General features: G+C 61.8%; 33 protein-coding genes and 1 pseudogene. 15 read left to right on the top strand and 19 right to left on the bottom strand.

Going from position 1 to position 42752, the window contains the following annotated elements:
- The first annotated feature begins 103 nt into the window (after nt 1-103).
- Nucleotides 104-598 carry a type II secretion system protein N gene (locus AAFO90_RS15385; protein WP_347509922.1) on the top strand — a complete coding sequence of 165 codons (495 nt, stop codon included), beginning with the start codon at nt 104-106 and terminating at the stop codon, nt 596-598.
- 36 nt (nt 599-634) lie between these two features.
- Here AAFO90_RS15385 and AAFO90_RS15390 read toward each other — a convergent pair whose 3' ends face one another.
- The 7 genes from AAFO90_RS15390 to rfbC form a co-directional block, all read right to left on the bottom strand.
- Nucleotides 635-1888: a type II secretion system F family protein gene (locus AAFO90_RS15390; RefSeq protein WP_347509923.1), complete on the bottom strand. Its 1254-nt coding sequence runs from the start codon at nt 1886-1888 to the stop codon at nt 635-637.
- Between the two features lie 13 nt (nt 1889-1901).
- Nucleotides 1902-3410 carry a GspE/PulE family protein gene (locus tag AAFO90_RS15395; RefSeq protein WP_347509924.1) on the bottom strand — a complete coding sequence of 503 codons (1509 nt, stop codon included), beginning with the start codon at nt 3408-3410 and terminating at the stop codon, nt 1902-1904.
- A 10-nt stretch (nt 3411-3420) separates the two neighbouring features.
- Nucleotides 3421-5397: a type II secretion system secretin GspD gene (gspD, locus tag AAFO90_RS15400; protein WP_347509925.1), complete on the bottom strand. Its 1977-nt coding sequence runs from the start codon at nt 5395-5397 to the stop codon at nt 3421-3423.
- A gap of 147 nt (nt 5398-5544) precedes the next feature.
- The gene (rfbA, locus tag AAFO90_RS15405) at nt 5545-6429 is read right to left on the bottom strand and encodes a glucose-1-phosphate thymidylyltransferase RfbA (protein ID WP_347509926.1); all 885 of its coding nucleotides are present in this window, start codon (nt 6427-6429) and stop codon (nt 5545-5547) included.
- Complete coding sequence (gene rfbD, locus AAFO90_RS15410; protein WP_347509927.1) at nt 6426-7274, bottom strand: dTDP-4-dehydrorhamnose reductase; 849 nt, start codon at nt 7272-7274, stop codon at nt 6426-6428. The genes rfbA and rfbD overlap by 4 nt, the downstream gene beginning before the upstream one ends.
- A 106-nt stretch (nt 7275-7380) precedes the next feature.
- Nucleotides 7381-8433, bottom strand: a complete 1053-nt coding sequence (gene rfbB / locus AAFO90_RS15415) for a dTDP-glucose 4,6-dehydratase (RefSeq protein WP_347509928.1) — start codon at nt 8431-8433, stop codon at nt 7381-7383.
- Between the two features lie 3 nt (nt 8434-8436).
- Complete coding sequence (gene rfbC / locus AAFO90_RS15420; protein ID WP_347509929.1) at nt 8437-8991, bottom strand: dTDP-4-dehydrorhamnose 3,5-epimerase; 555 nt, start codon at nt 8989-8991, stop codon at nt 8437-8439.
- Between the two features lie 121 nt (nt 8992-9112).
- On the opposite strand from rfbC, the gene AAFO90_RS15425 reads away from it, so the two are divergent.
- Complete coding sequence (locus AAFO90_RS15425; RefSeq protein ID WP_347509930.1) at nt 9113-10360, top strand: glycosyltransferase family 4 protein; 1248 nt, start codon at nt 9113-9115, stop codon at nt 10358-10360.
- 155 nt (nt 10361-10515) lie between these two features.
- Here AAFO90_RS15425 and AAFO90_RS15430 read toward each other — a convergent pair whose 3' ends face one another.
- Entirely contained in the window at nt 10516-11538 is a 1023-nt protein-coding gene (locus AAFO90_RS15430; protein ID WP_347509931.1) for a replication initiator protein A, read from the bottom strand.
- 580 nt (nt 11539-12118) lie between these two features.
- On the opposite strand from AAFO90_RS15430, the gene AAFO90_RS15435 reads away from it, so the two are divergent.
- Nucleotides 12119-13525 (top strand): AAA family ATPase, encoded by a 1407-nt coding sequence (locus AAFO90_RS15435; protein WP_347509932.1) that lies wholly within the window; start codon nt 12119-12121, stop codon nt 13523-13525.
- A gap of 51 nt (nt 13526-13576) precedes the next feature.
- Nucleotides 13577-14686 (top strand): ParB N-terminal domain-containing protein, encoded by a 1110-nt coding sequence (locus AAFO90_RS15440; protein ID WP_347509933.1) that lies wholly within the window; start codon nt 13577-13579, stop codon nt 14684-14686.
- A gap of 126 nt (nt 14687-14812) precedes the next feature.
- Here AAFO90_RS15440 and AAFO90_RS15445 read toward each other — a convergent pair whose 3' ends face one another.
- A complete protein-coding gene (locus tag AAFO90_RS15445; protein WP_347509934.1) occupies nt 14813-16117 on the bottom strand; it encodes a UDP-glucose/GDP-mannose dehydrogenase family protein in 1305 nt (434 codons plus the stop codon).
- 152 nt (nt 16118-16269) lie between these two features.
- A complete protein-coding gene (locus AAFO90_RS15450) occupies nt 16270-17271 on the bottom strand; it encodes an NAD-dependent epimerase/dehydratase family protein (protein ID WP_347509954.1) in 1002 nt (333 codons plus the stop codon).
- A gap of 181 nt (nt 17272-17452) precedes the next feature.
- Between AAFO90_RS15450 and AAFO90_RS15455 the strand changes: the two genes are divergently transcribed.
- Nucleotides 17453-18478, top strand: coding sequence for a glycosyltransferase family 2 protein (locus AAFO90_RS15455; RefSeq protein WP_347509935.1), 1026 nt, complete (start codon nt 17453-17455; stop codon nt 18476-18478).
- A gap of 21 nt (nt 18479-18499) precedes the next feature.
- On the opposite strand, the gene AAFO90_RS15460 is transcribed toward AAFO90_RS15455, so the two are convergent.
- Nucleotides 18500-19366 carry an ABC transporter permease gene (locus AAFO90_RS15460; protein WP_347509936.1) on the bottom strand — a complete coding sequence of 289 codons (867 nt, stop codon included), beginning with the start codon at nt 19364-19366 and terminating at the stop codon, nt 18500-18502.
- A 153-nt stretch (nt 19367-19519) separates the two neighbouring features.
- Between AAFO90_RS15460 and AAFO90_RS15465 the strand changes: the two genes are divergently transcribed.
- Both AAFO90_RS15465 and AAFO90_RS15470 read left to right on the top strand, forming a co-directional pair.
- On the top strand, nt 19520-20911 hold the full coding sequence (locus AAFO90_RS15465; protein WP_347509937.1) for a sugar transporter: 1392 nt from the start codon (nt 19520-19522) through the stop codon (nt 20909-20911).
- A 25-nt stretch (nt 20912-20936) separates the two neighbouring features.
- The gene (locus tag AAFO90_RS15470) at nt 20937-21590 is read left to right on the top strand and encodes an ABC transporter ATP-binding protein (RefSeq protein ID WP_347509938.1); all 654 of its coding nucleotides are present in this window, start codon (nt 20937-20939) and stop codon (nt 21588-21590) included.
- A gap of 66 nt (nt 21591-21656) precedes the next feature.
- Here AAFO90_RS15470 and AAFO90_RS15475 read toward each other — a convergent pair whose 3' ends face one another.
- Both AAFO90_RS15475 and AAFO90_RS15480 read right to left on the bottom strand, forming a co-directional pair.
- Nucleotides 21657-23474 (bottom strand): hypothetical protein, encoded by a 1818-nt coding sequence (locus AAFO90_RS15475; RefSeq protein ID WP_347509939.1) that lies wholly within the window; start codon nt 23472-23474, stop codon nt 21657-21659.
- A 41-nt stretch (nt 23475-23515) separates the two neighbouring features.
- A complete protein-coding gene (locus AAFO90_RS15480; RefSeq protein ID WP_347509940.1) occupies nt 23516-24619 on the bottom strand; it encodes a hypothetical protein in 1104 nt (367 codons plus the stop codon).
- Nucleotides 24620-24797: 178 nt separating this feature from the next.
- Here AAFO90_RS15480 and AAFO90_RS15485 point away from each other — a divergent pair, with 178 nt between their 5' ends.
- A complete protein-coding gene (locus tag AAFO90_RS15485) occupies nt 24798-25880 on the top strand; it encodes a hypothetical protein (protein WP_347509941.1) in 1083 nt (360 codons plus the stop codon).
- 21 nt (nt 25881-25901) lie between these two features.
- On the opposite strand, the gene AAFO90_RS15490 is transcribed toward AAFO90_RS15485, so the two are convergent.
- A complete protein-coding gene (locus AAFO90_RS15490; RefSeq protein WP_347509942.1) occupies nt 25902-27044 on the bottom strand; it encodes a hypothetical protein in 1143 nt (380 codons plus the stop codon).
- Nucleotides 27045-27194: 150 nt separating this feature from the next.
- Between AAFO90_RS15490 and glf the strand changes: the two genes are divergently transcribed.
- From glf to AAFO90_RS15505, 3 genes are all read left to right on the top strand, one after another.
- The gene (gene glf / locus AAFO90_RS15495; protein WP_347509943.1) at nt 27195-28367 is read left to right on the top strand and encodes a UDP-galactopyranose mutase; all 1173 of its coding nucleotides are present in this window, start codon (nt 27195-27197) and stop codon (nt 28365-28367) included.
- Between the two features lie 434 nt (nt 28368-28801).
- Complete coding sequence (locus AAFO90_RS15500) at nt 28802-29410, top strand: hypothetical protein (protein ID WP_347509944.1); 609 nt, start codon at nt 28802-28804, stop codon at nt 29408-29410.
- A 49-nt stretch (nt 29411-29459) separates the two neighbouring features.
- A complete protein-coding gene (locus AAFO90_RS15505) occupies nt 29460-30329 on the top strand; it encodes a hypothetical protein (protein ID WP_347509945.1) in 870 nt (289 codons plus the stop codon).
- A 39-nt stretch (nt 30330-30368) separates the two neighbouring features.
- On the opposite strand, the gene AAFO90_RS15510 is transcribed toward AAFO90_RS15505, so the two are convergent.
- From AAFO90_RS15510 to AAFO90_RS15525, 4 genes are all read right to left on the bottom strand, one after another.
- Nucleotides 30369-31607: a glycosyltransferase gene (locus AAFO90_RS15510; RefSeq protein WP_347509946.1), complete on the bottom strand. Its 1239-nt coding sequence runs from the start codon at nt 31605-31607 to the stop codon at nt 30369-30371.
- Nucleotides 31604-32608 carry a glycosyltransferase gene (locus AAFO90_RS15515; RefSeq protein WP_347509947.1) on the bottom strand — a complete coding sequence of 335 codons (1005 nt, stop codon included), beginning with the start codon at nt 32606-32608 and terminating at the stop codon, nt 31604-31606. Before AAFO90_RS15515 ends, AAFO90_RS15510 begins: the two co-directional genes overlap by 4 nt.
- An 8-nt stretch (nt 32609-32616) precedes the next feature.
- Entirely contained in the window at nt 32617-33153 is a 537-nt protein-coding gene (locus AAFO90_RS15520) for a hypothetical protein (protein ID WP_347509948.1), read from the bottom strand.
- A gap of 97 nt (nt 33154-33250) precedes the next feature.
- Nucleotides 33251-34990 (bottom strand): glycosyltransferase, encoded by a 1740-nt coding sequence (locus AAFO90_RS15525; RefSeq protein ID WP_347509949.1) that lies wholly within the window; start codon nt 34988-34990, stop codon nt 33251-33253.
- A 513-nt stretch (nt 34991-35503) separates the two neighbouring features.
- Between AAFO90_RS15525 and AAFO90_RS15530 the strand changes: the two genes are divergently transcribed.
- The 3 genes from AAFO90_RS15530 to AAFO90_RS15540 all read left to right on the top strand — a co-directional run bounded on the left by AAFO90_RS15530 (nt 35504) and on the right by AAFO90_RS15540 (nt 41137).
- Entirely contained in the window at nt 35504-37465 is a 1962-nt protein-coding gene (locus AAFO90_RS15530; RefSeq protein WP_347509950.1) for a hypothetical protein, read from the top strand.
- Between the two features lie 35 nt (nt 37466-37500).
- On the top strand, nt 37501-40239 hold the full coding sequence (locus tag AAFO90_RS15535) for a glycosyltransferase (protein ID WP_347509951.1): 2739 nt from the start codon (nt 37501-37503) through the stop codon (nt 40237-40239).
- Nucleotides 40240-40492: 253 nt separating this feature from the next.
- Entirely contained in the window at nt 40493-41137 is a 645-nt protein-coding gene (locus tag AAFO90_RS15540; protein ID WP_347509952.1) for a glycosyltransferase, read from the top strand.
- Between the two features lie 187 nt (nt 41138-41324).
- Here the strand turns inward: AAFO90_RS15540 and AAFO90_RS15545 are convergent, their stop codons facing one another.
- Nucleotides 41325-42257, bottom strand: coding sequence for an IS5 family transposase (locus AAFO90_RS15545; protein ID WP_347509953.1), 933 nt, complete (start codon nt 42255-42257; stop codon nt 41325-41327).
- A 64-nt stretch (nt 42258-42321) separates the two neighbouring features.
- On the opposite strand from AAFO90_RS15545, the pseudogene AAFO90_RS15550 reads away from it, so the two are divergent.
- Nucleotides 42322-42627: pseudogene (locus AAFO90_RS15550) on the top strand (IS21 family transposase); the annotation flags it as partial.
- Nucleotides 42628-42752 lie beyond the last annotated feature (125 nt).

Raw genomic sequence — 42752 nt, forward strand, 5'->3', positions numbered from 1 at the left:
CCATCGGTTCGGCCTACCGTCTCCAGCGCCTGTACAGGCTACATCTTTGACCATCCCGTGTCAGCGGGGTAGTCTCATAGTGTCAGGAAACATGAAAACGCTCATGAGAACGTACGATCCTGCACTCAGCCGGAAAGGACCCCTACTGACCCTGATGGCGCTGGCGCTGGCGACCCAGGCCGGACATGGGCTGTGGCAGGAGCTGACCCGCGCGCCCGCTGCGCCGGTGCAGATGGCCGCTGCCGGTGACAGCGGCGCCGTGCCCCCGGCCCCGGCCCGGCAGGACCGCCGCCGCTGGCCCGCACTCTTCGGGGAAAAACAGCCGCCGCGCCCGCCCGAGCCGCCCAAACAGACCGAGGCCGAACCGCAGCCGCCGCGTGCGCCCAAACCGCCGATCGACAGTCTGGGCTACCATCTGAAAGGCGTGGTGCAGGCAGGCAATGCCACCTGGGCGATGGTCTCCCATCCCAGCGGGGAACAGCTCCTGCGGGTGGGCGATGACCTGCGCGAAGGGATCACCGTGGCGCGCATCGACCGGGCCGGAGTCTGGGTCAGCCGCGAAGGCGATGCGCCCGAGTTGCTGGCCTTTCCGGAATAGCGCCCGCTCATTCAGCCCCCAGTTCAGCCTATCGGGTCAGCCAGTCACCACCGCCTGCAGATCAAAGATCGGCAGTAGCACCGCCAGCACGATCACCAGCACCAGCGCGCCCACCAGCATCATTAAAACAGGCTCTAACAAGGCTGAAATCCGTTTTCTCTCGGTCGACAGGCGATGTTCTATCAGGCTGGCGGCGCGGTCGCTCATCCGGGCAAGCCGCACCGAGACCTCGCCGGCAGCAATGAGCTGGCGCGCGACAGGTGGCAGGAAGGACAGCCGCTCCAGCGCCGAGGACAGGCTTTCACCCTGACGCACCGCCCCGGCGACGGCGCGGCCTTCATCGCGAAACCGGGCCACGGTCAGCACTTCGACGGCGCTGTCGGTGGCGCTCAGCACCGCGTGGCGGGCGCCCAGCACCAGCGCTAGGGTACGCATGTATTGCACCGCCGCCGCAAGGCGCATCAGCCGCCCCACGATGGGCAGGCGCAGAAAGATCCGGTCGGCGCGGACGCGCAGCGCAGGCACCCGCGGCACCGCCAGCGCGACCAACGCCAGCACCCCAGCGCCCAGAAGCACAAGATGCCCGCGGATCCAGTCCGACACCGCCAGCACCGCCACCGTCAGCGGCGGCAGCGGGCGGCCGGATTGTTCGAACATGGCGACGATCTCGGGCGCCACATTGATCATCAGGATGCCGCAAACCAGGAGAGAGACCGCGGCCACGAAACCGGGATAGATCAGCGCGGTGGCGATCTGCGCCTTGTCGCTGCCCAGCTGCTCCAGATGATCGGCCAGCTCGGCAAAGACCGCCGCCAACTCCCCGGCGGCCTCGGCGGCCCGCAGCGCCGCGAGATAATAAGGCGCGAATCCCGCCCCCGCGCGCAGCAGCGCCTCGGAAAGGCTCGCCCCCTCCAGCAGCGCCGCGCGGGCCTCGGCCGCCACCGCATCCAGCGCCGGGTGGCCGCCGGTGCGCACCGCCTCCAGCGCCGCCTCTACCGGCAGTTCCGCAGCCAGCATCACCGCCATCTGCCGGGTAAAGACCGCTTGCAGATCGGGGCCGAGCCGCGGTCGCCAGCGCCGCCGCAGCAGACCTCCGCCAGAGGGTGCGGCCTGCGCCTCTGACTGCGGATCGGCCGATGTGGCGGCCCGCGCCGTGGTTTCGCTGAGAGTGGCGACAAAAAGATCCTGCAGCGCCAGCTGCTGGCTGGCGTCGGCCTCGGTTTCGGCCACCACGGTGCCGCTGCGCCGCCGCCCGGCGCTGGTATAGGCGGTATAGCGATAGGCCTTCATCGCTGCCGCCCCGTCATGCCGAGTCCCCGACCACGCGCAGGACCTCCTCAAGGCTGACCGTGCCACCCGCGACCGCCTGCAGCCCCTGCCCGATCAGGCTTTCGCCCGCCCCTAACGCCATATCACGCATCTCGCTTTCGCTGGCGCCCCGGTCGATGGCCGCGCGCAGATCCTCGCCGACCTCGGCCATCTCGAAGATGCCACAGCGCCCGGCATGGCCGGTGTCGCTGCAGGCAGCGCAGCCGACGGGGGTAAAGATCTGATCGGGCACCGGCAGCCCGTGGCGGGTGAACAGCGCCGCCGCATCGGATGCCGGGGCATGGGCGCGGCGGCACGCCGAGCACAGGCGCCGCAGCAGACGCTGGGCGATCACCCCGCGCAAAGTCGCCGCGATCAGGAAATTGTCGATGCCCAGATCGCGCAGCCGCACGATGGCCCCGACCGAACTGTTGGCGTGCAGCGAGGAAAATACCAGATGACCGGTCAGCGCCGCCTGAGCCGCGGTTTCGGCGGTCTCACCATCGCGGATCTCGCCCACCAGGATCACATCCGGGTCCTGGCGCAGGGTGGCACGCAGCCCGGCGGCAAAGCTCATGCCGATCTCGGCGTTGATCTGAATCTGGCTGATGCCGGGCAGATCGTATTCGATGGGATCCTCGACGGTGACGATATTGCGCCCGGTCCGGTCTGCCAGCTGCAACAGGGAATACAGCGTCGTGGTCTTACCCGCGCCGGTGGGGCCAGTGGCCAGGATGATGCCATTGGGATAGGCTGCCAGCCGGTGCAGCAGCGCTTGCTGATCCGGGCTGAGCCCAAGATCCGCCAGCGGCATCAGCCCGGCCGAGCGATCAAGGATCCGCAGCACGATGCGTTCGCCATAATGGCCTGGCAGCGAGGACACCCGAGTGTCGATCTGCCGCCCGCCAAGGGACAGCGGGATGCGCCCGTCCTGCGGCAGCCGGGTCTCGGCGATATCCAGCCCCGCCATCACCTTCAGCCGCGACACGATGCGTTTCACCGGCACATCGGCGCGGTCCATCATTTCCTGCAGGAAGCCATCGATGCGCATGCGCACCCGCAAGCCCCCTTCATGCGGTTCGATATGCAGATCCGAGGCACCGCTCTGCACCGCCCGGCGCAAGAGCTGGTTGACCAGTTGAATGGCCGGCGCATCGCCCGGCTCGTCCAGAAGATCTCGCTGGCGGCGGGCAAAGGCGGCCTCTTCCAGGTCGAAACTCAGCTCGGCCTCATCGCCATCGGGGCTGCCGTGCTGATAGACCCGCGCCAGCGCCGCCTCGAAACCGGGCTGATCCAGCAGATCACAGGTCAGATCGCGCGCCAGATCGCTGCCAAAGCCAATGCGCCGCTGCGCCTCGCGCAGGCCCAGCGGAGTGGCAGCAGGTCCGGCAATCAGGCGGGCACCCTCCAGCAGCACCTGCTGATCGCGGGCAAAGGCAAAAGGCAGGCGCAGCGCCCCTGCCCTATCCTGCGGTCTGTCCGCCTGTTCCCGCTCCGGTGCCATCCCGGCCAGATCACTCCTGCCCGGTGAACCGGAGCCGACTGGGGAGCGGCGGGAAGTTTCGGCGTTGCGCGACATCATCGATAAATCCGGCATCAAACGGTTGGTTGAGATCGGCGCCGTCAAAGGGCAGCGCCCCCAGCGCGCTACGCGGATATCTTCCGTCATCCACCGGCGCGATGGAAGCGCTGACCTGTTGCGCCTTGCGGGAGAGTTCCCGCGTCAGCCGCCGCGCCTCGGCATCCGAGGACACCACCTGCGGGCGCAAGAGAACCAGCAGGACCCGCTGATTGCCGCTGGCGTTCTTGCCGCGGAACAGCCCGCCCACCAGCGGCAGTTCGGAAAGCCCCGGCACCTTCTGATTGACCGAGCCGGAGCCGTTTTCCAGAAGGCCGCCCAGCATGATCACCGATCCGTCGCTGACCAGCGCCGTGGTCGAAAGCGAGCGCCGCGCGGTGATCTCCCCGCCCGAAGAGGCGGTGGTATTGGTGAGGTTCGACACTTCCTGCTTGATCAGGAGACGCACCGTGCGGTCGGCATTGATCTGCGGCGTGACGTTCAGCGTCAGCCCCACGTCCTGACGTTCGATGGTCTGGAAGGGATTTTCGACCGCGCTGCTGCCGCTGACGGTGGAATAGCTGCCAGTGACAAAGGGCACGTTCTGCGCCACCACGATCTCGGCTTCCTGATTGTTGAGGGTCAGGATCGAGGGCGTTGACAGCAGCCGGGTGGAATTGACCGAGGTGATCGCGGTCAGAAGACCGACGATACCATCGCCATCCTTGTAGCGTCCGCCGCCGAATACACCGCCATTGCCAAGGGTCGGCGTATTGCCGTTCTGCACCGCCGACATCAGGCTGATCAGGCTGCTGCGGCCGGGCAGGGAAAACTGCGCGCCGCCCACCAGCGCATCGTTCAGCACCGCGCCGAATTGCACCGACAGGTCCGACAACCCCTGTACCGACATCTCGAAGATCACCGCCTCCACCAGCACCTGGGTCGGGCGGCGGTCCAGATGGCGCACCATCTGGACGATTTCGGGAATGCGCTCCTGCGGGGCCGAGATCAGCAATGTATTGGTCTGCAATTCCGGCACGATGCGGATCGGCGCGCGCGTATCATTTGCATTGCCAGAGTTCAGCGTGCGCATCACCACATCGGAAATAGTGGCAGCATCGCCGTAGTTGACCTCCATCGTGCGCGACACCACCGTATCGCGCTGCTGGTCCAGTTCATCCACCAGCACCCGCACCCGGTGGCGCATCTGTTCCGAACCGGAAACCAGCAGCGCGTTCGAGCGCCGGTCGATGCTGATGGCATCGCCATCGGGAATGAGCCCCATGGATTGCACCACCTGCAGCACATCGCCCGCATTGGCGTTCTGCAGCCGGATAATCTCGATCGGCGCCGCCCGGCGCGGCTGATCCAGCTTTTCGATCAGCCGGGAAATCCGGTCCAGATTGGCGCCGCGGTCCGATAGAATCAGCATGTTTGCCCCCGGCACCGGGGTGATCACCGCTTCGGACGGCAACAGCGGGCGCACCACGTCGATGACCTCCTGCAGGGGAATGTCACGCACCGGGATCACCCGGGTCTGAAACCCCCGCGGCAGTTCCGCGCCGCCACCCGAGGCCAGCTCCCGCGCCATGTTCAGCGGCACGATGCGGTCGGCGCCCGCGCCTTCGACCACGGTCAGCCGGTTGATCTCCAGCACCGCCAAGAAGACCTCGTACAGCGCCTCGGCCGACATCTGCTCGGGCGCCAGCACCGTCACCGTACCGCGCACGCCGGGATCCATCACGAAGCTGCGGCCGGTGGCCTCGGAGACGATCTCCACGAAACTGCGCAAATCCGCATCGCGCAGATCCAGTGTCACCTGCGCCCGCAGGGGCAGCACCAGCAGCAGCATGAGCGCAAAACTCATCCCCCAAAGCCGGAGGATCCAGCCACCAAGGGCCAGCGGCGCCCGCAACTGTGCCAAATGTGTCATGACCTGCTCTTCTGGTTTGGCGAAAGGCCGCGTCCTGCGGCCCCGCTATCGTGCCTGATTGCCACCATCATACTGCAGGTGCGGGCAAAACGCAGCGATTTTCTTGTCCGCAGGCGCGGAAACCAGCCGAAAGACCCGGAGGCCGGATTATTTCAGGCGGCTGGCCAGATAGCTGCCATAGTCGTTCTTCTTGAACAGATCGGCGCGGGCCTGCAGCTGCTGGTCATCGATCCAGCCCTGCTCATAGGCGATTTCCTCGAGGCAGCCGGTCTGCAACCCCTGGCGCTTGGTCAGGGTGCGCACGAAATTGCCCGCATCCAGAAGCGAGCCATGGGTGCCGGTATCCAGCCAGGCATAGCCGCGGCCCATGGTTTCCACCCGCAGGCTGCCTTCATCGAGATACATCTGCAGAAGGTCGGTAATCTCCAGCTCGCCGCGCGGCGAAGGCTGCACCTTGCGGGCGCGCGCTGGAGCGGTGCCATCGAGGAAATAAAGCCCGGTCACCGCATAATTCGACGGTGGCACCTCGGGTTTCTCGATGATTTCCCGGGCGGTGCCCTGGTCATCGAAATCCACCACGCCATAGCGTTCGGGATCGGCCACGTGATAGCCGAAGACGGTGCCGCCGCTGGCCTGTTCATCAGCTGTCGCCAGCAGGCTCGGCAGACCATGGCCGAAGAAGATATTGTCGCCCAGCACCAGCGCCGAGGGCGCGCCATCAAGGAACTCTTCGGCCAGGATATAGGCCTGTGCCAGACCATCGGGCGACGGCTGCACCACATAGGTCAGCGAGACACCCCATTGGCTGCCGTCGCCAAGGGTGCGCTTGAACTGATCCTGATCCTGCGGCGTGGTGATGATGCAGATCTCGCGGATGCCCGCCAGCAGCAGCACCGACAGCGGGTAATAGATCATCGGCTTGTCGTAGATCGGCAGCAGCTGTTTCGACACCCCCATGGTGATCGGATAGAGTCGGGTGCCCGAGCCCCCGGCCAGAATGATGCCCTTGCGCGTGGTGCTGTGTGCCGTCATGCACTCTCTCCCAAATCTTTTAGAATATCATCAAGGCCCGCCCGCCAATCGGGGCGGGGAATATCAAAAACAGTTTCTAATGTGCTGCAATCAAGCCGTGAGTTCAGCGGCCGCCTTGCCGGGGTGGGATAATCGCTCGAGGGGATATCCACCACTCCGCAAGAGACATCCGCGCGGGCAAAGATCTCGCGCGCGAACCCGGCCCAGCTGGTGTCCGGTGTACCGGCAAAATGATAGGTGCCGCTCTTGCCGGGATCCTCGGCCAGTTGCCCAGCCATCTCCATACAGGCTGCCGCGATGGCACGCGCCGGGGTCGGGGCGCCGATCTGATCCGCCACGATGGTCAGGCGGTCGCGCTCCTTGCCAAGGCGCAGCATGGTCTTGATGAAGTTGTTGCCATGGGCCGATACCACCCAGGAGGTGCGCAGGATGGCATATGTGCCGCCTGCCGCACGCACCGCCTCTTCACCGACCAGCTTGCTGCGGCCATAGGCGCCAAGGGGGCCGGTTGCATCATCCACCTGCCAGGGGGCATCGCCGCTGCCGTCAAAGACGTAATCGGTGGAAACGGTGACAAAGGGAATACCCAGATCAGCGCAGGCGCGGGCCATGGCAGTGGGGGCAACGCCGTTGATCACCGTGGCCAGTTCCTCTTCCTCTTCGGCGCGGTCGACGGCGGTATAGGCGGCGGCATTGATCACCGCGGCGGGCGCCCGGGCGCGGAGGATTTCCGCACAGGCCTCGGGATCGGACAGATCCGCCTGATCGCGGCCCAGACAGGTGACGCCGTCAAAAGCCGCCAGTTCGCGGGCCAGCTGGCCGGTTTTGCCAAAGACAAGGATCATATCGCCTTCCTTCCAACAGAGGGCAGCGCCCGTACCGGGGTGGGCGTGAAACGCCCGCCCATGGGGGCGGGACGGGCGTTGCCCGGGCTGCATGCACCCCGGGCTGTCATTTGCCGGTTCCCAGCCGCTGGCCGACGCCATGGCGTTCCTGCAGCGGGCGCCACCAGGCCTCATTATCCAGATACCATTGCACGGTCTTGGCCAGACCTTCCTCCACCGTCACCGAGGGGCGCCAGCCCAGCTCATCCCGGATACGGGAAGGATCGATGGCATAGCGCGCGTCATGACCCGGCCGATCGGTGACAAAGGTGATCTGATCGGCATAGGATTTGCCATCGCCGCGCGGGCGTTTTTCATCGAGGATCGCACAAAGCGTCTGCACCAGTTCCAGATTGCTGCGCTCGTTCTCGCCACCGATATTATAAGACCGCCCCAGCGCGCCCTTCTGCAACACCAGCAACAGCGCATCGGCGTGATCTTCCACGTAAAGCCAGTCGCGGATGTTCGACCCATCGCCGTAGATCGGCAGGGCCTTTCCGGCCAGCGCATTGAGGATCACCACCGGGATCAGTTTCTCCGGGAAATGATAGGGGCCGTAGTTGTTGGAACAATTGGTCAGCACCACCGGCAGCCCATAGGTCTCGGCCCAGGCGCGGACCAGATGGTCAGAGCTGGCCTTGGACGCCGAATAGGGCGAGCGCGGATCATAGGCGGTGTCTTCGGTGAACATCACCGCAGGATCGTTGGGCAGGGAGCCATAGACCTCATCGGTGGAGATGTGATGGAAGCGGAAGCCCTCGGGGCGGTCATTTTCGATCCAGTATTTGCGCGCCGCCTCCAGCATGTTGAAGGTGCCGGTGATATTGGTCTCGATGAAATCCCCCGGCCCGTCGATCGAGCGGTCCACGTGGCTTTCGGCGGCCAGATGCATCACCGCATCGGGCTTATGCGCGGCAAAGACCCGGTCGAGCGCGGCGCGGTCGCGGATGTCGGCCTGCTCAAAAGCATAATCGGGGCTGTCTGCCACACCGGCCACATTCTCAAGACAGGCGGCATAGGTCAGCGCATCGAGGTTCACCACCTGATGGCCCCGGGCAATCGCCAGGCGCACCACCGCAGAGCCGATAAAGCCGACGCCCCCGGTCACAAGTATCTTCATGGGTTATCCTTCCCAGCTGAACGGGCTGTCGAAATCTGCCAATGTAGGGGCGGCGGCATCCTTTTCGGAGAGGAGCGGCGTGCCCTCAAAGCCCCAGTCGATACCGCAGCTGTTCCAGGCCACGGCACCATCACACTCGGGCGCGTAATAGTCAGTACATTTATAAAGGATCTCGGTGTCCGGCGCCCGGGTGATGAAGCCGTGCAGGAAGCCCTTGGGTACCAGCAGCTGCTTGCCGTTTTCCGCTGTCAGCTCGATTCCGAACCATTTGCCATAGCTGGGCGAGCCCTTGCGGATATCCACCGCCACATCAAAAAGCGCGCCGCGCCCGCAGCGCACCAGCTTGTCCTGGGCATGGGGCGGCGCCTGAAAATGCAACCCCCGCAGAGTACCGACCTGCGACGACAACGAATGATTGTCCTGCACGAAATCGAAATCCAGCCCGTGTTCCGCCATCCGCTGCCGGTTCCAGCTTTCGCTGAAAAATCCACGGGCATCCCCGAACCGCTGCGGTGTCAGAACCATCACCCCGGAGAGTGGCGTATTTTCAATCTGCACGGCCTCTATCCTGCCTTTGTCCGTTCGCAATTGGCGGTACCCTTAGCAACCCCTCTGCTTATTGTCACCGCGAAACAACCTGTGGCTTGCCTCGACCGTTCGGACACGTCAAGCATTGGGCATGAAGCTTCTTTTTGTCCATCAGAACATGCCCGGCCAGTACCGGGAGCTGATCACCTGGCTGGCGGCGCGGCCGGAGGGTCACGAGATCTATTTCCTGACTCAGCGCAGTGACATCCAGCTGCCCGGCGTCACCACGGTGACCTACAAGGCGCATCACCAGCCCGCCAAGGACGCCTATGGGCTGTCCAAGGACTGGGAGGCTGCAGCCGGCACCGGTATCGGCGCGGCGCTGGCGGCGCGGCAGTTGAAAGACACCCGCGGCTGGAGCCCCGATATCATCATCGGCCACACCGGATGGGGCGAGCTGACCTTCCTGAAAGAGATCTGGCCCGATGTGCCGATGATCGGCTTCTTCGAATATTTCTACCGTACCTCCGGCGGGCTGGTCGGCTTTGATCCGGAAAACCCGCCCAACGATCAGGCCGGTTTTTTTGCCCAGGCCCGCAACACGGTGCCCTATACCAATATCCACACGGTGGATCTGGGCCATACCCCCACCTATTGGCAGCGCGACCGCTTCCCCGAAAGCTTCCATGACCGCATGTACGTCTGCCACGACGGTATCCGCACCGACCGGCTGCAACCCGACCCCGAGGCCTCGATCTCGCTGGGGCGGCTCGACCGTCCGCTGACCCGGGATGACGAGGTGATCACCTATGTCGCCCGCAACATGGAGCGCGCCCGCGGTTTTCACATCATGATGCGCGCCCTGCCGAAGATCCTGAAGGAACGCCCCAACGCCCGTGTCCTGATGATCGGCGGCAATGAAACCTCCTATGGCGCCGAAAGCAAACATCCGGAGGGCCTGCGCGGCGAGATGGAAGAGGAGCTGAAGGGCCAGATCGACTGGAGCCGGGTGCATTTCCTTGGCCGCGTCCCCTATGATGCCCTCTGCGATATCATCCGCATCAGCCGTTGCCACATCTATCTGACCATGCCCTTCGTGCTCAGCTGGTCGCTGCTGGAGGCGATGTCGATGCAGGCCACAGTGGTGGCTGCCGATGTGGCGCCGGTGCGCGAGGCGATCACCCATGGGGAAACCGGCATGCTGGTGGATTTCTTCGATCCCGATGCGCTGGCGGCGCAGGCGGTGGATGTGGTGGCCAACCCAGGATCTTACGCCCACCTTGGCCCCAATGCCCGCGCCCATGTGGTGGAGACTTACGATTTCCTGACCCGCTGCATGCCGGAACATATCGCCCAGATCAACGCGCTGGTGCCCGAGGAGAAGCGGATCCGGATCTGAGCAAATGTTTCGCGCGCGAAACATTTGCGCGCATCAGGCCCGGGTGTTCTGGAGAGGCCGCCTTGCGGGGGAAACGCTCGCACTCCCCCGCATCAGAGCCTGATCAAGTTCACGGCGGTCGGGGCCGGGCCGTGTAAATCCCGGCCTGATCCCCCTCAGGCCGGTCCCTCGCCCGCGCGGCGTTTTTTCACCCAGCCAAGGAAAGCCGCATCGGCCTGGCGCAGGCGCGGTCCGCCCGAGCGCCGCCACATGGCGCGCCATTCGGCCTCCAGCGCATAGACATCGGCGCCGGGCATCAGGCTGCGGGCCTGCTCCAGCGTCGCGGGCTTCAGCACCGGCGCCGTACCGGCCTCCAGCCCCCCTGCCGGGGCGACGACGGCATGCTTCTGGCTGAACCGGATCAGATCACCCGGCAGCTCTTCCATCGCGTAATCGGGCAGCGGCTGCGCCTCGATCATGTCGCGGATCATCTTGCGGAACACCCGGCGCGGGCTGGCCGATCCGGATTTCTTCAGCAAGGTGTCCACCGAAATGGTCCAGCCTTCCTGGCGGCCGCAATGCTTGCGGGTCAGCTCGTAGATGCGCCGCTCCAGCGGTTTGCGCAGACGGAAGTAATCGCGGCTGAGGGTCAGCACCGATTTCGACAGCACCGCCCGGAACAGCCATTCGCTGAGGGTGACGGCAACGTTGACCATGCGCCCGCCCCGGGCCTTGCGCACGATCTCCCAGCTTTCGATCAGGCCAAAGCCCGAGGTGACCTCTTGGCCGCCGGTGACGATATTGGTGGTGATGCGAGTACCCGCCAGCCGTTCAAAGGATTCGCGCAGCCGCCGGTAGGCATCGCCCGAGGTTTCCCGGTTGGTCGCCACCAGCAGATCATGCGCCTTCAGATGCAGGGTGCGGCTGACCTGCCGCCCGGCGTTCAGCGCCGCCATCAGCTGGCTGATGCAGAAGATCAGGATGTCCTTGTCGTGGATCGTCGCCAGCCCCTTGACGCTGGGGGTGACGGTGATCTCGGCGCCATTGTGTTCGTAGTTGAGGATACGGCGGTCCGGCCGGGTGCCAAGCGAGAACAGCGGATGCTCCATCGAGGCCAGATCGTTCTTGGGGATCGCATCGAAAATATCGCAGAGGAAGAACGCCCCCTGATCCGATGTCTGCGCCGCGGGAGTCTGCATACCCGTTCCGCCTGCTGTGCCCGCAGCTGCCATGATCCCTGCCCTGTCGTTCTGCCCTGCCCCCCGGTTTTCAGGGCGATCATTGCGCCCTCCGAGGTGACTCGTTTTTCGTGGTTTTGATTACGCCCACCCTAAAGTTATCCACATGCTGCCGCAACGGGGTTCCGGAATCGGATTATCGGGGGTTCAGAGTCATATGAACGGGGTTTCAGAGTCACTGCTCCCGAAAAAACACGCCCGATCGTCAATGAAAAAAGGGCTTTGCAGCACCGGTCCTCTTCCCGTAACTATAATATAACTCATAAATAACAGGGCAGAAAAATTTCCAGCTTGCCCCAACGCCTCCAAAACCCCGGCTTTCCCCCGCTGCAACAGACAGATTTGCTTAGAAAAAGCAAAAGGGGTGCGCATATTTCTTCCATGTGCGCTGTTTTCTGCTATCTTGTCAAAAAGGGCGCACATTGATGCGTTTCATCCAAGAGGGCAGCGCTTGCTTCAAAACAGCGCCGCGCAGCAGCACAGAACCGGGCAGCAGCCCATGGTACGAGATATCCACAGGAAAGATCCGGGACGAAAAGACATGGCACGGAAAGACACGGCACGCGCAGGCAGCGCCACCCTGCCCCCCTATTTCAACATCGACCCCGACGCGGCCCTGGCCGAGCTGGAGGCGCCCACCAGCACGACAGGCTTTGCCGGGATTGCCGAAGGCTGCGCCAGGGGCCGCGCCGATCTGGCCAGCCGGGGACTGGATGAGGCCGGGCGCAAAACCCTGCGGCTGTTTTCCACCTGGGAAATCACCCGCTACCTGATCCCCGTCGCCCAGGCCCATTTCCGCCGGGTGCTGAAGGCCAATCCGGATCTGCCGCAGGGGCGCTCGGAAACCGAGGGCGGCGCCAAGTGGTTCACCCTCGACGAGGTGCTGGTCCTGCGGGCGCATTTCGCGGCGCAAGGATCCAAGGCCAAGGATTACATCCCCTACCGCCCCAAGGGGCTGCCGGCCAAGATGGTTGCCGTGGCCAACTTCAAGGGTGGCGTCGGCAAGACCTCCACCGCGGCGCATCTGGCGATGTCGGCGGCGCTGGATGGCTACAAGGTGCTGGTCATTGACCTCGATAGCCAGGGGTCGATGACCTCGATCTTCGGCGGCCGGGTCGAGGATGAATGGCAGACAGCCTTTCCGCTCTTGGCGCGCCATTACGGCGAACACCTGCGCAGCGAGAACCAGCGCCGCCTGGACCGGGGCGAGGCACCCCAGCCGATGGACGATGCGCTGACCGCGGCGATGGACATGACGGCAGCGGATGTGATCCAGAGCACCCACTGGCCCAATATCGATCTCATCGGCGCCCAGCTGAACCTCTACTGGGCCGAATTCCAGATCCCGGTCTGGCGCATGGCCGCGCGCTCCTGGAAGCTCTGGGATGCGCTCACCGACCGGCTGGAGGCCGACGGGGTGCTGGACCAGTACGATGTGATCTTCATCGATACGCCGCCGGCGCTTGGCTATCTCACCATCAACGGGCTGTCGGCTGCCGATATCCTGCTGGTGCCCATGGGGGCATCCTTCCTCGAATTCGACTCGACCGGGCGCTTCTTTGACATGCTGCATTCCACCTTTGCCAGCATCGAGGAAGGCGAGAACCTTGCCGCCCGCGCCCTGGGCCGCCCCGAGATGGGCTTTGAATGGGATGCGGTGCGCGCTGTCATCACCCGCTACGACAGCGCCCAGCAAGGCGAGCTGGCCGGGCTGATGCAGGCCTATATGGGGCCGGTGCTCAGCCCTCACAAACAGGATTACACCGCGCTGATCGGTCAGGCCGGCGAACAGGTCTCTGGCATCTACGAGGCCGATTACCGCGACTTCAACCGCGAGACCTATGCGCGCGGTCGCGAAACATTCGACGAAACCTACGCCGCCTTCAAACGGCTGCTGATCGGCTGCTGGCGCCGCGCCGAAGTGCAGATGCAGAGCGCGGCCGAGTAAGGCCCCGGCAGGGATGATGGCGCAGACTGCGCGCCCAAAGGAGACAGGCAGATGGCAAAACGCAAACGGTTGATGCCGGCACAGAGCAGCTATCTTTCCGGCGCCCCGGAAAGCAAATCCGCCCTTGGCGGCCCGATGGCCATGGGGGCGGCGCCGATCGCGCAGGTGGCGTCGGAAACCGCCTCGCAAGCGGCCTTGCAGGAATTGTCCGACGTGCTGGAAAACGCCCGCAGCAAGGGGCTGATGATCGAAGAGGTGCCGCTGTCGGCCATCGATGAAACCCATCTGGTGCGCGACCGGATCGAACAGGACGCCGAGGAAATGGATGCCCTCGTCGAATCCCTGCGCGCCCGCGGTCAGCAGACCCCGGTCGAACTGGTGCCGCTGGAACCTCGCCCCGATGGGCGCAGCCATGGCCTGATCTCGGGTTGGCGTCGCCTTGGGGCCCTGCGCAGGCTCTATGCCGAGACTTCAGACCCGAAATACGCCACGGTGAAGGCACTGATCATCCGCCCGGAGACGGCGCAGGATGCCTATATCGCCATGGTCGAGGAAAACGAAATCCGGGTGAACCTCTCCCATTACGAACGCGCGCGGATCGCGGTGCGGGCGATGAAGGAAGAGGTGTTTCCGACTCTGAAAAAGGCACTTCAGAGTCTCTTTGCCAATGTCCCCCGCGCCAAACGCTCCAAGATCCGCAGCTTCGTGACCCTGGTCGAGGAGCTGGATGCGGTGCTGTTCTATCCAACCGCCATCAGCGAGAAGCTGGGCCTGTCTCTGGTGCGCGCCATGGGGGAGGATGAAGGCTTTGCTGAGCGCCTGCGTGCTGCCCTTCAGGCGGCTCCGCGCGAGACTGCAGCGGATGAGCTGGAGATCCTGAACCGGGTTCTGGCCGAGACACAGGACGGATCTGAGGCCGACACGGCACAGAGTGATGCGGCTCTAAACCAGGCTTCAGAGTCGAAACCTTCTGCGCCCGAGGCCCCTGCCCGCCCGCGTGTGCGCAGCCCCGGTGCGGAGGGGGCGGAGCGGATTTCAGTGCAGGCCGCTGCCGGTGTGCGGCTGGGCTTCACGCCCGAACAGAACCGGATCGAGTTGACCGGCGATGCTGTGGGTGCTGAGCTGATGGCAGCGCTGCAGGACTGGCTGAAACACCGCTGAATCCAAGGCTACAATCAGAACGAATTCGACCCTAAACCCCGGTTTAGGGTCTTTTTTTAGACTCTGTAGAGCGTCCAAATGTTTCGCGCGCGAAACATTTGGGACCTGCGCAGGCCGGAGGCAGGCTCAGCGGCCCACCGCGATATACTGGGAGAAGCCGGCCCGTTCAGCGGCCCGGGCGGAATAGATATTGCGCAGATCCGCCATCCGCGGATAGGCCATCCTGGCGGCCAGGGCCTTCAGATCAAGCGCGCGGAACTCGTTCCATTCGGTCAGCAGCACCACCAGATCGGCGCCCTCTGCCGCCTCATAAGGATCTTCGAGCCAGTCGACGCCGGGCAGCAGGGCTTCACCCTCGGCGCGGCCCTGCGGGTCGATCACCCGCACGTGGGCGCCGCCCCCCACCATGGCAGGCACGATGGTCAGGCTGGGGGCCTCGCGCATGTCGTCGGTATTGGGTTTGAAGGTGACACCCAGCACGGTCACCGTCTTGCCGTTGAAGGAGCCTCCGCAGGCATCGCGCAGCTTTTCCACCATGCGCGCCTTCACCTCGTCATTGACCCGCATCACCGTCTCGGTGATGCGCATCGGAAAGGAGTGATCCTGGCCGATGCGCGCCAGCGCGGCGGTGTCTTTTGGAAAACAGGAGCCGCCATAGCCGGGGCCGGCATGCAGGAACTTGTTGCCGATACGCCCGTCCAGACCGACCCCGCGCGAGACCTCTTTGACGTCGGCGCCCACCTTTTCGCAAAGCCCGGCGATTTCATTCATGAAGGTGATCTTGGTCGCCAGAAAAGCATTGGCGGCGTATTTGATCATCTCGGCGCTTTTCAGATCGGTGGTCAGGATCGGAAAATCGCGCAGGTAAAGGGGGCGGTAGATCTCGCTCATCACCTCGGCGGCGTGGGCGCTTTCGACGCCGACCACCACCCGGTCGGGGCGCATGAAATCGTCGATGGCGGCGCCTTCGCGCAGGAATTCGGGATTGGAGGCCACATCGAAATCCGCATCTGGATTGGCGCGGGCGATCACCTCCTGCACCTGCCGGTTGGTGCCCACCGGCACGGTGGATTTGGTCACCACCACCGCATAGCCGGTCAGCGCCGCGGCGATCTCTTCGGCGGCGGCCATTACATAGGTCAGATCCGCATGGCCATCGCCGCGCCGGGTCGGGGTGCCGACGGCGATAAACACCGCCTCGGCGCCATCCACGGCGGCGGCCAGATCGTCGCTGAACTCAAGCCGCCCGGCGGCGACGTTCTTTTCCATCAGCGCATCAAGGCCCGGCTCGTAGATCGGGACCTCGCCGGCCTTCAACCGGTTGATCTTGGCAGCGTCCTTGTCGACGCAGATCACGTCATGGCCGAAATCGGAGAAACAGACGCCGGACACCAGTCCCACGTAGCCTGTGCCAATCATCGCGATACGCATGGGGTGTCCCCTGTTCTGCTTGGTATGTCGTTTTGCAACTTTGAAGAAAGCGCAGGCCGGGCGCAATGGGGCTGGCGTCCTTTCAAATGTTTCGCGCGCGAAACATTTGCACCTGTCAGCCAGGCCCCTGCCGGTGTCGCCGCGTTACGGCATCAGGCGCTGTAATAACCCCGGTACCAATCCACGAAACGGGCAACGCCGGTCCTGACATCGACCTCTGCCCGGTACCCGGTGAGGGCGGTGAGCAGCGATGTGTCGGCCCATGTCGCGGGCACGTCGCCGGCCTGCATCTCTTTCAGGATCTTCTGCGCGGGCTGTCCCAGCGCCTCTTCCAGGGCGGCGATATAATCCATCAGCGGGGTGGGCTGGCTGGCGCCGATATTCACGACCCGGAAGGGCGCGACGGGGCTGAGGCTGTCCTGCGGTCCCACCGGCGTGTCACCCGGCACCGCCTCGATCAGCCCGGTGATGCCGGTCACCAGATCGTCGATATAGGTGAAATCACGGCTCATGCGGCCGTGGTTGTAGACCTCGATGGGCTCCCCGGCGAGCATCGCCTTGGTGAATTTGAACAGCGCCATGTCGGGCCGGCCCCAGGGACCATAGACGGTGAAGAACCGGAACATGGTGATCGGCAGCGCGTAAAGATGGGCATAGGAATGACCCATCGCCTCGCCCGCCTTCTTGGTGGCGGCATAAAAGGACATCGGCGTGTCCGCCTTCTGCCGCTCGTCAAAGGGCATATCGGTATTGGCGCCATAGACCGAGGAGGTGGAGGCCATCAGCAGATGCGCGGGCGGATGGGCGCGGGCGGCCTCCAAAAGTTCGAAGGTGCCGATCAGATTGGCCTCAAGGTAATCGCGCGGCGCATCGATGGAATGGCGCACCCCGGCCTGGGCGGCGAGGTGGATCACCGCATCGGGGCGGTGGTGGGCAAAGAGCTCCATCAGGCGCCCGGGGTCTTCCAGCTTGCCGATCACCGGGGTGAAGGCCGGGCTTTCTGCCAGCATCGCGTGGCGGCGCTCCTTCAGGGTGACATCGTAATAGGGCGACAGGCAATCCAGCCCGACGACCTGCCAGCCCGCGGCCAGCAGGCGGGCCGCAAGGTGATAGCCGATGAAGCCGGCCGATCCGGTGACAAGAGCAGTGCGCATGACATGCTTGGTGGCCGCTTCCGGCGGTTCTGTCAAACCCTATCCGGTGCCTTTCTGCGGGGCAGGGGGCGGCGTGGGGCCCCCTTGGGGTTTGACATGAGGCCGGATTTATGAGTTTTGCGCTCCCACAACGCAAAGACGACCACACAGACGATCAGAACAGGCCGGGGAGCAGACTTTCGTGAGCGCACAGACAGATCCCAGCCCGTCCCCCCGCCGTCTGGTGGCGGTGGTGGTGACCTATAATCGTCTCGACAAGCTGAAAGACACCATCGCCCGGCTGCTGCAAAGCCCGGCCGAAGAGTTGGCGGCGCTGGTGGTGGTGGACAATGCCTCGACCGATGGGACGAGTGACTGGCTGGCGACATTGCAGGATCCGCGGCTGGATATTCAGGTGAGCGAGACCAACCGCGGCGGGGCAGGCGGCTTTGAGCGGGGCATGCGCCGCGCGATGGAGGCGCACAGTCCCGACTGGCTGGTGGTGATGGATGATGATGGCCGCCCGGCGCCGGGCGCCTTGGCGGCGTTTCACGCCCTGCCCGCGCATGACGATCCGGCGCGGGCCTGGGATGGGGTGGCTGCGGCGGTCTATTTCCCCACCGGCGGCATCTGCGAAATGAACCGCCCCTCGCGCAATCCCTTCTGGCACGGGCGCGAATTCCTGCGCACGCTGTTTGGTGGCGGGCGCTCGGGCTTTCACGTGCAGCCCTCGGACTACGAAGGGCAGGGGATGCAGATCGATGTGACCTCTTTCGTGGGCTTCTTCATCTCGGCGGATGCGGTGCGGCGCATCGGCTATCCTGACCCTGATCTTTTCATCTACGGCGATGACGGGCTTTATACTCTGGGGCTGACCAAATCGGGCGGCCGCATTGGCTTTGAACCTGGCGTGCGGTTCGAACACGACCTGACGACCTTTGTGCCAAAGGCGGGCGAAGAGCAGGCGCAGCGCGGCCGCCTCATCCCCCTTTGGAAGGTCTATTACTATCACCGCAACCTGCTTCTTCTGTATCGGATGGCGGCGGGGATCTGGTTCTGGCCGGTGATGCTGGTGATCCTGCCCAAATGGCTTTCAAAGGTGCGCGCCCACGCAGGCGAACGGCGCGCCTTTCTGCGGCTTATGGGCCGGGCGGTGCTGGACGGGCTCAGACGGCGCACCCATGTGCCCCATACCGAGGTCCTGGAGCTGGCCCGCACAAAGGGGTAGGGCGGGGGAGCCTGGCCGGGATCAGCGGTTCAGGATGTCGCGGTGATAGCGTCCCATCAGCACCAGCCCCAGAAACAGCAGCACAAGGCTGACAAGCGTCACATAGGTGATATTCACATAGGCGGCAGTATAGCTGGGGTAGAAGCCCGTGCGCATCAAGCCGGTGATATGCATCAGGGGATTGTACCACAGGATGTCCTGACCCAGCGGAGGCAGGTCATCATAGAGAAAGAAGATACCCGAGGCGAGGAATAGCGGCCGGGTCAGGATGCCCCAAGTCACATTCCAAAGCGGGTAAAGTCCCATCAGGACGCAGTTCAGCGTGCCCACACCCAGCCCCAGAAGCATCGACATTGTAACGGCCTGGATCACTGGAGGCATATCCAGCACCGTACGGCTGTCGATGACCATTAGAATGCCTGTCAGGAGGATCATCATGACAAAGATACTGGTGAGGCTGTTCAGGATGAACCGGGCCAGGATTGCATCCAACCAGATCACCGCAGGATATTGCAAAAGCGGTTTTGAAAAGCCTAGGGCTCGTGCGCATGTATTTGAAACCTCCATGTAAAGAGTAAAAGGCATATAGCCGCTGGCATAGAACAGCAGAAAACTGGTGCCGAGAGACGGACTCCTGATGATCAGGGAAAACCCGAGGCTGAGGAAGAGAATCGCGGCCAACGGCTCCAGCACCGCCCATATGTAGCCGCCGGGGGTGCGTCCGTAGCGGGTCGACATCTCGCGCAGCATCAGCGCCACCACGGTGCGCAGGCTGGCAAAACGGCGCCGCTTGCTGCCTGCCCGTGTCGGGGGCTGGGCAGGGGGCAGTGCTGAACCCGAAGCGGTGTGCTGTACCCCTGACGGGGCGGCGGGAGGAAGGCTGGCCATATGGGTCCGCTGTGAATGATGGTTGTGAATGGGTTGTCGGCAGGCGATACTATGATCCATAGAACAGGTAATTACAAATGGCTCTGGTGCATCCTCCCGAGCCTTGAGACGGGCACATATGACACAGGATCATCCGGCCATGGGTTTGAAAACATGGGTTTGAAAACGTCGGGTCAGAACAAAACGCGCGCGGCCGGAAAAAGGCCCGCGGCGGAACGCGGCGCCCAAACGGGAAGCAATGTCGAACAGCTGCCTCAGGTGCAGGATGCCTCTGCTGATCTGGATGACGCGCCGGGAAAAGGCAGTGGCGGCGGGGCGCGCAAGAAGCTCAAGAAGCTGCGCCAGAAGGTCAAGGCCACCGAAGCCGCGCTTGAGGCGGCTCAGCAACAGGTGGCCGAAACACCGGCCTACCCCATGGCGCGCCCGGCGCAGATGCGCCGCCGTCACTGGGGGCTTGTGGCCAGTTTCGTTCTGATGGTGCTGGCGCCGCTGGCGGCAGCGGTCTTCTATCTCTGGGCCCTGGCCGAGGATCAGTATATCTCCACCGCCGGTTTCACCGTGCGCAGCCAAGAGAGCGGCGGCGCCACCGATATCCTGGGCGGCCTGGCCAATTTCGCCGGCAATACCACCGCTTCGGACAGCGATATCCTTTATGAATTCATCCAGAGCCAGGAAATGGTGGAAGCGGTGGACAAGACAGTACCGCTGCGGCCGCATTACAGCCAGCACTGGCCCGACGACTGGGTGTTCTCGCTCTGGCCCGATGCCACGCTGGAACAGATGATCTGGTACTGGCAACGCATCGTCGGCATTTCCTATGACAGCGGCTCGGGGTTGATCGAGGTGCAGGCGGTGGCCTTTGATCCCGAAACCGCCCGGGAGATTACCCGCGCCATCGTTGCGGAAAGCCAGACCCGCATCAATGAGCTGAACGAGCAGGCGCGCGAGGATGCCATGCGCTATGCCCGCGAGGATCTGGACGAGGCGCTGGAGCGGCTGAAAGGCGCGCGCGAGGCGCTGACCCAATTCCGCACCCGCACCCGGATCGTGGATCCGGCGGCGGATATCCAGGGCCGCATGGGGGTGATGAACAACCTGCAGCAGCAGCTGGCCGAGGCGCTGATCGAATATGACCTGCTGCGCGGCACCGTGGGAGAGAATGACCCGCGTTTGAAAAAAGCGCAGCAGCATATCGATGTGATCCGTGAACGCATCAATATCGAACGGCAGACCTTTGCCTCGACCAATACCGATACCGGTGCTGTGGGCGAGGATTACCCCTCGCTGATCTCGGAATTCGAACGTCTCACGGTGGATCTGCAATATGCCGAGGAAACCTACCGGGCGGCGCTGACGGCGCTGGAGGTGGCCCGGGATGAGGCCACCCGGCAAAGCCGTTATCTGGCCACCTATATCAAGCCGACCCGGGCCCAGGAATCCGAATACCCCAACCGCCCCATGCTGGCGGGGCTGGTCGGGTTGTTCCTGCTCCTGACCTGGTCGATCCTGGCGCTGATCTACTATTCGATCCGGGACCGCAGCTGAGCCGGACCCCGGGGAGCACAAGAGCATGATCCGCTTTGAGAACCTGACCAAGAGCTTCTGGCTGCACGGCGAGCGCAAGATTGTCATCGACAATCTCAACCTCACCCTGCCCACGGGGCGCTCCCTGGCGCTTCTGGGGCGCAACGGGGCGGGCAAATCCACCCTGCTGCAGATCATCGCCGGCACCATGCGCCCGGATCACGGGCGTGTTGTGTCCGATGGGAGTATTTCCTGGCCGGTGGGGCTGGGGGCCTCCTTTCACCGGGATCTCACGGGGGCCGAGAACGTCCGCTTCATCGCCCGTATCTACGGGGTGGATACCGAGGATCTGGTCGCTTTCGTCGAGGATTTTGCCGAACTGGGGAAATTCTACCACATGCCGATGCGCAGCTATTCCTCTGGGATGAAATCCCGGCTGACCTTCGGGGCTTCGATGGGGATCCGCTTTGACACCTATCTGGTGGATGAGGTGACAGCGGTGGGCGACCGGACCTTTAAGAAGAAGAGCCGCGAGGTCTTTGCCGACCGGATGCAGCACTCCAGCGCCATCATGGTCAATCACTCGATGGGGCAGGTGCGCAAGTTCTGCGATGCCGGCATCGTGCTGGAACATGGCCGGATGCAGTATTTCGAAGATCTGGAAGAAGCCATCGCCGTGCATGAAGCGATGCTGTCCTGAGCCGGATGCCTGCGGTGGCTCGAAGGATCTGCCCGGCCTTGTTGTCCAGGGCAGGCCTTCTCCCGGTCAGGCTGTCTGGACAGCGTTTTTGCCCTCGTCAGCCGTCGCCATATCCTCGGCCAATGTCTGCTGCCAGTAGCTTTGCGTGGTCATCTCGTCATAGCCCTTGCGATAGGCCGCCTGCAGCGCGCTGTAGGAACGGCGGAAGGCCAGCAGGGTTGTGAACATGCGCCAGGCCAGCGAGAAGAACTTCGCCTTGGACTGGGTCACCACATAGCCCTTGTCGCGCTGGGTGTTGAGATAGGTCAGCTGGGCGCCGCCAAAGGCGGGCAGAACCAACCCGCGGTCGCCGATTTTCAGAACCTTGCGGTCTCCGAGCATGTTCCAGAAGGGGATCAGGTGGCCATTGAGGGTGAAGAGCCCGAAATAATGACGCAGCCGACGGGGCATTTTGCTGAACCGGCGGCGTTCCCGCGCGTCCAGCACATCGATTTCGCGCCAGGCTTCGTCCTTGACCAGGGATTTGATCCGGGCGCGGCGCTCAGACATGTCGATGTTCTCGTCAAAGAACTCCGGCCCCTTCATCACATCGTGCCATGCCAGAAGCTGGGCTTCGGCGCTTTCGTATTTGAAGCGCAGCATCGAGCGCATCATGAAGCGGATGGCGATCTTGGCGGTGCCAATGGCACTGCGGTTCAGCCGCTCAAAGACCAGGTGATGCATCAGGTGGTTGCGCAGATCCAGATAGAGGGTCTGGGCGCTTTCCTTTTCGGTAAAATCATCCTGGAAGGAGACCACGCCGCTGAGCGTGACAATCTTGAAATCATTGGCCAGCGAAAAGCTGATGTCATCGCCGCGCACGAAGAAGGGAAAGGGGTGATGGCTGACTTTCTGGATCGGGAAGGCAAAGAACCACCAGCCGCCGTAAAGGGTTTTGGATTGCGGGCGGGACGATTCAAACTCCATCTTTGCCACCTGACCCAGGTCACGCAGGTCGGTACCATTGTGCAACGGATGGCAGGAGCCGTCGAAATAGGCACCGTTTTCCCACATTGCCCATTTGTGGGTGTTGTTGATCATTGCCCCCGAGACGGCCGCATTGGGATCTTTCACCAGCGCCAGGAAGATATAGGTCCGGACAAGGTTCTCCATGTGGAATGAGGCATCATCGTCCATGAACAGGCAATGGGTAAACCCGCCCTGTTCCGCCTCCAGCAGGCCGCGGGCAAAGCCGCCGGCGCCGCCAAGGTTGCTGTTCGGATAGGGGCTGACCTTGTCCGAGGCGGGAATGTCGGCGCTCTTGCCATTGTCGACCACCTGCACATGCAGCTGGTCCCCATGTTCAAAGGTTTTCAGGAAGTCTTCGAGCCGGGCAACGGTACGCCGCACGTCGTCTTCGCGCTTGAAGGTGGTGATGGAGACGGCCAGGCGTGGCCAGGCTGCGGGCTGATCGGCGGTGGCAAACCGGCCACCGGTCAGCGTGACCTCATCCCCGAGCGCGATCACTTCGAGGTAGAGGATGCCGCCGTGTCCCTTGACGGCAAACTCCGAAAGGTCGATCTGGAACGGCGTGCCGTCCTGCAGTTCGGCGATTTCGCTGTAGACCACATCCCAGGACCGGTTTGGATGGGCCAGGACCACCTTGATTTCGGCCTTTCCGCTGCCTGACAGTTCGGCAAAGAGGCTGTTCAGATCACAGCTGGCGTTCCATTTGCCAAGGTTGAAAAGGTTGAAATAGGTGCCGAAACAGATGCGGCTGCCACGCGGCAGCAGATAGCTTTCCGTGCTCTGGGAATACCCCACCGCCCCATCGGCATGGTAGTAGAGCATATGCTCGGTGCAGATTTCGCGTTCGGGAGTGATGAAGTTCTGCAGGGTGAGCATAACGTGAAAACCTCTTACGGGATCAGGTCTGACCGGGTGGCTCAGAAGGATTTCTGAAGGGTGCGGATATAGGTTTGCAACTCCGGCTCCGGCATGGCGTCCGGGTCCAGGGCCATCAGCAGCTGGCGTGTTGCGTCTTCCTCGGGGACCGGGCGGCAGGCCTGCATCTGATCGATGTCCGGGAAGAAGGCCTCCTGTCCGGTCAGTGCGCTGAGGTAGGTGTGTATCGGGGCAAAGGCCTTTGCCATCTTCTGGCGCTGCGGGGCGCCGAACATTTCGACATCGCTGTTACGCACCGGGGACAGGTCGTTGCCGTGCTTTTGCAGATAGACCGACAGGGCATGGGCTGCGGGACGGGCAAGCTCCTTATTGGCCCGCCGCATGATGGCGAAGGCGGCGCGGGGCAGGCTGGGGTTGGCCCGTCCCGGAGGGATCATGTCGTCCGGCACGGCAAGATCTGTCTGGGCGACAAAGTCTTCGGTTGACCCGCCCGCAGCCAGGATGTCGCTGTAATTGCGCAGGATCAGCTGCGCGTCAGGCATCCGCTCGGTCCAGGCTTCGACCACGAGGCGATAGTTGAAGTGGATCGTCTCCTGGTATTGCTTGAAGCCATCGCCCTGAAGGGGGGCGGGTTTTTCCCCGACTTTCAGGCGCTGGCCATGCCAGGAGATCATGTAGTCATCGGGTCTGCGCAGGGCGCAGTAGATCTGGATCTCTTTGGTTGCCTTCGGCAGGTGTTTTGCCAGCCGGGTGATGGTATTGGGGTCGACCTGGCCAAAATTGGCAAAAGCCTCGGAGCACAGGATCAGGGTGTCAGGCTGCAGCATGTCCGCCTGATTGTTGATCGCGCGGAACATCTGGCTGGTCCCGGGCAGGGCCTGGAACTGAGGCGGGACTGACCGGTCCGAAACATCGGAGATCATGCGGTAGGCCAGCGCGCTGTGGGGTTCACGTATGTTCACGTGTTGGCCCGCGCGCTGGTCGCCTGCGCCAAGCGCTTTTTTCAGGTTGTTTGCAAACCCGCGGGTTTCGACAGCTGGATAGAGGATCCCTGCCTTGGCCAGTTTGCACCAGTTTTGCGACAGGTAGGCCTGCAGTGCGGTTGACCCGACCTTGTGGTGGCCAATGTAGAGAATGACTTTCATCGCAGCTTCGCGTTAGACCCATGATTTTTGCAGTGTTGTTATTGTAAAATCCCCTTGGGGGAAAGGAGATATCACGGGGGCAAAGGGTTTCCGGATCGCGGGGCTTGACAGGGCTGGTTTCCTACTCTGTACAGAGGGCAAAAGCCCTGCATCAGAGGGTTGTCAGAGGGAGCGGTAAATGGTCAGGGAAATCGTGTTTCACCTGGGGGACTGCAAGACCGGCACGACGTCGGTCCAGTCGGTGCTTGCGACCGGGGCCTGGCACAGCGCTGCAGCGCAGATTTGTTATCCGGCCCGGTTCAACCATATTCCCCTGGCCAAGACCCTGTCGGTGGACAGTGAAAAACCATTCCGGGACAAGCGGTTCCAGGCTCTGCGCAAGGACTTTGACAGCAGCGATGCCAACATCGGAGTGGTCTCGGCCGAGCATTTCGAATTTGTCGACCCCAAGGCCCTGAAGGCGGCGATCGAAAAGCATCTGCCTGCCTATGCCGGACGTATCCGCCTGGTGGCCTATGTGCGTCCGCATGCGGACCGGCTGGTTTCAACCTTTGCGGAGCGCTCCAAGAAGGGCCTGTTTCAAAAGCCGCTGGCGGCCATGCACAAAAAACTGGCAGAAGACGGGCTGTTGTTCTACACCCCGCGCTTCCAGGCTTGGCGCGAGGCCTTCGGCGAGGCTTTCACTCTGCGCCCCTTTCTGCGGGACGCTTTGTATCGGGGCGATGTGGTGCAGGATTTTTTCCGTTTTGCCCTCTCTGGTGCCGATTTCACCCTGACCCAGCCCAGCCAGCAGAATGAATCGCTGAGTGTCGCCGATGTGGCAATGATGCGGCGGCTGCACAACCGCATCCGCCATCTGGGCGGTGGCGGCAAACCTCTGCGTCAGGCACAGCAGGCGCTGGGGTGGTATCTGTCGGATATCCTGGCGGCGCTGCCCGCGGTGGAAGGGGCCGAGAAACCCCGCCTGCATCGCAGTCTGGCCCATCAGGTGGTTGAGACCTACAAGGCCGATGCGGCATTGCTGGATGAGCAGTTTTTTGACGGTCAGCCGCTGATGCAGCAGGCGCTGGCCGCGGCGCCGGAAAAAGCGGTGGAGGCGCCGCAGTCGTTTCGGGCGGTGGATCATTTCAGCGCGGCGGAATTGCGCCAGATCGAGGCCTGGGCGCAGTTGATCACCCGGATGATCTCTGCCGATGGGGATCACTTCATGTGGGCGGTGCGCCCGGAGGCGCAGCGCGGTCCGAAACCGGGGCGGGGCTGATCGGGCACGCCGCGCGAAAGATCAGCTTTCGATGAGGGCGCAGGCTTCTGCCAGAAGGGTGCTGATGCCTGCTGCATTGTCGGGCTGAGGCGCATCTGCCCCGGCTTTTGTCCGTTTCGTCTGTCGGTAGTGCCGGTGCCATGTTTCCAGATCAGCCGGTGTCTGCGCGCTGATCCTGTTCGAAATCTGCCGCAGGCCCTGGCGCTGTGCCGGGCTGAGGCGACTGTCCGCAGCTATCGACTGGTCGGTATGGGTTGCGCTTTCAGCAGCGGCTGCCAGTGCCTTGGTCATGGGGGCGCCTTCGAAAAACGCCGCGTCCAGTGCCGCCGCATCTTCCTGGTAGGCGTCTTGCAGCAGGGGGATCAGGCTTTGTGGCATTTTCAGGCGCGGGCCTGCGGCGCTGGGGCCGCGGGCCAACCGGTCCGCAAGGTTGATACAGAGCGCATGACGCAATTCGCGCGTCAGCCCGGCCTGACGCAGGACTTTCTGGATCAGTTGCAGGCTGGCCAGGTGATCCAGTGTCGGAGATTCATTCACCTGCGGGCCTGCGCTGATGGTGATCGGCCCGCTGCCCAGTGCAGTGTGCAGGAAATCTGCCACGACATCGCCCTGATACAGGGTGTCCCGCAGAAAGGGGCGCAGGGTAAAATCATCGCCGAAGACCTTGCGCCAGGCCGTAAAACGCGGAGTGTAGATGAATTTTTCTTGTCTGATCTGAGCCTTGCAGAAGGCGCTGATGTCCTGCTGTAGCCCACGTGTTTTGACACGTTGTGCGTAGGTCGACAGCATCCGCGCAGCATGCGGGCGCACATATGCAATCACCCTTACGCGTCCGGCGTAGTCCGGCAGATATTGTTCAACGGCGTCTTTCAGGGTTTCGGGTGCGACAAAGGCGAAATGCTCTGCCGACAGAACTGCCGTCTTTTCGGGCTGCTGACGAAGCCAGTCCGCCGTTTCTGCAAACTGATGCTGGCGCTGCGGGGCGGGGGCATCGGCATAGAGCGATTTGGCCAGGGGGATGGCGTTGAGCCGGTCCGGGTAGGCCAGATCGTGTCCGGGACAGGACCAATTGCCATCAAACAGAGTTTGCTGGATTGAAGAGCTTCCGGTTTTAGGATCGCCAATGTGGAAAATCAGCGTCTTGCTGTGCGGGATGTTGGTCATCGGAGCGCGTCAATCTCTGGTATGAATCCATCTTTGTCTATTGCATTTGCATCAGGCACACAATCAGCCGGACGGGCGGTTCCGCCCCCTTGCGGCAAGGGCGCATTTCGCCTTTAAGGTGGGCAGGTTTTGGGCAAAGGGAACAGGCGTATGGCAGCAGGAAAACTCCTCATGGTGGGTGCGGGCCTATCGGGTGCGGTGATCGGGCGGCATCTGGCCGAGGCAGGCTATGACATCACCGTGGTGGATGCGCGCGATCATATTGGCGGCAACTGCCACACCGAGCGCGACGCGGACACTGGTGTCATGGTGCATATCTACGGGCCGCATATCTTCCACACCGATGATGCCGAGGTCTGGGACTATGTGAACACCTATGAGACCTTCCTGCCTTACAAGAACCGGGTGAAGACCACCTCGGTCGATCCCAAGGGCCAGCGCGGCGTCTTCTCGCTGCCGGTGAACCTGCACACCATCAACCAGTTCTTCGGCAAGACCCTGCGCCCGGAAGAGGCACACGCCTTCATCACCGAGGAACAGGCCGATACTTCGATCTCCGATCCGCAGACCTTCGAAGAACAGGCGATGCGGTTCGTGGGCAAGGACCTTTATGAGGCCTTCTTCAAGGGCTACACGATCAAGCAATGGGGCGTGCAGCCCTCTGAACTGCCGGCCTCGATCCTGAAGCGCCTGCCGGTGCGTTTCAACTACGACGACAACTATTTCTTCCATAAATTCCAAGGCATGCCGGAAAACGGCTATACTTCGATGATCGAGAAGATCCTTGACCACCCGGGCATCACCGTGCAGCTCGCGACCACATTCACCCGCGAGATGGCCGAAGGCTATGACCACGTGTTCTATTCCGGCCCGCTTGATGGCTATTTCGACTATGAGCTGGGCCGTCTTGGCTATCGCACGCTGGATTTTGAACGTTTCACCCATGAGGGCGATTACCAGGGCTGCGCGGTGATGAACTATGGCGAGGAAGCGGTGCCCTATACCCGCATCACCGAGCACAAGCATTTCAGCCCCTGGGAAGAGCACGAGGAATCGGTACTCTACCGCGAATATTCCCGCAGCGCCGAGCCGGGCGATATCCCCTATTACCCGATCCGCCAGGTGAAGGAGAAAGCCCTCCTGGCCGATTACGTGAAGCTGGCGGAACAGACCGAGGGCGTCACCTTTGTGGGGCGCCTTGGTACCTATCGCTATCTCGACATGGATGTGACCATCCGCGAGGCGCTGGACACCGCGCGCGGCTTCCTTGAGGCCGCCGAGGCGGGCAATGCGGCCCCGGCCTTTGCCGTGGCGCCGCTGTAAGCCGGTACGAAAATGAGCAGGTGAGCATGGCAAAGCGTCTTCTTCTGCACGCGGGTATGCATAAGACAGGGAGCTCTTCGATTCAGGTCTTCCTGAACGGGGCGGACTTGCAGAATGCGACCTATCTCCAATGGAGCAAGCCGAACCACTCCATCCTGTTTGTCACGCTTTTCGCGGATGAGCCGGAAATCCATTGGGTTTTCCGGCAGCAGGGCGTGTCGCCGGAGGAAATCGCCAGGGAACGGGCCCGTCTGCAGCTTGATCTGCGTGAGCAGATCACGGCCTCCCCGCAAGAGACGGTTCTGTTTTCGGCGGAGCGTATTTATGGAGCCAGCCGGGAGGACCTGCAGCATTGCAAAGCTTTTTTTGCGCCCTTGTTCGATGAGATTTCCCTTTACTGCTACATGCGGGAACCGCTCAGCTTTGCGGCCAGCATGCTGCAACAGCGGTTGAAAACAGGTGGTGTAATCCCAGGACCGAAAGCATTGCTGCCTAATTTCCGCAGGAAGGTCAGCAATATGGATCGGGTTTTTGGCGCTGAAAATGTCAAAACCCGCCTGTTCAAGGATCCACAGCGTCCGCAGCAGAACGTGGTTGCTGATTTCTGCGACTGGACCGGTGTGAGGACCGCAACCCCCGCGGCTCTGGAGGTCAACCGATCCCTGTCGGCTGAGGCGACCGCACTGTTGTATCTGTTTCGGAAATACTCCGGCTTCTCGTTGTCTTCGCAGCAAGCCGTGGCGGCCAGCCGACAGCTGGTCAAAGTTCTGATGAAACTGCCGGGACAGCGGCTTGCGCTGACGCCAAGCTTCTTTGGAGGAGAGACTGAGGCCATCGAGGCGGATCGCGACTGGATGGAGCAGCGCATGGCGGCGCGCTTTGTAACAATGTCACCAGGGCAGGCGGTGTGTCTTGGCAGTTTTGACGATCTTGAAGCTTTTGGGCGTGAGGTCTTTCAGCAGCGCAGCGGTCATCCTTTCAATGAAGATGACTGGGCCGGAAATGTCATGAAACCCAAGCGTTTCCTGGCAGCGTTGAATTGATCCGGCTGGCCACGCCACACAGGTTAAATACCATTTGAGGACATGATGGATGGACAGAGATATCCTTTGGCTCGGTCTGCATAAAACCGGCACGACCTTCCTGCAAAAATCCCTGGATCTGTCACAAAAGGCCTTGCAACAGGCGGCAATCCATTACGTTGATCTGGATGAGTTCCGCCGCCGCTGGACCCGGCCGCTCCTGCACAAGAACCATTCCGAGGCCCCGGCCGAGGCGTGCCTGCCGGAGGGGACGGATCGCTGGCTTGTATTTGACGAGAATATTCTGGCGCTGGTGCAGCATGGTCTGACACGGCGGGGCTTTTATCCCGATGCGGGGCCGCGAGCACGCACCATTTCCGAATATCTGGGCTTGAAGGCGCCGCGGATTGTCCTGGGCTTGCGTGGCTGTGCCAGCCTTGTTCCGTCTCTTTACTGTGAAGCTCTCAAATCGACGCCTTTCAAGACGTTTCAGTCCTTTCTGATGCAGTCGGTGGAAGAGATGAGCTGGCTGCCTCTGATTGAGCGTTTGCAGGCGGCTTTTCCCGACAGTGAGCTGGTGCTGTACCGGGCCGAGGATCTCCCTGGACAGGAGGGACGTCTCTTGTCTGCCGTCACGGGGGTGCCGACAGCGGCTTTCACCTTGCTGGACAAGCCCGAGCGGGTTGGCTTTTCCCATGCGGCGGTGAGCCATCTGCATGAACTGGCTGAGCAGGGGCCGGTCAGCAGGGATATGGTGCGAGAAACGGTCAGAAATCTGCCGAGAGGGCCGGAGCGGCCGGGCTATGCCCCCTGGTCGCCCGAGGATCGGGCCATTCTGGATGCAAACTATGCCCGTGACATTGCTATCCTGCGCAAAAGGGCACGTACCGCCCACGCTGGACCGCGGCTTACATTTCTGGACCTGGCCGAGGCGGAGTGAGCAGCCAAACTCGGGGAGACCGCATGTCGGATGGGCCAATCAGGCGCTTTCGGGAGGAGGCGCCCACGTGCTTGTCAGGGCCTGGAATTGCTGAACCTCGAACAGGGCTGACACTTGGTCTGCCGTCTGGGCGATGGCGGGGCGGAGCGCGTCATTCATACCAAGGGTGAGGCCGGTCACCTGCTCTGTAAGATTGTCGACCTCCTGTTGCAGCCCGGAAAGGGTTCTGCCCTGCTCTGCCAGCAGCCAGCTGTTGGCAACGCCGGAGATATCGCCACGGCGGAGGGCTGCTGCGGCGGGAAGAATGGCACTCTTGGCAAAATGAGGCTCGATCGCCTGCCAGACAGTTTCGGGGATCGATGCAAGAATCCGGGCAGCCCGATCTGCATAGGGCCATTGGGCAGGGCTACGCAGACGTTCCACATGCCAGGACATGTTGTTGAGGAGCCAGCGCAGGGCTGCCGCCTCAAGTTCGGGCTCTGCGGGGGACGGCAGGCTGGCCTGGATCGTGGCGTAATGGTCGAAGAACGCGGCGAGCTCTATGCCGGTGGATGCCATGGTCTGGCCGGGACGATTGATCCGATGCTGGCAAAGGACCTGGTCGCAAAAGGCGATGGAGGCGGCTTTTAGACAGACTTCCCAGTGGAAAGGGTTGTCTTCGAAGAAGAAATCCCCTTCAGGGAAGCGCAGGTCATGGCGGCGCAGGAAATCGGCGCGGTAGAACTTGCGCCAGGGGACTGCGATCATCGCCAGGGCGAGGCCGCGCTTGGCAATGTGATCCTCACCCCGCTGCTGAGCGCGGCGGAGCCAGAGTTTACTGTCGGCCGGGGTGCGATAACTGTCCAGGCCTTCATCATATTCCCGGTAATTTCCGAGTAGAATATCGGGCCGGGTGGTGGCAAAGGCGCGGCGGCAGGCGGTGAACCCGGCAGGCACCAGCCAGTCGTCTCCATCGACAAAGAACACCGCTTCGCAATCTGGATCGGACAGGGCTTCATACAGCCCGACATTTCCTGCGATCCCGACGCCGCCCATCGTATTGCTGCCCAGAAGCACCGGCGTCAGCGTGACCCCCGGGGCAAACCCGCTTTGCTCCATCAGAGCATGGATCTCTTCAGCGGTGCCATCGGTGGATCCATCGTCGACGAGAATGACCCGGTCACCGGCGCGGGCACAGGCGGCCAGGCTGGTGAGGCACCGCTCGATATAAGGGCGCACGTTGTAAGTGGTGATGATAAAGCTCAGGGGGATGTCAGCTGTTACAGGCTTGGCAGTCATGGCGCTTGGCTTTCCAGAAAACGGTTGAGGCGTCTGATGAGCCGGGGGTCGCGCCGGGCAGCGAGGGTGACGACAGGGAGAGAGAGCCGGGTCCGCAGGAAAGTATGTGCCTTTTCATGAAAGGGCGCGCGAAAACGCTCTTCCAGGCCTGAGAGGATCCAGTGAAACAGGTTGAGGTAGAATTCGATAGCCGCGTCGGCATAGGTTGCGACAGCGTGAGGGTTGGCGGTGATATCGGCCTGTATCACCTCCAGCGCGGTAAAAACCTCAAGCCGCTCGGCACCTGAGCGGTTGGTCAGCCGTTTGCCCGTATCATGCACGAAATGCTCACAGCAAATCCGAGATGAGGCCAGGATGTGCTTGGCGCGCAGCATGCTTGTCCAGTGCAGCTCTACATCATTGTGGACCATGATTTCGGTACAGCGGATCTGCTGCGTTCGCAGGAATTCGCTGCGGTAGATTTTGTTCCAGGGATAGGCGGAAATCCGGCAGATCCGTGCTGCCTGAGAGGTGGAGAGCAGGCCGGGCGTATTGGTAACGGCAATGCTGTCCCAGTGGCGCTGATCGCTTTGCAGGGGAGCCAGCTCCCCGGCCGCGCGGCGGCGGCTGTCTACGTGGCGGAACAGGCAGAAATCGAACTGAGGGGTTTGCGGCCGGGCAAGGTCGCAAACAAGCGCCTCAAGACCAGGGAGCAGGATATCGTCAGAGTCAAAGAACAGCACATAGGGTGCGGTTACCTGCTCCAGGCCAATATTGCGGGCATGACCAGCGCCGCGGCGGGCATCGCTGCGCAGCCAGATCAGGCGCGGATCTTTTTCGCAGCCTTTTGGAAGATCGATGTGTTTCGCATCACAGGGGGGATCAGACAGGTCATCGACAATGATGATCTGGCTGACATAAGGGGCCGCCAGCAGCTGGGGCAGCAACCGGACAAGGCCGTTGGCATCGTTCCAGACCGGAATGACAACCGCAAGGCTGAAGGGCGCATCGGAAGAAGTCATAATATGGCTTAGACCGTGAACAGCCGCATGTCCTGCAGATCAATTTCACCGGTTTCAGGACGGAAGAAGAGGATCAGTTCGCGCCATGGCGCGGGGATGGACAGTTCAGGATGAGTTTCGATTTGCAGCGCATCCAGATGCAGGCTGGGTTCGGCATAGGAAATGGCTGTTTTTCTGAAGAAGGTATCGGAGAAGCCGCCCTCTCCGGGCGTGCGCAGGCAGGGGCGGAAGGTGGTCGAGCTGGGGGCCATGCTGCGGCAGGCCAGGCCTATGATCATCTTGTCCGAAAGATCGATTTCGCCAAGCTGGATATGCAGGGCCACCCAACGTGCGGTTCCCTCGACCGTGAACTGGGCTGACAGCAGGCTGCCGGGGCGGCTTTCCACCTCTGCGCGGATCGTTGCGTCGGGATCGAAATCAAAGAAAATCCCGGGAACCAGGGGATCATGTGGCGCCAGGGGGGCGGTGGGCCGCTCCAGCAGGCGCAGGGAGGCGAGGAGAGAGTTGCCGGCGGCCTCGGGTCCGAGATCTAGGCTGTGAGTCATGCACTGTCCTTCATGGTTGGCCGGGGGCGCAAAAGATACCCGGGACTTAAGGGAGGGGTGTTTACATTGTCAATCACAGGGAGAAAACCGGGGAGCGTCAGAAGATCTGCCTGAGGCGCGCCAATATGGTTGAGGCCCGTGCATCAAAGGTATGGCGATGGCGAACCAGCGCGTGCAGGGCGACTGCGCGACGGTTCCGTTCGTCCGGGTGATCCGCGAAATAACGGATCGCGTGGCTAAGGTCTGCGGGGTCGCTGACCTGGGGCAGAAGGCCGCGGAACATTTCGGACCCAGAGAAGTGATCGGAGATCGGAAAGCCGCGTGCCATAGCGATATCGAAAAGCCGATTGGAGACGAAACCGCGGGCTGCCATGTCTGGCCAGTGATCGTTCAGTACGATATCCGCGCGCCGATAGTAGCTGCCGAGCTGTTCATTCGGCACGTTTTCGGCGACGACATGGGCGGCAGCGGGAGTGTCTTCCCATTCGGCGCCGTAGATCGACAGCGGATGGCCCGCTTCCAGCGCTGCGGTCACGATCCAGCGTTCAGCCCTGCGCGAGTTGCCGACAAAGAGCAGTTCATTGGCGGGCAGGGATTCTTCGGAGACGCGGCATTCAGCATCTGGTGCAAAACGGTATTGGTCACTGCATTGCATGAGTGTCGAAACGCGGTTTCCAAGGTCTTTCTTCAGTTTCCGGGTATGGGACTGCGAGGCAACGAAAACATGGTCATAACGCGCCAGCTCATCTAGTTTGATGCTGTCAGGGTGGCTCAAAATCCACATGAGATTCACCGGTCCTGGCTTGGGGCGGCGTCGGCGGACACCCCGGAGCAGAAGAGTCGCGTCCGGAGCGGGGTCTTCTTCTTCCAACCAGTGCTCGGCGAGTACAATCCGGGGCTGGGCTCCGGCCCGTTGCAGGGCCGCGGCGAGGCTTTCGGCGAAGTGAAAATCGCCCCATCGGTGTGCGCGCGCAAGATCGGGTGCGGGGCAGCGGATGGTGATCCGCGGCGGGATCTTGCCCAGCCGCAGCTGTGCGCGGCGCGACAACCGGTGTCCTGCCGGTGCAGACAGGCGGGCCGCTGCCTGCACCGGCAGGACAGGCGGGAGGATCAACAGGCGCGGCTTCGCAGCCTCGGTGCGAACCAGATCGGCCAGTGCTTCGGAACCGGCTCCGGGATCGGCGGCGACAAGGCGCAGGCGGGCCTTGTCCAGTTCCGGGCCGAAATGCTGAGCCACGGTGCGAGTGGTTTCATGGCCTGGGCTGGTGTCGAGCAGGATCAGGTCTGGCGCGTTGGCTGCTGCGGTCACGTGTTCAAGGTGGCGCGTGAGCCACGCCAGCACGGCTGTGCTCTGCGTCCTGGCGTTGGCCAGGATCAACAGGCTGCGGTCTCTGATGCGAGACATGTCGCATATGCGGCGCGGGTCGGGATCCAGGGCGTTTGCCCAGCCTTCACGGGCATAATGCAGGATGGCGGCTTCTTTCGGGGCGCTGCGGTTTGCGCTGAGAGCCTCGTAGCCCTCCGGGTCGAACCAGGGTGCGGGGGCGTGATCTGTCTGCCAGCCACCGCGCAGATGCGCCAAGAGAGCATTGTCGTTCTTTTCGGCATGATCGAGCGGATCAAAGAAGGCGATCAGCCGTAAAAGAGTTGCCGGGGTCGGACAAAACGCGCGGTAGGGCCTGAGCAGTGTCGGCCAGGTGCCCGGGGTGTCCTCATGTTGTTTCAGCAGCCAGACTGCCGCCGGTCGCGCCGTGGAGAAGGGAATGCGATGTAGTTGTGACAATCTCTGGGTGAGGCAGGTCACCTCAATGAGGGGGCCGGGGGGAGTGGTGCGCATGTCATTTTCATTTCGCGGCATATTTGAGCGATTATCAGAAAACAGTCAGAATGGCGGCTGATATGTCTTCGTTACACGATGCTCAAAGATTGTATTGTGGGGATTAGTAGGATAGCCGTCCGGTAGTTTTAAAATAAGATGTGCTGCATGAAAATAGAGAAGACTTTCTCATCTGAGGAGAGGCCGAAAAATGTCGTTCTGATGTGCTTGAGGTGCCTTGCTCCGTCGCCTTTGGGCGCGCATGAGGACCAAGAGACACCCGGACAAGTCTGGGTGGGTGTCATCCCATAGGAAACGATATCTACCAGCGTATTTCCAAGGCGAGACTTGGGCAAGGCGGGTGATGAGGCGCGGATACTTTCGGAGGTATGTTGAACGAGCGCTGTGCGCTGGCCAACACGCGAAGACATTCAGCAAGAACAACTATGGTGGCGACGTGGTGGCGCTGGTAAGAAGGCGACGCCTTCAGCTTGGGTCGGTATTTGCAGGCAGCAGAGATGGAAAATAACCGATATGGCAAAATCTAAGAGCGCGGAAAAGGTGGGTAATCCTCGCAAGACGAAAGCTGCCAAGGCGCAGGCCGATAGGGAAGCTGTGGTTGTTCTGCCGATGCATCGCAGCGGCTCGAGCGCGCTTTCACGCGTGCTGAACCTGCTGGGCTGCGATTTACCGAAAACCTTGATGCTGGGCAATGAAACCAATCCGACCGGCCATTGGGAGTCGGTAGAGATCCGGGCGCTGAACGATGATATTCTGGCATCAGGTGGGTCGCAGTGGCAGGACTGGCAGGCGTTCAACCCCAACTGGTACAAAACTCCCAAACCGCATGAGTTTCAGGCTCGCGCGCTGAAGGTCCTGCAGGATGAATTCGGATCCTCGAGCCTGTTCGTGTTCAAGGATCCTCGTGTTTGCCGTATCTTCCCTTTCTGGCGCGACACCTTTACTGCCGCCGGGATCGACCCGAAGATCATTCTGACTGTCCGCCACCCGCAGGAGGTTGCGGCCTCACTGGAACGGCGCAAAGACAATGGAATTCCTGTGCTTGTGGGGTTGCTGCTCTGGCTGCGCCACATGCTGGAGGCCGAGGCTGACACGCGTGGAATGACACGGGCGACTGTCTCTTTTGACAGGTTGTTGCAAGACCCGATCGGGATTGCCGAAAACCTGCAAGACGAACTGGGGCTGTTCTGGCCCAGTCTGTCGGAACTACAGGCCGACGTTATCCGCGGTTACATGGATCCATCGCTGCGCCATCACAATGCTGCCGCGGAGGTGGAGCTGGCACGGGCGCCGGAATTCCGTGAATGGCTGGAGGAGGTCTATGAGATCTTCCTGCGCTGGAGCCGGGAGGGCGAGAATAGTGCCGATTACCCGGCGCTGGATACTGTGCGCGCCCGGCTGAACGATCTGGTCGGTCCGCTGCACCAGGTGGTTGGGATTGTGACCTCGCAGGCAAGTGAATTGACCCGGCAGATGGCGGAGATAGGCAGCCTGTCAGAGGCAAAGCGTGCGACAGATGAAAAGCTGACTGAGGCCGTCAACGATCTGCAGGACAAGTTGCAGACGCTGAGCAGTGCTCTGGAACAGCGCAACCAAGAGGCGGAGGAAACGAAAGCCGCCTTGGCGGCGACCCAGGCACAGCTGACTGAGGCCCGTGCCGTTGGTGATGATTTACGTTTAGAAAAAGACCGCCTGGTAGGCGAGTTAGCCACCCGGAACGAGGCTGCCGACGATCTGCAGGACAAGTTGCAGACGCTGAGCAGTGCTTTGGAACAGCGCAACCAAGAGGCGGAGGAAACGACAGCCGCGTTGGCGGCGACACAGGCACAGCTGACTGAGGCGCGGGCGGCAAGTGACGACGTACGCCTAGAAAATACCCGACTGGCAGGTGAGCTTGCAGCCCGGGACCAGGTCATCGACGATCTGCAGGGCAAGCTGCACACTCTGAGCAGCGCGCTGGAACAGCGCAGCCACGAGGCGGAGGAAACCGCAGCGGCGTTGACGGCAGCGCAGGGGCAGATCCGCGAGCAGGAGCAGGCGGCAGATGCTCTGCAGGAGGCGCTGGCCAAGGCCCAGGATGCAGGAAGGGCTGATGCCAGCCGGATTTCCGGGCTGCAGACTGAGTTGGAGACGGTTCGTCAAACCTTAAAAGACCGCGATGGTGCGGTGACGAAGCTGCGCGAGAAAAATGGCCGTCTTGATGCGGAGGCGGCGGCGCAGGCGGATGATATGGCGCAGATGGCACAGATGATCCTAGAAAAGGAAGAGGTGCTCAAACGCCGCAACGCGGAGGCGCATAAGGCCGAAGCGGAGGTGACGGCGCTGCGGCAAGATCTGGAGCGGATCGGGCAGGAGCTTGAGGTACGCTCTCATGCCTTGGCTGCGGCAGAAGGCGAGCGTGAGGCGCTCCTGCGCAGCACCTCCTGGAAGCTTACCGCGCCGCTGCGGCGGCTCTCCATGATGTTGAAACGATAGGTGGGCCGACACAGTGGACAAACAGGAAAAGTGACATGAGCATTGCCGATGAAATCAAGGCGTCCGGGTTGTTCGACCGGGACTGGTATCTGGCGACCTATCGTGATGTCGCTCTGTCTGGAATCCCGCCGATTGCGCATTTCGTCCGCATCGGAATGAAAATCGGTCGCAACCCGGGACCGAAGTTCGACACCCGGCATTATCTGTCACAGGTATCCTCGGGGGATCTGGAGGGGATGGCGCCGGTGATGCATTTCATTCGTGTTGGCCGCGCGCAGGGTTTTGCACCTATTGCGGTAAAGCAGAAAACGGTAGGCAGTCCGCAGGTGGCCAAGGAACCAGTTGCGAATATCGCACGGCCTGCAGGAGCGGCCAAGGAGGTGCCCTCATGGGTGAACCCTTCGGTGACATTTTCCCAAATTCTCCGGGCGCTGGAGATATCGAAGCACCCCGATGCGGTTGCGATTACTTGCTGGGATGGCGGCCATAACCCGATTGGCCGGGCCAAGGTGTTGTACGATATCTGCAAAACCGGTCGTAAGCCGGTTCTGTTTACCTATCATTTCCAAGAGTTCTCTGACGTGATCTGGGAGCCGATCGCGGACGAGGATATCACCGTCGTGCAGATCCCCTGGGCGGAGCGGGCCAAATTCCTCAAGATGATTGCGGATTGTGGGATCGAATTTCCCACGGTCTGGATCTGCAAGTCGCGCTATCCCTCATTTGAGCTTGCTGCGCATATTACCGGCGCCGAGACGCGGGTCATTCTTGATGACGATGACAACGAAGAGCATTTTTCGCGCTCGAAGGCCTCGACCGAGAAATTCTATGGTCGGTTCTCGACATCGCTGACTCGTTATGTGGCTTCGAACCTTGCCAGCCGGTCTGCTGCCAGCGTTACGCTGGCGCGCAAGACCGGCGCGGACATCGTTCGGCATTGCCGCCGCGCGGTGCCGGAGGAGTTGGCGTCACGGACACGTACGCCCGGGCCGCAGCGGATCGGGTTTATCGGTACGGTACGGCCTCACAAGGGGGTGATCGAGGCCGCTCGTGCGATCCGGGATTACAGAGAGCAGCGGCACCGGGATGTGGAGTTTCACGTCTACGGTGATTTCAATCCGCCGACTTTGAAGGATGAATTGCGCGCCCTAGGGGTGACGGTGCGGGACAATATTCCATCGTCGGAGTTGTTTGAAACACTTCAGGGGTTCGATGTTATTCTCACCGGTTACGATGCCGGGGGGACAGACCCCGAGGTAACCCGGTACCAGATTTCGTCGAAAATTGGCGATGGTTTGGCGGCGGGAAAACCGGTTCTGACACCCTATTACGAAAGTGTGGCGGACCTCGAAGATATCGAGGGTCTGTTCCTGTTCACGCAAGACAGTTTCTTTGGTGCTCTCGATAGGGCGTTGGGACATATGTCAGGAGTGAGCCTGCCGGAGCAGTTCACCTATGAGTATGGTTTTGCTGTCTTCGAAGCGCTGGAGGCCCGCGCCGATACCGGCCGGTCGCTGGATATGCTGATGCAACTGCGTCTTGATTCTGACCCGCTGACGGCGGGGACTGAACCGAAGAATCTTGTTTTGGTATGGAAGCAGCAGGATGCTGGTCTTTATGGTCGCCGGGTTGACCAGCTGGCGCGGAGCTTTCGGCTCCGCCACCCCGATACCCGGGTCATCATTCTCGAGATCGCTTCTCAAGGCACATTTGACGACTACCAGAAGTCCAGCAGCAGTTTCGTACGCGATCATGCGCTTCAGTTGCAGGACGTGCCGCAAAAAGAGTTGCGCAAGAAGAGTCCCGCCGGGGGGGTGGAGCTCCACCTGATCCGGAGTCGCTCCAGAGCCATGGTGGAAAAAGATCTGTCGACCTATATGATCGATGAGGGGTTCTACCCCGGGAACACTCTTTTGGTGCTTTTTCCGCTGCATCAGCTCTGGGAGAAGTGCAAAGCCGTGTTCTCCGCCTATCAGACGATTGTCGATGTCGTTGACAATCAGTTGTCCTGGGCCAGCAACGATGCCAAGAGAGAGGCCTATGTGTCCCAATATCTTGACGCGATTTCTGGCGGCACAGAGCTGGTGTTCAACTCGCCGGTCAATATGGAGTTTTTCAGGGAGTCCGGCCTGCTCAGCGGATGGCTTGCGACGGGTGGCACCCCCCGGGTGATTCCGAACTGGTACCATCAGCCGCCGCTGCCGGCGGCGCAGATGGGGGCGGGCACGGCGTCCCGCTTCGGCGACAGGGACGGCAAGACCCACCTGCTCTACAGCGGGAACATGAGCGACCGGTTCGACTGGGAGTTGATCGACAGCCTGGCCAGGACCGATGACTATGTGATCCATCTTGTCGGCTCCGCCGCCCGGCAGGCCGACCGGCTGCAAGAGGTTCTGGAAAACGATCAGGTCGTCTATTGGGGCATCCTGCCGGAGACCCGCCTGGCACGCCTGATCGGGCAGGTCGATATCGGTATCGTGCCGCATACGCTGACGGAGGTTTCCAAATACATGAACCCGCTGAAGGTTGAAATGTACGTGAGCTACGGGTTGCCCGTGGTCTGTACCGAGATCCCGGGTCTTGCCGGGCACGACGGGGTGCATGTCTGCGGCAGCCACGAGGATTTCAAGTCCGCCCTGGAGCGGTTGGCCGCCCATGCGGGCGATCCGCGGCAGCCGCATATTCCCGCCGCGGCGGTGGAATGCGAAAGACAGTATCTTGAGCTGATCGAGCAGTGCCTCCGGTCGCTGCGGCGGGCCGCGGATGCCGGGTGATCGGTGCCGGGAAGGTCGCATGTATCGTGGCGGGCGGGGGAAATACCGTTGTCCTGAACTGTGGACAGGACAAAGGATCGCGGGGCGCCCCCGTCCGGTTCTCTTGCTGCGGCGGCGGGGGGCGGGTATGAGTGGTCCGAAAATCGAACCCTAGCGCCGGAAGCCGGACATGTTCTCCAAAAGGCCCTTTCCCGTCGCGTCTCTTTCTTGAAATGAGGTTACTTTGATACCGAGAGTTGTGCACTTCATTTGGATGACGGGCCAGCTGAGCCGTCTGGAAGATCCCCTCCCTGATGAAGTGGAGGAGCGCCTCGATGAATGGAGGCGGCTTAACTCTTCTTTGGAGATCGTCTGCTGGAGTTGGGAAGATTTTAGAGATCTGGTCTCTGTTGATGAAGAGGGTAGGCGTGTTTTGGCTGCAGTTCAATCATGCCGTTTGATCGCAATGAAATCTGATATAATGCGGCTGGAAATACTTAGGAGATTGGGTGGGGTTTGGTCAGACATGAAAAACAAACCTCAATTCGACTTCATTTCGGAGCTGCCTTTGAAACAAGATGGTTTCCTCGTGGAGCATTGGCCCTTCCCAAAAAAACAAGACACTCGTAATTTCTTTTCAAATAGCCTATTTGGGTGCGCTCCACAAAATGGTTTCATTTCTGAATCGCTGCAGTTTTCTTTAGAGCGGGTTGAGGAAAAGGCGTCTGGTGAGACGATTCCATTTTTGACTGGAGGCGGGGTGTTTACACGGCTCTTTAAGAGGGATCCGGCTGGAGTCGCGGCTGTTGTTAAGGCTGATGTATGCTGGGGTGGGTGGATAGTTAGAAAAGCCATGAGTTATAATGCTGGCAGCAAGCATTGGTCGGTAAGGCAGAAAACTGAACCGCTTTATTGGTGATGATGGTCGTCGGGGCGGATCTGAGTTTATTGGTCTTCCGCAGAAACTCAGCCTTCGGAAACCACATTTTCGAACTAATGTAGCAAGTCAGGTAATAATTCCGAAAGGTTTCTTGATTGGATGAAGGCACATTGGCTCTGTTGCACAAATCGGCTTAAGGCCGCAGTTCCCCTTTCCCCGGACGGACTTATCCCACAGCTTCCGTGACGGGTATTCCGAGCGCGGTGTAGCCGTTCAGGACGGCGATGCGGACCTGGAGTTCGGCGACCTGTCGGTCGAAGTCCCGTGCCATGAGCCGCTGGCCCAGCAACTTGATACAATGCATCTTGGTCTCGACGCGGCTTCGGCGGTGGTATCCACTCCATCGTCGCCAGAGCGCGCGGCCCAGGTATTTCGCCGCGCGCAGGGCCTCATTTCGCGCCACGGCTCCGGCGGTGATCGTCTTCCAGGGCTTCGCGTTCTTGCGGGGCGGGATGACGGCATGGGCACCGCGATCTGCAATCGCATCGTGGCATTTGCGCGTGTCGTAGGCGCCATCAGCCGTAACGCTACCGATTTCCTGGTCCTGCGGGATTTGGTCGAGAAGGTGGGGTAGGATGGGCGCATCACCGATGTGGCTCCCGGTGACTTCGACGGCCCGGATCTCCAACGTTTCTTCATCGATCCCAAGGTGGAGCTTGCGCCAGACGCGCCGCTTCGGGCCGCCATGCTTGCGTGCGTGCCACTCGCCTTCACCTTCGACCTTGATCCCGGTGCTGTCGATCAGCAGGTGCAACGGCCCCTTGGAGCCGCGGTAGGGGATGTTCACGGCCAAGGTCTTCTGGCGGCGAGATAGCGTGCTGAAGTCGGGCACCGTCCAGTTCAGGCCGACCAGCCGTAGCAGGCTCTCGACGAACCCGGTCGTCTGCCGGAGCGCCATGCCGAACAGCACTTTCATCGAGAGGCACGTCTGGATAGCGGCATCGCTGTAGGTCTGCTGGCGGCCACGCCTGCCTGTCGGCGCGGCATCCCAGCTCATCTCGGGGTCAAACCAGATCGTCAGCGAGCCCCGGCGCTTGAGTGCTTCATTGTAGGCTGGCCAGTTCCTGGTCTTGTAGGTCGGGGGTATGGGTCTGCTCATGCATCCCAGCTACCACCCTGGATTCGCGAGATGAATCCCTCACGCGATTTGTGCAACAGAGCCGGCAGCCTTCCGCAACCTCGACGCCGACGCGCGGGCGGATCTCACGACGCGCTATGATGCCCTATGCGCCCATTACCGGATGACGCCGACGCGGAACAACAAGGGGGTGGCGCATGAGAACGGCTCGATCGAAAGCGCCCACGGCCATCTCAAGAGCGCGATCCGCGATGCGCTGCTGATGCGGGGCAGCGCCGACTTCGGCGATCTCGATGGCTACCGCGCCTTCATCGACGAGATCGTGGGGCGCCGCAATGCGGCCCGCGGCAAGCGTATCGCAGCCGAGCGGCCATATCTGCAGGGGCTGCCCCCCAACTTCGACACTTCGCGATGGATTTGAGCCCGGTTTGGCAATGCGGACTTCAATGAAATAAGGGCTTTCCGTGTGTGGAGGGTCAGATTTTGGCGAGAATCCTGTTGTGGCACGTTATGGCG

It is taken from the genome of Phaeobacter sp. CAU 1743, from assembly GCF_039839315.1.
GTDB classification, from domain to species: Bacteria; Pseudomonadota; Alphaproteobacteria; order Rhodobacterales; family Rhodobacteraceae; genus Phycobacter; species Phycobacter gallaeciensis_A.

Bases quoted from the DNA above. Each gene is read 5' to 3' on its own strand.
- AAFO90_RS15385 (WP_347509922.1), top strand. From the start codon at position 104: ATGAGAACGTACGATCCTGCACTCAGCCGGAAAGGACCCCTACTGACC.
- AAFO90_RS15390 (WP_347509923.1), bottom strand. From the start codon at position 1,888: ATGAAGGCCTATCGCTATACCGCCTATACCAGCGCCGGGCGGCGGCGC.
- AAFO90_RS15395 (WP_347509924.1), bottom strand. From the start codon at position 3,410: ATGGCACCGGAGCGGGAACAGGCGGACAGACCGCAGGATAGGGCAGGG.
- gspD (WP_347509925.1), bottom strand. From the start codon at position 5,397: ATGACACATTTGGCACAGTTGCGGGCGCCGCTGGCCCTTGGTGGCTGG.
- rfbA (WP_347509926.1), bottom strand. From the start codon at position 6,429: ATGACGGCACACAGCACCACGCGCAAGGGCATCATTCTGGCCGGGGGC.
- rfbD (WP_347509927.1), bottom strand. From the start codon at position 7,274: ATGATCCTTGTCTTTGGCAAAACCGGCCAGCTGGCCCGCGAACTGGCG.
- rfbB (WP_347509928.1), bottom strand. From the start codon at position 8,433: ATGAAGATACTTGTGACCGGGGGCGTCGGCTTTATCGGCTCTGCGGTG.
- AAFO90_RS15425 (WP_347509930.1), top strand. From the start codon at position 9,113: ATGAAGCTTCTTTTTGTCCATCAGAACATGCCCGGCCAGTACCGGGAG.
- AAFO90_RS15430 (WP_347509931.1), bottom strand. From the start codon at position 11,538: ATGCAGACTCCCGCGGCGCAGACATCGGATCAGGGGGCGTTCTTCCTC.
- AAFO90_RS15435 (WP_347509932.1), top strand. From the start codon at position 12,119: ATGGCACGGAAAGACACGGCACGCGCAGGCAGCGCCACCCTGCCCCCC.
- AAFO90_RS15440 (WP_347509933.1), top strand. From the start codon at position 13,577: ATGGCAAAACGCAAACGGTTGATGCCGGCACAGAGCAGCTATCTTTCC.
- AAFO90_RS15445 (WP_347509934.1), bottom strand. From the start codon at position 16,117: ATGCGTATCGCGATGATTGGCACAGGCTACGTGGGACTGGTGTCCGGC.
- AAFO90_RS15450 (WP_347509954.1), bottom strand. From the start codon at position 17,271: ATGCGCACTGCTCTTGTCACCGGATCGGCCGGCTTCATCGGCTATCAC.
- AAFO90_RS15460 (WP_347509936.1), bottom strand. From the start codon at position 19,366: ATGGCCAGCCTTCCTCCCGCCGCCCCGTCAGGGGTACAGCACACCGCT.
- AAFO90_RS15465 (WP_347509937.1), top strand. From the start codon at position 19,520: ATGGGTTTGAAAACGTCGGGTCAGAACAAAACGCGCGCGGCCGGAAAA.
- AAFO90_RS15470 (WP_347509938.1), top strand. From the start codon at position 20,937: ATGATCCGCTTTGAGAACCTGACCAAGAGCTTCTGGCTGCACGGCGAG.
- AAFO90_RS15475 (WP_347509939.1), bottom strand. From the start codon at position 23,474: ATGCTCACCCTGCAGAACTTCATCACTCCCGAACGCGAAATCTGCACC.
- AAFO90_RS15480 (WP_347509940.1), bottom strand. From the start codon at position 24,619: ATGAAAGTCATTCTCTACATTGGCCACCACAAGGTCGGGTCAACCGCA.
- AAFO90_RS15485 (WP_347509941.1), top strand. From the start codon at position 24,798: ATGGTCAGGGAAATCGTGTTTCACCTGGGGGACTGCAAGACCGGCACG.
- AAFO90_RS15490 (WP_347509942.1), bottom strand. From the start codon at position 27,044: ATGACCAACATCCCGCACAGCAAGACGCTGATTTTCCACATTGGCGAT.
- glf (WP_347509943.1), top strand. From the start codon at position 27,195: ATGGCAGCAGGAAAACTCCTCATGGTGGGTGCGGGCCTATCGGGTGCG.
- AAFO90_RS15500 (WP_347509944.1), top strand. From the start codon at position 28,802: ATGCTGCAACAGCGGTTGAAAACAGGTGGTGTAATCCCAGGACCGAAA.
- AAFO90_RS15505 (WP_347509945.1), top strand. From the start codon at position 29,460: ATGGACAGAGATATCCTTTGGCTCGGTCTGCATAAAACCGGCACGACC.
- AAFO90_RS15510 (WP_347509946.1), bottom strand. From the start codon at position 31,607: ATGACTGCCAAGCCTGTAACAGCTGACATCCCCCTGAGCTTTATCATC.
- AAFO90_RS15515 (WP_347509947.1), bottom strand. From the start codon at position 32,608: ATGACTTCTTCCGATGCGCCCTTCAGCCTTGCGGTTGTCATTCCGGTC.
- AAFO90_RS15520 (WP_347509948.1), bottom strand. From the start codon at position 33,153: ATGACTCACAGCCTAGATCTCGGACCCGAGGCCGCCGGCAACTCTCTC.
- AAFO90_RS15525 (WP_347509949.1), bottom strand. From the start codon at position 34,990: ATGCGCACCACTCCCCCCGGCCCCCTCATTGAGGTGACCTGCCTCACC.
- AAFO90_RS15530 (WP_347509950.1), top strand. From the start codon at position 35,504: ATGGCAAAATCTAAGAGCGCGGAAAAGGTGGGTAATCCTCGCAAGACG.
- AAFO90_RS15535 (WP_347509951.1), top strand. From the start codon at position 37,501: ATGAGCATTGCCGATGAAATCAAGGCGTCCGGGTTGTTCGACCGGGAC.
- AAFO90_RS15540 (WP_347509952.1), top strand. From the start codon at position 40,493: ATGACGGGCCAGCTGAGCCGTCTGGAAGATCCCCTCCCTGATGAAGTG.
- AAFO90_RS15545 (WP_347509953.1), bottom strand. From the start codon at position 42,257: ATGAGCAGACCCATACCCCCGACCTACAAGACCAGGAACTGGCCAGCC.